At 69.5% G+C, this 56,218-nt stretch carries 49 protein-coding genes (1 of these 49 running past the window's edge); 20 read left to right on the top strand and 29 right to left on the bottom strand.

What is annotated here, in order from left to right; genetic code table 11:
* Positions 1-659: the 3' portion of an ABC transporter substrate-binding protein gene (locus tag J2847_RS01865; protein ID WP_209776564.1), read on the top strand. The gene continues 190 nt to the left of window position 1, outside the view; only the last 659 of its 849 coding nucleotides appear in the window; its start codon lies beyond the left edge, outside the window; its stop codon occupies positions 657-659.
* 55 nt (positions 660-714) lie between these two features.
* On the opposite strand, the gene J2847_RS01860 is transcribed toward J2847_RS01865, so the two are convergent.
* Positions 715-2,295, bottom strand: a complete 1,581-nt coding sequence (locus J2847_RS01860; RefSeq protein WP_209776563.1) for a hypothetical protein — start codon at positions 2,293-2,295, stop codon at positions 715-717.
* 362 nt (positions 2,296-2,657) lie between these two features.
* Here J2847_RS01860 and J2847_RS01855 point away from each other — a divergent pair, with 362 nt between their 5' ends.
* Entirely contained in the window at positions 2,658-4,685 is a 2,028-nt protein-coding gene (locus tag J2847_RS01855; RefSeq protein ID WP_209776561.1) for a 4Fe-4S dicluster domain-containing protein, read from the top strand.
* A gap of 136 nt (positions 4,686-4,821) precedes the next feature.
* A complete protein-coding gene (gene moaA, locus J2847_RS01850; protein ID WP_209776560.1) occupies positions 4,822-5,865 on the top strand; it encodes a GTP 3',8-cyclase MoaA in 1,044 nt (347 codons plus the stop codon).
* A gap of 168 nt (positions 5,866-6,033) precedes the next feature.
* On the opposite strand, the gene J2847_RS01845 is transcribed toward moaA, so the two are convergent.
* From J2847_RS01845 to J2847_RS01825, 5 genes are all read right to left on the bottom strand, one after another.
* Positions 6,034-6,720: an orotate phosphoribosyltransferase gene (locus J2847_RS01845; protein ID WP_085556400.1), complete on the bottom strand. Its 687-nt coding sequence runs from the start codon at positions 6,718-6,720 to the stop codon at positions 6,034-6,036.
* Positions 6,721-6,805: 85 nt separating this feature from the next.
* On the bottom strand, positions 6,806-8,482 hold the full coding sequence (locus J2847_RS01840) for a methyl-accepting chemotaxis protein (RefSeq protein ID WP_209776558.1): 1,677 nt from the start codon (positions 8,480-8,482) through the stop codon (positions 6,806-6,808).
* A 218-nt stretch (positions 8,483-8,700) separates the two neighbouring features.
* Positions 8,701-9,777 (bottom strand): ABC transporter ATP-binding protein, encoded by a 1,077-nt coding sequence (locus J2847_RS01835; RefSeq protein WP_085556398.1) that lies wholly within the window; start codon positions 9,775-9,777, stop codon positions 8,701-8,703.
* Positions 9,770-11,437 carry an ABC transporter permease gene (locus J2847_RS01830; protein WP_209776557.1) on the bottom strand — a complete coding sequence of 556 codons (1,668 nt, stop codon included), beginning with the start codon at positions 11,435-11,437 and terminating at the stop codon, positions 9,770-9,772. The genes J2847_RS01835 and J2847_RS01830 overlap by 8 nt, the downstream gene beginning before the upstream one ends.
* A gap of 163 nt (positions 11,438-11,600) precedes the next feature.
* Entirely contained in the window at positions 11,601-12,704 is a 1,104-nt protein-coding gene (locus J2847_RS01825; protein WP_209776555.1) for an ABC transporter substrate-binding protein, read from the bottom strand.
* Positions 12,705-12,882: 178 nt separating this feature from the next.
* Here J2847_RS01825 and J2847_RS01820 point away from each other — a divergent pair, with 178 nt between their 5' ends.
* Complete coding sequence (locus J2847_RS01820) at positions 12,883-13,548, top strand: response regulator (protein ID WP_209776553.1); 666 nt, start codon at positions 12,883-12,885, stop codon at positions 13,546-13,548.
* 10 nt (positions 13,549-13,558) lie between these two features.
* Positions 13,559-15,025 (top strand): sensor histidine kinase, encoded by a 1,467-nt coding sequence (locus tag J2847_RS01815; RefSeq protein WP_209776552.1) that lies wholly within the window; start codon positions 13,559-13,561, stop codon positions 15,023-15,025.
* Positions 15,026-15,032: 7 nt separating this feature from the next.
* Here J2847_RS01815 and J2847_RS01810 read toward each other — a convergent pair whose 3' ends face one another.
* Positions 15,033-15,512 (bottom strand): bacteriohemerythrin, encoded by a 480-nt coding sequence (locus tag J2847_RS01810; RefSeq protein ID WP_209776550.1) that lies wholly within the window; start codon positions 15,510-15,512, stop codon positions 15,033-15,035.
* Positions 15,513-15,623: 111 nt separating this feature from the next.
* Entirely contained in the window at positions 15,624-17,330 is a 1,707-nt protein-coding gene (locus tag J2847_RS01805) for a methyl-accepting chemotaxis protein (protein ID WP_209776548.1), read from the bottom strand.
* Between the two features lie 199 nt (positions 17,331-17,529).
* Between J2847_RS01805 and J2847_RS01800 the strand changes: the two genes are divergently transcribed.
* Positions 17,530-19,092, top strand: a complete 1,563-nt coding sequence (locus J2847_RS01800) for a S10 family peptidase (RefSeq protein WP_209776547.1) — start codon at positions 17,530-17,532, stop codon at positions 19,090-19,092.
* A 75-nt stretch (positions 19,093-19,167) separates the two neighbouring features.
* Here the strand turns inward: J2847_RS01800 and J2847_RS01795 are convergent, their stop codons facing one another.
* Entirely contained in the window at positions 19,168-21,033 is a 1,866-nt protein-coding gene (locus J2847_RS01795) for a flagellin N-terminal helical domain-containing protein (protein ID WP_209776545.1), read from the bottom strand.
* A gap of 347 nt (positions 21,034-21,380) precedes the next feature.
* Between J2847_RS01795 and J2847_RS01790 the strand changes: the two genes are divergently transcribed.
* From J2847_RS01790 to J2847_RS01780, 3 genes are all read left to right on the top strand, one after another.
* Positions 21,381-21,848 carry a RidA family protein gene (locus J2847_RS01790; RefSeq protein WP_209776544.1) on the top strand — a complete coding sequence of 156 codons (468 nt, stop codon included), beginning with the start codon at positions 21,381-21,383 and terminating at the stop codon, positions 21,846-21,848.
* 141 nt (positions 21,849-21,989) lie between these two features.
* The gene (locus J2847_RS01785) at positions 21,990-23,153 is read left to right on the top strand and encodes a GNAT family N-acetyltransferase (protein WP_209776542.1); all 1,164 of its coding nucleotides are present in this window, start codon (positions 21,990-21,992) and stop codon (positions 23,151-23,153) included.
* Between the two features lie 178 nt (positions 23,154-23,331).
* Positions 23,332-24,636 carry a pentapeptide repeat-containing protein gene (locus tag J2847_RS01780; protein WP_209776541.1) on the top strand — a complete coding sequence of 435 codons (1,305 nt, stop codon included), beginning with the start codon at positions 23,332-23,334 and terminating at the stop codon, positions 24,634-24,636.
* A gap of 220 nt (positions 24,637-24,856) precedes the next feature.
* Here the strand turns inward: J2847_RS01780 and J2847_RS01775 are convergent, their stop codons facing one another.
* The 9 genes from J2847_RS01775 to J2847_RS01735 form a co-directional block, all read right to left on the bottom strand.
* The gene (locus tag J2847_RS01775; protein ID WP_209776539.1) at positions 24,857-25,312 is read right to left on the bottom strand and encodes a type II toxin-antitoxin system RatA family toxin; all 456 of its coding nucleotides are present in this window, start codon (positions 25,310-25,312) and stop codon (positions 24,857-24,859) included.
* Positions 25,313-25,348: 36 nt separating this feature from the next.
* A complete protein-coding gene (gene lipA, locus J2847_RS01770) occupies positions 25,349-26,305 on the bottom strand; it encodes a lipoyl synthase (RefSeq protein ID WP_209776538.1) in 957 nt (318 codons plus the stop codon).
* 58 nt (positions 26,306-26,363) lie between these two features.
* Complete coding sequence (locus tag J2847_RS01765) at positions 26,364-26,849, bottom strand: DUF29 domain-containing protein (protein WP_209776537.1); 486 nt, start codon at positions 26,847-26,849, stop codon at positions 26,364-26,366.
* 39 nt (positions 26,850-26,888) lie between these two features.
* On the bottom strand, positions 26,889-28,286 hold the full coding sequence (gene lpdA / locus J2847_RS01760; RefSeq protein ID WP_209776536.1) for a dihydrolipoyl dehydrogenase: 1,398 nt from the start codon (positions 28,284-28,286) through the stop codon (positions 26,889-26,891).
* A 13-nt stretch (positions 28,287-28,299) separates the two neighbouring features.
* On the bottom strand, positions 28,300-28,602 hold the full coding sequence (locus J2847_RS01755; RefSeq protein WP_209776535.1) for a chorismate mutase: 303 nt from the start codon (positions 28,600-28,602) through the stop codon (positions 28,300-28,302).
* 24 nt (positions 28,603-28,626) lie between these two features.
* Entirely contained in the window at positions 28,627-29,961 is a 1,335-nt protein-coding gene (locus tag J2847_RS01750) for a pyruvate dehydrogenase complex dihydrolipoamide acetyltransferase (RefSeq protein WP_209776534.1), read from the bottom strand.
* A gap of 15 nt (positions 29,962-29,976) precedes the next feature.
* Positions 29,977-31,365: a pyruvate dehydrogenase complex E1 component subunit beta gene (locus tag J2847_RS01745; RefSeq protein WP_209776533.1), complete on the bottom strand. Its 1,389-nt coding sequence runs from the start codon at positions 31,363-31,365 to the stop codon at positions 29,977-29,979.
* A 70-nt stretch (positions 31,366-31,435) separates the two neighbouring features.
* Positions 31,436-32,455, bottom strand: a complete 1,020-nt coding sequence (gene pdhA / locus J2847_RS01740) for a pyruvate dehydrogenase (acetyl-transferring) E1 component subunit alpha (protein WP_085556379.1) — start codon at positions 32,453-32,455, stop codon at positions 31,436-31,438.
* A 173-nt stretch (positions 32,456-32,628) separates the two neighbouring features.
* Entirely contained in the window at positions 32,629-33,018 is a 390-nt protein-coding gene (locus tag J2847_RS01735; protein WP_209776532.1) for an FtsB family cell division protein, read from the bottom strand.
* A gap of 295 nt (positions 33,019-33,313) precedes the next feature.
* Between J2847_RS01735 and J2847_RS01730 the strand changes: the two genes are divergently transcribed.
* Positions 33,314-33,625, top strand: coding sequence for a hypothetical protein (locus J2847_RS01730; RefSeq protein WP_209776531.1), 312 nt, complete (start codon positions 33,314-33,316; stop codon positions 33,623-33,625).
* 94 nt (positions 33,626-33,719) lie between these two features.
* On the opposite strand, the gene modC is transcribed toward J2847_RS01730, so the two are convergent.
* From modC to modA, 3 genes are read right to left on the bottom strand one after another with little or no spacing between them, the layout of a single operon-like run.
* Positions 33,720-34,832 carry a molybdenum ABC transporter ATP-binding protein gene (modC, locus tag J2847_RS01725; RefSeq protein WP_209776530.1) on the bottom strand — a complete coding sequence of 371 codons (1,113 nt, stop codon included), beginning with the start codon at positions 34,830-34,832 and terminating at the stop codon, positions 33,720-33,722.
* An 18-nt stretch (positions 34,833-34,850) separates the two neighbouring features.
* Positions 34,851-35,546, bottom strand: a complete 696-nt coding sequence (gene modB / locus J2847_RS01720; RefSeq protein ID WP_209776529.1) for a molybdate ABC transporter permease subunit — start codon at positions 35,544-35,546, stop codon at positions 34,851-34,853.
* Positions 35,547-35,556: 10 nt separating this feature from the next.
* Positions 35,557-36,354, bottom strand: a complete 798-nt coding sequence (modA, locus tag J2847_RS01715; RefSeq protein ID WP_209776528.1) for a molybdate ABC transporter substrate-binding protein — start codon at positions 36,352-36,354, stop codon at positions 35,557-35,559.
* A gap of 192 nt (positions 36,355-36,546) precedes the next feature.
* On the opposite strand from modA, the gene rpe reads away from it, so the two are divergent.
* Both rpe and J2847_RS01705 read left to right on the top strand, forming a co-directional pair.
* Positions 36,547-37,200 carry a ribulose-phosphate 3-epimerase gene (rpe, locus tag J2847_RS01710; protein WP_085556373.1) on the top strand — a complete coding sequence of 218 codons (654 nt, stop codon included), beginning with the start codon at positions 36,547-36,549 and terminating at the stop codon, positions 37,198-37,200.
* A gap of 140 nt (positions 37,201-37,340) precedes the next feature.
* Positions 37,341-37,598 carry a GlsB/YeaQ/YmgE family stress response membrane protein gene (locus J2847_RS01705; protein WP_085556372.1) on the top strand — a complete coding sequence of 86 codons (258 nt, stop codon included), beginning with the start codon at positions 37,341-37,343 and terminating at the stop codon, positions 37,596-37,598.
* Between the two features lie 67 nt (positions 37,599-37,665).
* Here the strand turns inward: J2847_RS01705 and J2847_RS01700 are convergent, their stop codons facing one another.
* From J2847_RS01700 to J2847_RS01690, 3 genes are all read right to left on the bottom strand, one after another.
* Positions 37,666-38,463 carry a PhyR family response regulator anti-anti-sigma factor gene (locus J2847_RS01700; protein ID WP_209776527.1) on the bottom strand — a complete coding sequence of 266 codons (798 nt, stop codon included), beginning with the start codon at positions 38,461-38,463 and terminating at the stop codon, positions 37,666-37,668.
* 141 nt (positions 38,464-38,604) lie between these two features.
* A complete protein-coding gene (locus J2847_RS01695) occupies positions 38,605-39,165 on the bottom strand; it encodes a thermonuclease family protein (RefSeq protein WP_209776526.1) in 561 nt (186 codons plus the stop codon).
* On the bottom strand, positions 39,143-39,868 hold the full coding sequence (locus J2847_RS01690) for an SOS response-associated peptidase (RefSeq protein ID WP_209776525.1): 726 nt from the start codon (positions 39,866-39,868) through the stop codon (positions 39,143-39,145). The genes J2847_RS01695 and J2847_RS01690 overlap by 23 nt, the downstream gene beginning before the upstream one ends.
* A gap of 195 nt (positions 39,869-40,063) precedes the next feature.
* Here J2847_RS01690 and J2847_RS01685 point away from each other — a divergent pair, with 195 nt between their 5' ends.
* From J2847_RS01685 to J2847_RS01675, 3 genes are all read left to right on the top strand, one after another.
* On the top strand, positions 40,064-42,430 hold the full coding sequence (locus tag J2847_RS01685) for a xanthine dehydrogenase family protein molybdopterin-binding subunit (protein ID WP_209776524.1): 2,367 nt from the start codon (positions 40,064-40,066) through the stop codon (positions 42,428-42,430).
* A gap of 171 nt (positions 42,431-42,601) precedes the next feature.
* Positions 42,602-43,297, top strand: a complete 696-nt coding sequence (locus tag J2847_RS01680; RefSeq protein WP_209776523.1) for an EAL domain-containing protein — start codon at positions 42,602-42,604, stop codon at positions 43,295-43,297.
* A gap of 153 nt (positions 43,298-43,450) precedes the next feature.
* The gene (locus J2847_RS01675) at positions 43,451-43,861 is read left to right on the top strand and encodes an RcnB family protein (RefSeq protein ID WP_209776522.1); all 411 of its coding nucleotides are present in this window, start codon (positions 43,451-43,453) and stop codon (positions 43,859-43,861) included.
* 226 nt (positions 43,862-44,087) lie between these two features.
* On the opposite strand, the gene J2847_RS01670 is transcribed toward J2847_RS01675, so the two are convergent.
* Positions 44,088-44,375 (bottom strand): ribbon-helix-helix domain-containing protein, encoded by a 288-nt coding sequence (locus J2847_RS01670; protein ID WP_085556365.1) that lies wholly within the window; start codon positions 44,373-44,375, stop codon positions 44,088-44,090.
* Positions 44,376-44,562: 187 nt separating this feature from the next.
* On the opposite strand from J2847_RS01670, the gene J2847_RS01665 reads away from it, so the two are divergent.
* The 5 genes from J2847_RS01665 to J2847_RS01645 all read left to right on the top strand — a co-directional run bounded on the left by J2847_RS01665 (position 44,563) and on the right by J2847_RS01645 (position 51,079).
* The gene (locus J2847_RS01665) at positions 44,563-47,082 is read left to right on the top strand and encodes a ligase-associated DNA damage response DEXH box helicase (RefSeq protein ID WP_209776521.1); all 2,520 of its coding nucleotides are present in this window, start codon (positions 44,563-44,565) and stop codon (positions 47,080-47,082) included.
* A complete protein-coding gene (pdeM, locus tag J2847_RS01660) occupies positions 47,079-47,807 on the top strand; it encodes a ligase-associated DNA damage response endonuclease PdeM (protein WP_325169302.1) in 729 nt (242 codons plus the stop codon). The genes J2847_RS01665 and pdeM overlap by 4 nt, the downstream gene beginning before the upstream one ends.
* Positions 47,808-47,879: 72 nt before the next feature.
* The gene (locus J2847_RS01655; RefSeq protein ID WP_209776520.1) at positions 47,880-49,334 is read left to right on the top strand and encodes a cryptochrome/photolyase family protein; all 1,455 of its coding nucleotides are present in this window, start codon (positions 47,880-47,882) and stop codon (positions 49,332-49,334) included.
* A 63-nt stretch (positions 49,335-49,397) separates the two neighbouring features.
* Entirely contained in the window at positions 49,398-49,898 is a 501-nt protein-coding gene (locus J2847_RS01650; protein ID WP_209776519.1) for a Fur family transcriptional regulator, read from the top strand.
* A complete protein-coding gene (locus J2847_RS01645) occupies positions 49,895-51,079 on the top strand; it encodes a CobW family GTP-binding protein (RefSeq protein ID WP_325169301.1) in 1,185 nt (394 codons plus the stop codon). The genes J2847_RS01650 and J2847_RS01645 overlap by 4 nt, the downstream gene beginning before the upstream one ends.
* A 13-nt stretch (positions 51,080-51,092) precedes the next feature.
* On the opposite strand, the gene J2847_RS01640 is transcribed toward J2847_RS01645, so the two are convergent.
* From J2847_RS01640 to J2847_RS01625, 4 genes are all read right to left on the bottom strand, one after another.
* Entirely contained in the window at positions 51,093-52,331 is a 1,239-nt protein-coding gene (locus J2847_RS01640) for an HD domain-containing phosphohydrolase (RefSeq protein WP_209776518.1), read from the bottom strand.
* Between the two features lie 120 nt (positions 52,332-52,451).
* The gene (locus tag J2847_RS01635; RefSeq protein ID WP_209776732.1) at positions 52,452-53,678 is read right to left on the bottom strand and encodes an SLC13 family permease; all 1,227 of its coding nucleotides are present in this window, start codon (positions 53,676-53,678) and stop codon (positions 52,452-52,454) included.
* A gap of 76 nt (positions 53,679-53,754) precedes the next feature.
* Positions 53,755-54,579 carry an MBL fold metallo-hydrolase gene (locus tag J2847_RS01630; protein ID WP_209776517.1) on the bottom strand — a complete coding sequence of 275 codons (825 nt, stop codon included), beginning with the start codon at positions 54,577-54,579 and terminating at the stop codon, positions 53,755-53,757.
* 43 nt (positions 54,580-54,622) lie between these two features.
* Complete coding sequence (locus J2847_RS01625; RefSeq protein ID WP_209776516.1) at positions 54,623-56,014, bottom strand: methyl-accepting chemotaxis protein; 1,392 nt, start codon at positions 56,012-56,014, stop codon at positions 54,623-54,625.
* Positions 56,015-56,218 lie beyond the last annotated feature (204 nt).

Below are 56,218 nucleotides of genomic sequence, written 5' to 3'. Positions count from 1 at the left end.
GGGTGGTCGCGAAGGGGACCGGGCAGGCGATCGACCTCGCCAAGCGCGGCGACGCCGACGTGCTGTTCGTCCACCACAAGCCGTCGGAGGAAAAATTCGTCGCCGAGGGCTTCGCGACCGAGCGCAAGCCGGTGATGTACAACGACTTCATCGTCGTTGGCCCGGCGAAGGATCCGGCCGGGGTCAAGGGCTCGAAGGACGTGACGGACGCGCTGGCGAGAATCGCCGCGGCCAAGGCCCCCTTCGTCTCGCGCGGCGACGACAGCGGCACCCACAAGGCCGAACTCGCGCTATGGACGGCGGCGAAGCTCGACCCGGCCAAGGCCGACGGCGGCTGGTACAAATCGATCGGCCAGGGCATGGGACCGACCCTGAACACCGCCGCCGCCATGGAGGGCTACGCGCTGGCCGACCGCGGCACCTGGCTGAACTTCAGGAACCGTGGCGACTTGGCGGTCCTGGTCGAGGGCGACAAGCGCCTGTTCAACCAGTATGGCGTCATGCTGGTGAACCCGGCCAAATTCGCCCATGTGAAGGCCGGAGACGGCCAAGCCTTCGTCGATTGGCTGGTGTCGGCGGAAGGCCAGAAGGCCATCGCCGATTACACCATCGGCGGCCAGCCCCTGTTCTTCCCCAACGCCAACGAGCCGGGCGCCTGATCCCCGGCCCCGAACCCCAGCCCGAAGCCCCGGCCCCGAGCCTTGCCCCCGCCCGTCAGACTTTGAAGTTGACTGGCGGGTCCAGGAAATCGGTGATCTTGGGCATGCCGTCGCGGAACAGCGGCATCGCCTTCAGATCCTTCACATAGCCGCTGCCGCCCAGCATGGATTCGAAGCTCTTTCCCTGCTGGGCGCCGGTTTCCATGGCCTTCTTGATCATGCGGGCGATGGGGTTCGCGCTGTCCGCGACGGTCGACGGCTTGCCCTGGGCGCGCGTCAGATTCTCATGGGCGAGCTGGTTCGCCGCCCGCTGCACCGCCCAATTGGCCGAAGCCTTCTCCTCGTCGCTGACGCTGTCGAGGAAGGCGACGGCCGCCCTGAAGCCGGCGGCCTTGTCGGTGCCCTTGGGATCGCCCTTCTTCATGGCCTCGGCCTGCTGTTCGGCCATCAGGTTCTGGGCGGCCTCCTGCTCGGCCTTCGAGAACAAGCGGCCGCTGTTGCTGGCCACCGCGAACAGGGAGCGGCGGTCGAGCCCGGCGAACACCGTCCTGATGGACTCCTCGTCGCCCTTCGCGACGCCGTTCGCCTTTCCCTTCTCGGACAGGGTGCGGTAGCCGGCGTCCAGCGAATCGCGCGCCTCCCTGGACACTTGGCCCATGCTCGGCAGCCCCTTGGACGCGGAGGCCTGCGCGGCGGTCTTGGCTGCCTGATCGAGCATCGCCAAGGCGTCCGAGCCAACCGCCACCGGGCCGGCCGTCACCGGGCCGGCCGCCACCGTGGGTTTCGAATCGGGGGACGCCGGGTCGTAGCGCGGATTCTCCACGTAGGTGCCCTGCTCGAGCCCGGCGATGTCGACGTTCGCCGTGTACTTCTTCAGGCCATTGACCCAATGGTCGGCGACAAGGCCCCGATCCACCATCTTTTGCAGGGCTTTCTTGCCCCGTTCGTCGTCCAGCGCCAGAAAGCCGTCCTCGCTGTCGCCGAAACCCAGCGCCTCGTAGGCTTCCTCCCCCTTCTCCCGCAGCCGGCCCTGGATACTGGCCATCGTCTCACGGGGCTTCTCACCGACGGCGGCGGCGTAGTCCTTGTTGGCGCTCTCGATCTCGGCGCGCAGAGCGCCCATCTCCTCCTCGTGGGCGGCGCGCTCCTCGGCCGATGGGGCCCTCCCCTCCCGACCTCTTATGAATTGGACGCCCACCGCCATCAGCTTGTCGTTCGTCGCCCGAATCCGCTCTTCCTTGACCCTGCTCGCGTCCTGGATGAGCTTGCGTTGCGCCTCCAGTTCCTCGTCTTCCGCGTCCTTCGGCCGCTCCTTCAGAAAGCGTTCGCGAACGGAGGCCGTCGCCAGGGCGCGCAGACCCAGGGAGATCTCCTCCACCGTGGCCCCGCCATTCTTGACCATGCCCTCGAGATGCGCCCGCCCCTTGCTGCCAAGGGAGGCGAACACATCGGCGGCGACCCCCTTCAGCGATTTCCCCAGGCTGCCGACCTCCACCTTGTCCTCGATCGCGCCGGACGCCTTCGTAGCCCCCGCCGAAGACCGCAGTCCGTCCGCCGATGCCGCGGCGGGCGACCTCCGCAGCACGGAGTTGGCGGCGCTCGTCACACCGAACAATGAGGAAGCCGCGATCGCCATGATTTCGATCCCCTTTTGCACAACAAGCGCCGATGACGAAGCCCATCACGCGAACGGACGGGTCCGGACAACACTTCATTATCGAAGCAAAAATTTCCTCTTTCCGACATAAAATGACTCCAGCCCGGTTAATCATCTCTTAAAAATTGCAATTCCAAATCAAGACCTCTGTTGTGGAAATTTGTTCTCACCGAAACAATCCCCGGAAATTGCAGACTGCCAACCGAGCGCCTGGACCGCGGACATCGCATAGGAGCCGGTCAAAGGTGGTCATCATTAAGATTTCCTTCCCATGCCACCGCGCAGGCCCATATGACTCCCCATGGGGGTTCGTCTTGGGGCTGGGCGGGAGTGGTCAGGGCATGAAGATCGGCAACCGCAAGCTGCTCGTCTGCGATTGCGCCCACAGCATGCGGCTTGACGGAGCCGCGCTCGGCAAGGCGTGCGGCGACGGCGGGGCCGTCACGGTCCACACCCAGCTCTGCCGGGGGCAGCTCGACCGTTTCGAGGCGGCGGCGGCCAACGGCGAGCCGCTGCTGGTCGCCTGCACCCAGGAGGCCCCGCTGTTCGGCGAGGTCGCCGCCGGGACCGCCCCCGACACGCCGGTCGGCTTCACCAACATCCGCGAGCGCGCCGGCTGGTCCGACGAAGGCGCCGACGCCCTGCCGAAGATCGCCGCCCTGCTGGCCGAGGCGGCGCTGCCGATCCCGCCGACCGGCGCGCTGTCGCTCAATTCCCAGGGGGTGTGCCTCGTCTACGGCACCGACGAACGCGCCATCGAGGCCGGGCGCGAACTGGCGGGCCACCTCGACGTCACCGTTCTGCTGGCCGCTCCCAAGGAGGTCGAGCCGCCGCGCGTGATGGACATCGCCCTGTTCCGGGGGCGCATCCGCAGCGCGCGCGGCTGGGTCGGCGCCTTCGAAATCGTGGTGGACGACCACGCGCCCGCCCTGCCCTCATCGCGGGGCGCGCTCGCCTTCGAGCCGGTGCGGCAAGGCGCCTCGGCGCGCTGCGACCTGATCCTCGACCTCACCGGCGGAACGCCGCTCTTCCCGGCCCACGGCAAGCGCGACGGCTACCTGCGCCCCGACCCGAACAGCCCGGCCCAGGTGGCCAGGGCCCTGCGCGACATCGCCGATCTGGTCGGGGTGTTCGAGAAGCCGCGCTATGTCGATTACAAGGCCGATCTCTGCGCCCATTCCCGCAGCCGCAAGACCGGCTGCACCCGCTGCCTCGACGTCTGCCCGACCGGCGCCATCACCCCCGGCGGCGACACCGTCGCCATCGACGCCCATGTCTGCGCCGGCTGCGGCTCCTGCGCGGCGGTCTGCCCGACGGGAGCGGCGACCTACGCCCTGCCGCCGCAGGTCACGGTCCATGAACGGCTGCGGACGCTGCTCTCCACCTACGCCGGGGCCGGCGGTTCGGCGCCGGTGCTGCTGATCCACGACCCGCGCCACGGCGACGCGGTGATCGGCATGATGGCCCGGCACGGGCGCGGCCTGCCGGCGCGCGTGCTGCCCTTCGCGCTGAACGAGGTCACGCAGGCCGGCTTCGACCTGTTCGCGCTGGCGCTCGCCTATGGCTGCACCCACGTCCGCGTGCTGACCGGCCCGGAGAACGCGGGCGAGACCGCCGGGCTGGCGAGTCAGATCGGGCTGGCCGAGACGGCGCTGAGCGGGCTCGGTTACGGGACCGGCCGGGTGTCGGCAATCGACGCCCCGGATCCCGAGGCCGTCGCCGAGGAACTGTGGAGCCTGCCGCCCACCGCCCCGCACCGCGCCGGCCTGTTCCTGCCGATGGGGTCGAAACGCACCGTCACCATGCTGGCCCTGCGCCACCTGCACGCCGTGGCCCCCGCCCCGGTGGAGGTGCTGCCGCTGCCGCCGGGCGCTCCGTTCGGCCGGGTGGCGGTGGACACCGCCGGCTGCACCCTCTGCCTGTCCTGCGTCGGCGCCTGCCCGACCGGGGCGCTGCTCGACAACGCGGACGCGCCGCGGCTGTCCTTCGCCCAGGACGCCTGCGTGCAATGCGGGCTGTGCAAGGCGACCTGCCCGGAGGCGGTCATCACCCTGGTGCCCGAGATGGATTTCCGCGACGGGGCGCGGGGCGCCGTCGTGGTGAAGGAGGAGGAGCCCTTCCACTGCGTGTCCTGCGGCAAGCCCTTCGCCGCCAAATCCTCGATCGACCGGATCGCCGCGGCCCTGGCCGGCAAGCACTGGATGTTCGCGACGCCGGAGGCCGCCAACCGCATCCGCATGTGCGGGGATTGCCGCGTGCGGGACCAGGTCGCGCGTGGCGACGCGCCCTTCGCTCTCGGCCGGCCGCCGGTGCCCCGCACCACCGACGACGACCTGCGCGACCGCGAGGCGGCACGCAAGGCCAAGTGAGGCGCTTTCCACTTGACGGAAATCAAAGCCTCCCTCCCCTCCCCCGTGAGACAGATCGTCCCCACATCTGTATGATGCCGGGAGCCAAGGGCCGCCACCCCGGCCGGCAGCAGCAGCAAGGACGTGGAACCATCCGATGAGCAGCGCCTCCACCCTGCCCGATCCGGCCATCTCCCGCCCCGCGCCCCTGGTCGATCCGTTCGGCCGGGCGGTGAAGTATCTGCGCGTGTCGGTGACCGACCGCTGCGACCTGCGCTGCGTCTACTGCATGGCCGAGGACATGAGCTTCCTGCCGAAGGCGGAGGTGCTGACGCTGGAGGAACTCGACCGGCTGTGCAGCGCCTTCGTGAAGCTCGGCACCCGCAAGCTGCGGCTGACCGGCGGCGAGCCGCTGGTGCGGCGCGACGTGATGCGGCTGATCCACGCGCTGGGCCGCCACGTCAAGTCCGGCGACCTCGACGAGCTGACGCTGACCACCAACGGCACCATGCTGTTCAAGCACGCCGCCGGCCTCTACGAAGCCGGGGTGCGGCGCATCAACGTCTCGCTCGACACGCTCGACCCCCACAAGTTCCAGGCGATCACCCGCTGGGGCAAGCTCGACAAGATCATGGGCGGCATCCAGGCGGCCAAGGACGCCGGGCTGAAGATCAAGATCAACGCCGTCGCGCTGAAGGGCGTGAACGACGACGAGATCCACCGCATGGTGGCGTGGTGCGGCGAGCAGGGCTTCGACCTCACCTTCATCGAGGTGATGCCGATGGGCGAGATCGGCGAAACCGCCCGTCTCGACCAGTACTGGCCGCTGACCGCGCTGAAGGCCGAGTTGCAGACGCGCTGGACCCTCGACGAGACCGACTACAGCACCGGCGGGCCGGCCCGCTACGTCCGGGTCGCCGAAACCGGCCAGCGGGTCGGCTTCATCACCCCGCTGACCCACAATTTCTGCGAAAGCTGCAACCGGGTGCGGCTGACCTGCACCGGCACCCTTTACATGTGCCTGGGCCAGGAGGACGCCGCCGACCTCCGCACGCCGATGCGCCTGAGCGACGAGGACGGTCCGCTCATCGACGCGGTGCGCGAGGCGATCACCCGCAAGCCCAAGGGCCACGACTTCATCATCGACCGCCGCCATCACGGCCCGGCGGTGCCCCGGCACATGAGCGTCACGGGCGGCTGAGCGGGGGCCCGCCCGGCTTGACCCCGGCTCACTCATTCCCGGCTCGCCGCCCGGTTGGCGACGCCTCTCCAAATCGCCTTGACCGGGCTTGACCCGGCCAAGGCGGACGGAAGAACAGCGTCAGGGAACCGGGCCGCCGGGATCGGTCGGCCCCGATCGGTCAGGCTCTCAGCTCATGCTCGTCTTGCCGCCGTGGGCGGCCGACCAGCCCACCGGGTCGTTCAGGAACTTCTCGACCTCGGACAGGGTGCTCTCGTCGAAATAGCGGTTCTCGCGGGCGACCTTCAGCACGTCCCACCAGGTGCACAGCGCGTGCAGGCGGACGCCGATGGCGTCCATGTTCACCTGCGACTGCGGGAAGATGCCGTAGTGGAAGATCACGAAGGTGTCGGTCACCTGGGCGCCGCCGTTGCGCAGCGCGGTGACGAAATTCTCCTTGCTCTTGCCGTCGGTCGCCAGGTCCTCGACCAGCAGGACGCGCTGGCCCTCGGTCAGCACGCCCTCGATCTGGGCGTTGCGGCCGAAGCCCTTGGGCTTCTTGCGGACATACTGCATCGGCAGTTCGAGCCGGTCGGCGATCCAGGCCGAGAAGGGGATGCCGGCGGTCTCGCCGCCCGCCACCGCGTCGATCGACTCGTAGCCGATCTCGCGCTCGATCGTCCGCACCGCGAAGTCCATCAGCGCCTTGCGGGCGCGCGGGAAGGAGACGATGCGGCGGCAGTCGGTGTACACCGGGCTGGCCCAGCCCGAGGTGAAGATGAAGGGAGTCTCGGCGTTGAAATGCAGCGCCTTGATCTCCAGCAGGATCTTGGCGGCGGCGGCGGCGATGGTCGCCTGATCGGACAGGGTGGACATCGGGGGCTCCGGGCAATGGGGAAATTGGCGCCCTGTGTAACGGCCGCCGGCCCGATTCGCAATCGCGCTGGCGCCCATCCCCCGCTCAGCCGGTCTTGACGGCGCGCGTGTAGGACGCGACCTCGCCGCGCAGGGCCTGCATCTGGTCGTGGAGCTGTGCGGCGGCCACCGCGAGGTCGCCGGCCGCGCGGTCCGCCGCGACCACCGTGTCGTGGACGCTGCCCAGATGGCCGCTCACCACCGTCACCGACGCGGCGCCGTCGGTCATCGCGTGGATGATGCCGTGGGTGGCGTCGGTCTGCCGGGTGACGGCGTCGGCGATGGTGGCGCCGCTGCCGCGCACCGCCTCCACCGTGCCGGCGACGCTGCCCATCGCCTGGACGGTGCGCTGCACGATGCCCTGGATGTCGGCGATCTGGCTCTGGATATCCTCGGTCGCCTTGGTCGTCTGGCTGGCGAGGCTCTTGACCTCGCTGGCGACCACGGCGAAGCCCTTGCCGGCCTCGCCGGCACGGGCCGCCTCGATGGTCGCGTTCAGCGCCAGCAGATTGGTCTGGCCGGCGATGGAGTTGATCAGCCCGACCACGTCGCCGATCCGCTGCGAGGCCAGCGACAGTTCCTGAATGCGCTGGGTCGCCTCGCCGGCGCGGCTCACCGCCTCCGCCGTCATCCGCGTGGTCTCGCCGGTGTGCTGCCCGATCTCGCCGATCGAGCGTCCCAGCCCGTCGGCGGCGTCGGCGGCCTCGCGCACCGTCGTGGCGGCGCGTTCGGCGTGGGTCCGCAGGTCGCCGATCTCGCCGGTGGCGCGGGCGGCGTCGCGCGCCATCGTCTCGGCGGTCGCCTGCAACTGGCTGCCGGTGGCGCCGAGCGTCTCCAGGATGCCGTCGATCCGCCCGGTGAAACGGTCGGTGGCCTGGGCCAGCGCCGCCAGCTTCGACCGCTCCTCCTCCTGGCGGACGTGCGACTCGGCGGCCGACCGGTCGAGCTCCGCCGCCTGCCGTTGCAGCAGGAGGACCGCGTCGACAACGCGACCGATGCTGTCGTTCACGGGGTAGCTCAGGGACAGGTCGCGGCGGCCCCGGCCGATCTCCTCGATCGCCTGCGCGGCGGCGTCGAGCGGACGGACGATCGAGCGGCCGACCATGGCGGTCAGCGCCAGCGCGCCGCACAGAGCCATGAAGGTGATGGTGCCGACCAGCCAGAGCGCCCGCCCGACCAGCAGGCCGGACCACGCGTTGCGGTCCCGGTTCTCGGCGAGGATCAGGGCCGAAACCGCCTCGTTGCGCTCTTCCAGTTCGGAGAAGGAGGCGGCGAAACGGGGCAGTTCGGCGGTCGCCGTGGCGGTGTCGGTCTGGGCAAGCTCGACCATGCGCTCCGCCGCACGGATGTAGTCGTCGAGCGCGCCCCCCACGCCGGAGATCGCGCCACGGATCGTCGGCGGCAGGTCCAGCCGGCTGTTGGCCTGGAGCGCGTCGCGAAAGCTCCGCGTGTGCTCGCTCAAGTCCTGGCGCAGCTCGGCCTTCTTCTCGGCCGGCGCCGCGGGACCGGCCAGCAGCGCCGCCAGCACGTCGGCCCGCAGGGCGTCGTGCATCATGTCGCCCTGCTGGTGGTTGGACAGCGCCTCGCCGATGGTGACGACCTCGCCGCCCGCCCGCTCGGTCAGGATGAGCGAACCGGTGGCGATGCCGCCGACGGTGACGAGGGCCAGGGCGAAGGAGGCGGGCAGGATCGCCAGCCGGTGCCGGAGTGTAAGCGCGACCATGATCCCGATGCTCCCGTTTCGCCAATTCCCGACGGGCGGACCCGGCCGGACCGGCACGCTGCGCGCTCCGGCCGGGTCCGCCCGCCCCATCACACCATCGCGCATCCAAGCCTACCAAGCGGATTCGAAGCCGTGCATTGGGATTACCCCCAAAAGGACACGGCCCTTTCGCGGGGAAGGGGCCGTGCCGTCGCGGTGAGGGGAAGCACCCTTCCGGCTCAGAACACCCAGAGCTGCTCCGGCGGCAGGTGCAGCCAATGCGGACCCGGCGCCAGCGGCCGGCCAAAGGCGCGCAGCGTCTGCGCGCCGCAGCGGAAGACATGCTCCCAGTGACTGCCGAGATAGAGCGAGGTCTCCAGCTCGGCGCGGATGCGGTTCTCTCCCTCGCCGCCGCTCCCGCCTTCGGTCCCGTTGCCGACCACCTCGACCTGCTCCAGCCGGATGACGCCGGTCGCGTCCTCCGACACGGCCTTGCCGCCGCGGTCCTTGCCCCACAGCGGGAAGCCCGACAGCTCGATCTGCACGTAGCCGCCGCGCTTGTCCTGGACGCGGCTCTTCACGAGGTTGTTGGTCCCCATGAACTCCGAGGCGAAGAGGCTGACAGGCTCGGTGTAGAGCTGCTCGGGCGTGCCGGCCTGGACGATCCGCCCGCCGTCGAGCAGCACGACGCGGTCGGCGATGGCCATCGCCTCGATCTGGTCGTGGGTGACGAAGACGGCGGTCAGGTTCATCCGCTTGATCAGGTCGCGGATCCAGATCCGCGCCTCCTCGCGCAGCTTGGCGTCGAGGTTGGACAGCGGCTCGTCGAGCAGGATGACCGGCGGGTTGTAGACCAGGGCGCGGGCCAGGGCGACGCGCTGCTGCTGGCCGCCCGACATCTGGTGCGGGTAGCGGTCGCCGAGATGGCCCAGCCCGACGCCGTCCAGCACCGCGCCGACGCGCTGCTGGATCTCGGCCTTGGGTGCGTTGCGCAGGCGCAGGCCGTAGGCGACGTTCTCGAACACCGTCTTGTGCGGCCATAGCGCGTAGGACTGGAAGACCAGCCCGAGCCCGCGCTTCTCCGACGGCACGTTCAGCCCGGCCGCCCCGTCGAAGACGGGGGCGTTGCCGATGGTGATGACGCCCTTGGACGGCTCCTCCAGCCCGGCGATCGAGCGCAGCAGCGTCGTCTTGCCGCTGCCCGAGCGGCCGAGCAGGGCGACGATCTCACCCTGGGCGAAGGTCGCGGTGATGCCCTTCAGGATGTGGTTGCTGCCGTAGGACAGGTGCAGGTCGTCGATGGTGAGCTTAGCCATGGGAGCGTTTCCCGAAGAGCGACATCAGCAGCAGGCCGCAGCCGATCATCGCGATGTTGACGGTGGAGAGGGCGGTGACGAGGTCCACGGCGCCCGACCCCCACAGCGACACCAGCAGCGAGCCGATGACCTCGGTGCCGGGGCTGAGCAGATAGACGCCGGTGGAATACTCGCGCATGAAGGTGACGAATATGAGAAGCCAGCTCGAAATCAAGCCGACTTTGATCAGCGGCACCGTCAGGTCGCGGCTGACCCGCGCCGGCGACGCGCCGACGATCCGCCCGGCCTCCTCCAGCTCCGGCCCGATCTGCAACAGGGCGCCGCTGACCAGCCGCATCCCGTAGGCCAGCCACACCAGCGTGTAGGCGACCCAGATGGCGATCATCGTCTGGCGCATCGGCGACAGGAAGGGCGTGAACAGGAACACCCAGAAGATCGCCAGACCGGCCACCAGACCCGGCATGGCGCGCGGCAGCAGCACCAGATAATCCATCAGCCGCGTCCAGCCCGAGTTCCAGCGGTGCGCCGCCAGGTTCAGCAGCGTGTAGACGCCGACCGACAGCGCGCCACCCACCGAGGCGATCAGCAGCGTGTTGACGATGCCGCGCACGAGGTTGGGGAACTGCATCAGCTCGTGGAAATGGGCCAGCGTCAGGGAGTCCATCAGGTTGACGCCCTCGCCCCAGCTCGACACGAAGGCGCGGAGCACGAGGCCGCTGATCGGCACCACCACGGTGAACAGCAGCCAGCCGACGATGACCAGCGCCGCCGGCCAGCGCCAGAAGCCGATGCCGACCCGCTTCTGCGCCGCCGCCTTGCCCTTGACCGAGACGTAGCGGTTGGCGGCGCGCAGCAGGTAGCGTTGCAAGGCGACCAGCGGCAGGGCGATGCAGATGATCGCGACGACGACCACGGCCATCAGCTGGTAGGACGGCGTGCCCAGCTTGTTGGTCAGCTTGTAGAGGTAGGTCGCCAGCACCAGGATGCCTTCCGGATCGCCGAGCACCAGCGGCAGGCCGAACAGCTCGAACCCCAGGAAGAAGACCAGCACGGCGGCGTAGAGGATGTTCGGCATCACCATCGGCAGGCTGACGGTCAGCGCCACCCGCAGCGGCCCGGCCCCGGTCATGCGCGCCGCCTCCTCGACGTCCGACCCCAGGCTGCGCAGCGCCGAGGAGGTGTAGAGGAAGACGTGCGGGACGTGGGTCAGCCCGGCGATGACGATCAGCATCGCCTTCGAATAGAGGTTCCAGGGCTCGAACCCCAGCCAGCCCTTGACCCACAGCGTGACGAAGCCCGCCGGCCCCAGGCTGACGACGAAGCCGAAGGCGAGCACCACCGACGAGACGAACATCGGCACCAGCACCACCGGCTCGATCCAGCGCTGGCCGGGCAGGTCGGTGCGGGTCATCAGGAAGGCCAGCATGGCGCCGACCGGCACCGCGATGGCGGTCATGCCGAAGGCGATGATCGCGGAGTTCCACAGGGCGTCGTAGAAATCCTCGTCGTCCAGCACGAACTCGTAGGCCGACAGGGTGAAGGCGGTCTTGGGTTGGAAGAAGGGTCCGTCGAGGAAGCTCTGGTAGACGACCAGCCCGATCGGAGCCAGCACGGCGATCGCCATGGCGACGATGACCGCGATGCGGGTTGCGCGGTTCATGGGGGGATTGTTCCTTGGGTGTCGGCGCAGCTTCGCCCACCCCCGCCCAGCGGGTGGGCCGGGGTGGGGGCAAGTCGCGCCCGGGCATCGGAAGCTCTATCGGGGGCCACGGACCCCCACCCTGCCCCTCCCTCGGCACGGGCGGGGGAGGGAATGGCGACGCTCACTTGCCCTGGAGGGCCTTCTGCCAATCCTTCAGGAACTTCAGGCGCTTGACCTGATCGAGGTAGGTCAGCAGCTCCGGCCCGACATGGATCGGGCGCAGCATGTCGGCCGGCATGTCGGCGGTCGGGTTGATGTGGGCGAGGTCGGTGCGGATCGAGCCCATGTAGCGCGCCACCATCGCCTCCTGGCCCGGCTTGGACAGCAGGTAATCGAGGAACAGCTTGGCCGCGTTCGGGTGCCTGGCGCCCTTCGGGATGAAGGCGATGCGCGACATGATGATGGTGTAGTCCGTCGGCAGCACGACGCCGATCGAGGCCGGGTCCTTCTTCTGCCGCTCCAGCACGTAGGAGCCGATCATGTTGTAGCCGATGGTGTGCTCGCCGGACGTCAGCCGCTCGATCATGGCGCCCGACGAGGTGTAGAGCTTCACGCCGGTCTGCCCCATCGCCTTGACCAGATCCCAGGTGTTCTTGTTCGCCTGCGCGTCCTGCGTGATGTAGAGGAAGCCGACGCCGCTGCGCTCGGGATCGTAGGAGGTGACCTTGCCCTTGTAGGCGTCGGGCTTGCTGGCCAGCAGCTTGGCGAGGTCGGCGTGGGTCTTCGGAACCTCGGCTTCCGGCACGGCGCGCTTGTTGTAGGCAAAGACGATCGGCTCGGCGGTGGTGCCGTAGGCCTCGTTCTTCCAGTTCGCCCAGTCGGGCAGATTCTTCGCCTCCGGCGAGGCGTAGGGCTGGGCGTAGCCGTCGTTGACCAGCTTGATCTGGAGATCCATCGCCGACGACCACATCACGTCGGCGGTGCCGGTGTTGGCGGCGGCCTCGCTGATGAAGCGGTTGTACATCTCGGTGGAGTTCTGGTCGGCGTATTCCAGCTTGATCTTGGGATACAGCGCCTCGAAGCCCTTCAGCAGCTCCGACACGGCGGCGGCGTCGGTCGCCGAATAGATGCTCAGCGACCCCTCCTGGTTCGCCGCCTCGATGATCTTGGCGTAGGACGGGTCGTAGCCGGCGGGGACGGACTGCGCGCGGGCCGGCGCGCTGGTCAGGGCCGGGGCCGCGACGGTCAGCGCGGTGGCGACGAGAAGCGCGAGGTTCCTGCGCATGTTTCCTCTCCTCTTTGGATTTCGTTGGGGATTTCGTTGCCCGTTGCGGAACGGGGTTGGTTGGACTTACAAGCGACTGTAGGCGTCCAACCTGTCGCCAATCTGTCGCCGACGAAAATTGTTCGGATCACGGATGACCGGGCGTTCGAGGAATGCGGAGCATGGGAAGACCGGCGTCATGAGAATCCTGATCGTCGAGGACGACGCGGCGCTGGCGCGCGGACTGGTCGGTTCCCTGAAGCTGGCCGGCTACGCGGTGGACCATGAGGCCTCCGGCGAGGAGGCCGTGCGTTCGGAGCAGTTGGAGCCCTACGGGCTGGTGGTGCTCGACCTCGGGCTGCCCGACCTGTCGGGGTTCGAGGTGCTGAGCCGCATCCGCCGCCGCGGCTCGACCGTGCCGGTGATGATCCTGACGGCGCGCGAGGCGGTGGCCGACCGGGTGAAGGGGCTCGACCTCGGGGCCGACGACTATCTGCTGAAGCCCTTCGAGCCGGCCGAGTTCGAGGCCCGCGTCCGCGCCCTGATGCGGCGCGGACAGGGGCTTCCCGCCCCGGAACTGGTCTGCGGAGCCCTGCGCTACGACCGCTCGACCGCGCGGGTGACGCTGAACGGGCGGGCGCTCGACCTGCGCAAGCGCGAGCTGGCGGTGCTGGAGGGGCTGATCACGCGGGCCGGCAAGGTGGTGCCGAAGGACCGGCTGTCCGGCGAGGTGTTCGGCTACGACGAGCCGGTGGCGCCCAACGCCATCGAGCTGTACGTCGCCCGCCTGCGCAAGAAACTGGAGCCGGACGGGCCGGCGATCCGCACCATCCGGGGGCTCGGCTACCTGATGGACAACAGTTGATGGGCCTTCCATGACGCGGCGGCGCGACGGCGTTCCCTCGCTGCGCCGCCGGCTGCTGACCCGGCTGCTGGTGCCGCTGGGCGCGCTGGCGGTCGGGCTGGGGGTGGGCGGGGCGGCGCTGATCCACGGCTTCGTGCAGTCCACCCACGACCGGGTGCTCGCCGGGTCGGTGCTTGCCATCGCCGAGCGGCTGGCGGTGAGCGACGACGACGGCGAGGTGACGGTCGATCTGCCGGCCGTCGCCTTCGGCATGCTGGAGAGCCAGGCGCGCGACAACATCTACTACAACGTCGCCCACCATGGCGGGGTCATCACCGGCTACCTCGACCTGCCGGCGCCGGACCCCGACCGGCTGCCGCTGAACGCCATGCTGTTTCGCGACGACACCTATCACGGCCATCCCGTGCGGGTCGCCGCCCAGGTCCGCCGCGTCTATGGCGAGGCCCGCCCGGTCCTGGTGCAGGTGGCGGAGACCACCACCGGACGCCGCGCCGCCGTGGTCGACATGCTGCTGTGGCTGACCCTGCTGGAGGTGGCGCTGGTCGGCGGCAGCGGCGTGCTGGTCTGGGGCGCGGTCGGGCGCGGCCTCGCCCCGCTTGTGCGGCTGCGGCGGGTGATCGACGCCCGCTCGGCGCGCGGCTCGATGGCGCTGGTGCCGCTGCCGCTCGCCGTCGTCCCGCGCGAGGCGCTGCCGCTGGTGGTCGCCATCAACGGGCTGCTGGAGCGGCTGGACCAGTCGATCACGACGATGCGGCGCTTCACCGCCGACGCCTCGCACCAGCTCCGCACGCCGCTGGCGGTGCTGCGCACCCATCTGGCGCTGCTGCGCCGCCACGGCACCGGCACGGCGGAGGGCCGCGCCGCGCTCGACGACGTGGAGGGGGCGGTCCGCCGGCTGGAACGGCTGCTGACCCAGCTGCTGGCGCTGGCCCGCGCCGACGAGGACAGCCCGGCGCCGGCGTCCGGCGAGGTGGCCGACCTGCTCCAGGTGGCCATGGAGGTCACCGCCGAGCAGGTTCCCGGCGCCCTGGCGCTGGGGGTGGAGGTCCATTTCGACGCTCCGCCGGAGGACGATCCACCGCTGCGGGTCGCCGGCAACCCGGTGCTGGTGGGCGAGCTGCTGGGCAACCTGCTGGACAACGCCATCCGCTACAACCGGCCGGGCGGCACGGTGACGGTGCGCGTGGCCGGCTCCCCCGAAGCCCCGCGTTTGGAGGTCGAGGACGACGGCCCCGGCATTCCCGAGACCGAGCGCGGGCGGGTGTTCGAGCGTTTCTACCGCTTGCCGCAGGCCGGCGGGGCGGCGCGGACCGGCAGCGGCCTGGGCCTCGCCATCGTGCAGGCGCTTGCCGACCGGCTGGGGGCGGAGATCGCCCTGAACGACCGCGCCGGGGGGCCGGGGTTGCTGGCGCCGGGGTTGCTGGCGGTGGTGTCGTTCCGGGGCGTGGAGCCCTCTCCCGACGCGGGAAAGGGTTGAAGGACCGTCACACCGGGATGTCGCCGAACACCCGGCCCTCGACACCCGCCGGGGCACAGGGCGGCTCACCCTTGTGCCAGCGGGCGAACTGGCGGTCGGCGGTGTTGATGTGCAGCATCAGCCATTGCGGCAGGAAGTCGGCGAGGCTCTCGCGCAGCGCGTCGTCGCCCCCGGCTCCGCCGTCCGCGCTGGCGAAGGCGTGCACACGGTCCCAGGCCAGATCATGCTGGGCGACATGGTCGTCGAGGAACGGATAGCCGGCCTCGCCCATCACCCGCTGTTCGTCCGCGAAATGGCTTTCCGTGTAGGCGACGGCCGCGGCCAGCGTCCGCCGCACCTCCTCCGCCGTGCCGCCGTCGCGCACGGCCCGTTCGAAGGCCTGGACCAGGGCGATCCATTCGCGGTGCTGGGCGTCGATCTCCGCGATTCCCAGGACCAGATCGTCGCTCCAGACCAAGGCTCCGTAATCGACGCTGTCGCTGCTCATGATCGGGAAGGCATCCGCAGGGTGGGAGACAACATCCCGCACCTGTAGAAGCCTCCCCTCTCCGCATCAAGCGCACCAATTGCTACGAATTGACACGGTTTCCAACCGGCGTCACGCCCCGCCGCGCACGCCGGACAGGAAGCGGTCGACCTGGGTGCGCAGCAGGTCCGCCTGCTTCGACAGCTCACCCGAGGAGGTCAGCAGCCGGGTGGCGCCGCTGCCCGTTTCCGACGCGGCGTGCAGCACGCCGTTGATCGAGGACGAGACCTCGTTGGTGCCGGCGGCGGCCTGCTGGACGTTGCGGGCGATCTCCATCGTCGCGGCGTTCTGGCCGTCCACCGCGGTGGCGATGGTGCCGACGATGTCGTTCACCTCGCCGATGGTGGCGGCGATGCTCTGGATCGCCTGCACTGCGTCGGCGGTCGCCGCCTGGATCTCGGCGATCTGCTGCGAGATGTCGCCGGTCGCCTTCGCCGTCTGGTTGGCGAGGCTCTTGACCTCGCTCGCCACCACCGCGAAGCCCTTGCCGGCCTCCCCGGCGCGGGCGGCCTCGATCGTCGCGTTCAACGCCAGCAGGTTGGTCTGGCCGGCGATGCTGGAGATCAGGTTCACCACGTCGCCGATCTGGTTGGCCTTGGACGACAGGCCGTCGACGATGCGGTTGGTGCCGTCGGCCTGATCGGCCGCCTGCTTGGCCTTGCGGGTGCTCTCGCCGATCTGCCGGCCGATCTCGGAGATCGAGGCGGCCAGCTCCTCCGCGGCGGCGGCGACGGTCTGGACGTTGACCGAAGCCTGTTCCGACGCGGCGGCGACGGTGGTCGCCTTGCTCTCCGTCTGCTCGGCCGTGCCGCTCAGCGTGCGGGCCAGCGTCCGCACCTCGTCGGAGGAGGAGGAGACGCTGTCGACCACGCCCTTCACCTGATTCTCGAAGCGGTCGGCCAGCGCGTTCATCTCGGTCCGCTTCGTCGCCTCGGCGGCCTGTTCGGCGTCGGCCTGCCGGCGGCGGAAGGCGTCGGCCTCGACGGCGTTGGCCTTCAGCACCTCGACGGCGCCGGTGATCTCGCCAATTTCGTCATGGGCCTCCGAATGCGGCACCGCCACGGTCAGCTCGCCCTTCGACAGCGCCACGATGGCGTCGGTCAGGCAACGCAGCGGGCGCAGCGCCGCGACGGTCCACAGCCCGAAGCCGGCGGCCAGCACCAGGGCGACGGCGCACAGCGACAGCATCAGCGTCTGGAAACCGCTCGCCATCGCGCGCGCGCGGCTGGCCAGCGTCTGGTTCTTCTGTTCCTGGAGGTCGATGAACCGGTTGATGCGGGCCAGCCACTCGGTGAAGGCCGGGCTGGCGTCCTGGGTCAGCGCGCGCTGGGCGGCGGCCATGTCGCCGGCCTTGCGCGCCCCGATCACCTTGGCGACGAGCGGCAGCGTCCGCGCCTCCGTCTCCTTGATGGCGGCCAGCAGGCTGCGCTCCTCCGGCGTGACGTCGTCGGGCCGCGCGAACATGACATCCAGCGGCTTCGCCGAATCGGCGTAGAAGCTTGCCAGCCGGTCGATGTCGGCCAGGATGGGCGTCAGGGCCGCGTTGTCGGACACCAGCACCACATCGCGCAGCGCGATGGCGCGGTCGTGGACGCTGCCGCGGAAATTGATGGCGTAGCGCTGCTTGACGCTGTTCACGTCGTTGATGTGGGTGAGGTCGGAATCGATCTTCCGCACCTCGTTCACTCCGGTGATCGTAAGGCTCACCAGAAGCAGCAGGACCGCGCCGAAACCGAGAACCAGACGCGTGCGGATGGAGGCGTGCCGGAGGGAGGCCATGATGTCTTTCCCGGTAAGAAGAAGAGCCTGATCCCATACTATCCGGAAAACTCTACGAAAAGTTTACGACAACCCACGCATTCCCCGCTCGTGTCCGGCATTCGGAAAGAACGGACGGGGTGGCCTTGCCTTGCGCCGCGCGCGCTCCAACGCAATATCCGGGCGACCCGTCCCCGCCTCCAGACCTTGAGAGCTGCCCATGCCGACGCCGCCCCGCCGCCTCCGCTTCCTGCCGCTGGCCCTGCTGCTCCCCCTGCTGCTCGGCCCGGCGCCGGGCTGGGCGCAGGACCGTCCGGACCGTTCCGAGAAGGGCGACGAGCCGGCCGGCAAGGCCGCCGAACCCGCCTTCGACGCCCAGCGCAGCGTGACGCGGCACAGCCTGCCGCTGGCGGCGGGCCCGCTCGCCTACAGCGCCACCGCCGAGTTCCTGCCCCTGCGCGACGGCGCGAAGGAGGAGCTGGCCGCCCGCGTCTTCACCGTCTCCTACAGCGCGGGAGCGGAAGGGGCGCCGCCGGATGCCAACCGTCCGGTGACCTTCGTCTTCAACGGTGGACCGGGGGCCGCGTCCGCCTACATGCATCTCGGCGCCGCCGGACCGAGGGTGGTCGGGTTCGGACCGGACGGCGCGTTGGCCGGGCCGCCGGCCCCGCTGCTCGACAACCCCGACAGCTGGCTGGCCTTCACCGATCTGGTCTTCGTCGATCCGGTCGGCACCGGCTACAGCCGGGCGGTCAAGCCCGGCGACGACGCCGAGAAGCGGTTCTGGTCGGTCGAGGGCGACACCCGCGCGATGGCCGAGGTGGTGCGGCTGTGGCTGACCCGCAACGGCCGCTGGGCCTCGCCGAAATTCCTGGCCGGCGAGAGCTATGGCGGTTTCCGCATCGCGAAGATGGCCGACGAGCTGATCCGGCGCACCGGCATCGCCGTCAACGGGTTGATCCTGGTGTCGCCGGTGGTCGATTTCGCCGCCATCGACGAGGACGGCATCCTGGGGCCGGCGCTGAAGCTGCCGGCGATGGCCGCCACCGCCGCCGCGCTCGGCCGCGCGCCCGGCACGCCGCAGCAGGCGGCCGAGGCGGCGGAGCGATTCGCCCTGGGCCCCTATCTGACCGGGCTGGCCGGGCTCGATTACGGGCGGCTGGGCGAGGCCGGCGGCTTCTTCGGCGATGTGGCGAAGCTGGTCGGCCTGCCAGCGGAACAGGTCGCCCGCCAGCGCGGGCGGGTGTCGATGGGCAGCTTCACGCGCGAGCTGCTGCGCGACCAGGGCCGCGTCCTCAGCATCTATGACGGGACCTTCACCGCAGCCGACCCCGATCCGGGATCGTCGCGGGTGCCGTTCGACCCCTTCCTCCAGGGAACCATCCCGGCCTACAGCACCGCCTTTGCGGCCTACGCCCAGTCGGAGCTGGCCCTGCGCACGGAAACCCCCTACCGGCTGCTCAGCGACCGGGTCAACCGCGGCTGGGAATGGCCGCGCATGTCGGTTCCGAGCGCCGTCGATTCGCTGCAAACGGCGCTGACCCTTCAACCGTCGCTGCGGGTGCTGATCGCCCATGGCCGCACCGACCTGATCACGCCCTACATGGCCTCGCGCTGGATGGCGGCGCGGCTGGAGCTGCCGCCGGGCGAGCGGGACCGCGTGCGGGTGACGGTGCACGAGGGCGGCCACATGATGTACACGCGGGCCTCCGGCCGCGCCTCGCTGGCCGCCGATGCGCGCGCCCTGATCGAGCAATCCCTGCGCGCCGCGCAGCCGCGCTGACCGTCCCGAAACGCGAACGGGCGCCCCCGAAGGGGCGCCCGCCGACGCGGCACGTTCGCCAGAGAGGGGCCTGGCTTAGAACAGACGCAGGATCGACTGCTGCGACTGGTTGGCGAGCGAGAGGGCGATGGTGCCGAGCTGCTGACGGGTCTGGAGCATCAGCAGGCTGGCGCCTTCCTCGTTCTGGTCGGCCAGCGTCAGCTTGCTGGCGCCTTCCGTCAGCACGTCGCTGAACTCCTTGGTGAAGGTTTCGCGGGTGGTGATGACGTTCAGGTTGGTCGACAGCTTCTGCGAGGCGGAGCGGACCGTCGCCTTGGCGTAGTCGAGGCCGGCGACCGCCGCCTCGATGTCGGAGCGGTCCATCCAGTCGTTCTGCGCCCCGTCGATCTTCAGGCCCTGGCCGCCGGAGGTCAGATCCACCGCCGCGACGGTGATCGAGTTGGTGTTCTTCTCGTTCAGCTGGACCGTCAGGTCGTTGGAGGTGTTCGGGTTCGACACCTGCTTGGTGACGAGGTTGGCGCCGCAGTTGGCCGTGGCCGCCTGCATGATCGTCTTCTCGTCCACCCGCAGGCGGACGGTGCCGCTGCCGAAGGCGAAGGACTGCTCGCCGTTGGCCAGCTTGCCCTCGCCGCGCTCGTTCAGGCCGTCACGGGCGATCTGGGCGCCGTCCTGGTTGGTGACCTGGATCTGGATGTCGACGTTCTTCTGGATGGTCGAGATGCCGTTGCCGCTGTTGACGGCGTCCTCCATCGCCAGACGGTCGACGGTGAAGGAGACCACCGCGCCCGAGGCGAAGCTTTCCGAGATGCGCTTGCTCAGCGCGTTGGTGGTGTTCACCGTCAGCGTCACCTCGCGGGGGTTGCCCGCGACGGTGGTGCCGGTCAGCGTCACCGTGCCGCCGTTGGGATCGACGGTCACCGAGGCCAGATCCTTGCCCGACAGGCGGGTGGTGTTGGCCAGCGCGTTGCTGATCGAGTCCTTCAGGGCCGTGGCGACGTGGTTCTGGACGTTCTGGCCGACCGCGACGTCCGACGAGGTCGCGGTGTAGCTGAAGGTCTCACCTTCCACCGTGATCGAGAAGATGTCGCCGGCTTCGACCGTGCCCTTGCCGACCGTGACCTTCGAGGTCTGCGGGTTGCCCGAGGTCGCCGCGACGGTGCTGGTGGAGAGCGACTGGCTGTTGTCGAAATAGTTGATCGTCCGGCTTTCCTTGCCGTCGGTGACGACGAAGGTGCGCTCCTTGCCCTTGGCGCCGCGCACCTCGATCTGCACGTCGGCGAAGCTGCCGGCGGTGAGGGACATCTTGCCGTCCAGCTTCAGGCCGGTGAGGCCGTGCGCGGTCTGCGCCTCGGAGATGTCCTGGGCGTTGCCTTCGATCGAGCCGTCGCCCTTGACGCGGATCGAGTAGGTGTCGGTCGAGGAGACGTTGGTGACGCGGGCGTTGTCGAGGCCGGTGATGGTGTTGACCGAGGCGCGCGAGTCCGAGGTGCTCTCCAGCCGCAGGCCGGTGCCGCCGATCAGGTTCTTTCCGGCGTAGCCGCTGTCGCCGGCCAGCTTGTCGATCTGGTTCTTGAGCGTGTCGAACTGGGCGGCCAGCGCCTTGCGGGTGGCGACCGAGGCGGCGTCGTCGGACAGCGAGGCCAGGGCGGAGGTGGTCAGGCCCTTGGCCTGGTCGATCAGGCTGTCGATCGCGGTCAGGCCCTTGTCGGCCGCCTTGATGGTGCTGATCGACTGGCCCATCGCGTCCTTCAGCGACGACAGGTCGCCGGCGCGCTGGGTCAGGCCCTTGGCCGCGAAGAAGGAGGTCGGGCCATCCAAAGCGGAGTTGATCTTGTTGCCGGTAGACAGAATCTGCTGCTTCTTGTCGATGCCAGACTGCGTGCTTTGCAGTTGCAGCAGGTTCGTCCGCATTGCGGCGGTCAGCGTCACTTCGTTGGCCATGGCTCCTAGTCTCCTTCTGAGGCTGTCCTCGGCTGGTCTTTTGACCGAGCGAGGCAACGTGCGTTTGCGTGGCTTCCTTTATTCAAGGGCCGTGCCAATTCGGCGATATCCAATCAAGTTATTGAATTTATTTGATAATAATGATGTGTGGGCAGAAAGCGCCGAGTCCGGCCGCCGGGGCATGGGAGCGCGCCGCAAAAGATTCCGGGAAAACTTTGCCGGGCACGGACGGAACTGCCGCGGAGTCCGGTGGAGGATTCTTCCCATCGCCGGACCGGCGCGGCTATGGTCGGGGCGTGGAACACCCGCCGAAAACCCGTGACTTCAACAGGGAAGGACCAACCATCATGACCGGTCGGATCGACGCGCGCCTCGCCGAGCTGGGAATCGAGCTGCCGCAGGCCGCCGCCCCGGTGGCGGCCTATGTGGCCTACACGCGCTCGGGCAACACGCTCTACATCTCCGGCCAGATCACCGTGTGGAACGGCGAGCGCCGCTTCCTCGGCAAGGTCGGCCAGGACTTCACGGTCGAGCAGGGCAAGGAGGCCGCCCGCCTGTGCGCCCTGAACATCCTGGCCCAGGCCAGGGCGGCGCTGGACGGCGACCTCGACCGTGTGACCCGTGTGCTGAAGCTCGGCGGGTTCGTCAACTCGGGCGCCGATTTCCATGACCACCCGGCGGTGATCAACGGCGCGTCGGAGCTGATGCAGGAGGTCTTCGGCGATGCCGGCCGGCACGCCCGCGCCGCCGTCGGCGCGCCGTCGCTGCCAGGCAACGTCGCGGTCGAGGTCGAGGCGGTGCTCGAGGTGGCCTGACCGGAGTCGCCTGAATGGAGCCGCCTGGCCGGAACGACCTGCCGGGAAGGGATGGCTGGGTGGCGCCGAAGGGGGAGATGGGCGTCTTGCCGCGATGCGGCGCAGCGCCCACTTCCCTCGGCGAAGCAAGGGAGACGGTTCATGCCCGACGGCAGCGGCGCCATCACCATCCGCATCCTGACCGGGGTCGGCCAGGCGGAGGCCAGGGACTGGGATGCCTGCGCCGGCCCCGACGACCCGTTCGTCTCCCACGCCTTCCTGCTGGCGCTGGAGGAATCGGGATCGGCCGTCGCCAAGACCGGCTGGCAGCCCAGCCACCTCGCCGCCTTCGATCCCGACGGACGGATGGTCGGCGCGGTTCCGGCCTATGTGAAGAGCCACTCCTACGGCGAGTACGTCTTCGACCACGGCTGGGCCAACGCCTATGAGCGGGCCGGCGGCAACTATTACCCGAAGCTCCAGGTCTCGGTTCCCTTCACCCCCGTGCCGGGGCCGCGCCTGCTGGTCGCTCCCGGCGGCGGCGAGGCGGTGGCCGGCGCGCTGGTCGCGGCGCTGGAACGGGTGGCGAAGCGCTACGGCGTCTCTTCCGCCCACGTCACCTTTCCCAACGCCGCCGATGCCGGGCGGCTGGGCGAGGCCGGCTGGCTGCGGCGCACCGGGGTGCAGTATCATTGGGAGAATCGGGGCTACGAGAGCTTCGACGCCTTCCTCGACGCTCTGAACTCGCGCAAGCGCAAGGCGATCCGCAAGGAGCGGCGCGAGGTCGCCGACAGCGGCGTCCGCCTGCACACCCTGACCGGCGACGACCTGAAAGCGGAGCATTGGGATGCCTTCCACCGCTTCTATCTGGAGACCGCCGACCGCAAATGGGGCGGCGGCTACCTGACGCGGGCTTTCTTCGAACGGCTGGGGCGGACGATGGCCGATCGCGTGGTGCTGGTGATGTGCGAGGACGGCGGCGAATGGGTGGCCGGTGCCCTCAACCTGCTGGGGTCCGACGCGCTCTACGGCCGCAACTGGGGGTCGGACGGGCGCTACCGCTTCCTGCATTTCGAGGCCTGCTACTACCGCGCCCTCGATTTCGCCATCGAGCGCGGGCTGAAGCGTGTCGAGGCCGGCGCCCAGGGGGAGCACAAGATCCAGCGCGGCTACCTGCCGGTGACCACCCACAGCGCCCATTGGGTCGCCGATCCGGGCTTCCGGCGGGCGCTTGACCATCATCTGGCCGAGGAACGCGCCGCCGTCGCCGCCGAGGTCGCGGCGCTGGCCGAACTTTCGCCCTATCGCCAAAGCGATGACTCGTGAGCCTGCACGCGGCGCGGCTTTTGTGATACAAAACCCAAGGTGGTGGGCGCTTGGGCGCTTCCGGCGGGTATGTCCAGCATCGGTTTAGTAACGTGACAATTTGTATTGGACGCTTCCGCGAAGCCCGGTCCTCCGGTTACCGTAAGGGTCCGGCGAGGCATTGGACGAGGCTGCCTCCATGACGGATCGGGCCACCGACTTCCTGAAGCAGGTCAGGGATCACCTGTTCTATCTGAAGCTGCGACCGGGCGGCGTCCGGCTCCAGGCCAAGGGCGCCGATCTGTCCGGCTTCCGGCTGAAGGGCTTCACGCTGAACTCGTCGGTGCTGACCCAGGTGAATTTCTCGGACGCGGAGCTGGAAGAGGTCAGCTTCAACATGTCCGACCTGTTCGGGTCGAACTTCACCCGCGCGGTTCTGGTCGGATCCTGCTTCGTCCGCGCCGACCTGCGCGGCGCCAACTTCCTGAAGGCCAATCTGCGCCGCACCGATTTCGAGGAGGCGGACCTGCGCCCCGGCCAGATCCTGACCTTCTCGTCCGGCAAGCCGCCGGAAATCCGGCAGCGCACCAACTTGCAGGACGCCACGCTGGAGGGCGTCAATTTCAAGAACGCCGACCTCAGCCACGCCGATCTCGCCAACGCCGGCATGAAGGGCACCGATTTCGCCGGGGCCCATCTGTTCGCCGCCAATCTGGCCGGCGCCGACCTGCGCGAGGCGAACTTCACCGGCGCCAAGCTGAAGCGCGCGATCCTCAGCGGCGCCGCGCTGAACCAGACCATCCTGCGTCATGCGGACCTGCGCGACGCGGTGCTGCGCAACGTCGATCTGGCCGGGGCCGACACGGCCGGCGCCGATCTGAACGGCGCCATCTACATGAAGGGCACCGGCAACCTGCCGCCGGAGGTCCGCCAGATGCTCGAGGCCCACATCCAGTGGATCAACAGCGCCGGGCGGCAGGGGCGGCGCGCCGACTTCACCGGCATGGATCTGCGCGGGGTCGACCTGACCGCCGCCGACCTGTCGGGCGCCGTCTTCCGCGGGGCGCGCATGAACGAGGCGTCGCTCGCCCACGCCTTCCTGTCGCTGGCCGACTTCGGCGGGGCGGCGCTGTGCGGCGCGAAGCTGGACCAGGCGATCCTGACCGGCGCCAACCTGATGGACGCCGACCTGTCCGGCGCCCACGCCGGGGACGCCGATTTCGGCCTGGTCGAACTGCGCAACCCCGACGGCACGCCGGCCGGCCGGCTGTGGCCGACCAACCTGTCGGGCGCGAAGCTGGAGGGGGCCGACCTGCGGGGCGCCCGGCTGACCGGCGCCAAGATCACCAAGGCGATGTTCGAAAACGCCAACCTCGCCTCCGCCGATCTGCGCGGCTGCGACGAGTTCTCCGCCAATCTCGGCCGGGCCTATCTGTCCGGCGCGCGCCGGGGGACGCTGTCCGCCTCCACCGACCCGGAAAAGCTGCAACTGCTGGCGATCTGAAAGCCCGCTTGGCCGTCCTTGATCCAATCAAGGATCGTCATGCCCGGCCCCGCGCCACGACCATCCGGCTGGGATTCGTGGACGAGGCGAGCCGCGTCGATTCCACATGTGTCCAGCGGATTTCAGGAGCGTGCTTGCGTGATGCTGGCTTCGCCGTGGAAACACGCTTGCCCGCAACACGGTCGCTCGGGAAACGGGGGCTTCGGGAATCCGCGCGGGATCACGCCGACTGCGGCGCTCCCGCACGGCCGTAGAGCTGGTCGGCGCGGGCCTCGAAGGCATGCACCATGCGGCGCACCGCCTCGTTGAACAGCAACCCCATGATCTTTTGCAGCATCTTCGAGCGAAACTCGAAATCCACGAAGAAATCGACGCAGCAGCCGCGCTCGTGCTCCTGGAAGATCCAGTGGTTGTTCAGGTACTGGAACGGCCCGTCGGTGTACTGGACGTCGATCCGGCACTCGGGCTCCTTCAGCTCGACCCGCGAGGTGAAGCGTTCGCGGACCATCTTGAAACCGATGATGAGGTCCGCGAACATCACGTCGCCTTCACGGCGGCGGATGCGGGCGGCCAGGCACCAGGGCAAGAACTCCGGATACTTCTCCACATCGGCAACCAGGTCGTACATCTGCTTCGGCGTGTAGGGAAGAACCTTCTTTTCCGCGTGAGTCGGCATGCCCTTATCCCGATGGTGACCCTGTAGACCCGAACCTTACTCCGCCGCGACACCCAGCTTCTTCAGGCGGGCGGCCCGCAGCTTCTCGAAATCGTCGCCCGCGTGGTAGGACGAGCGCGTCAGCGGCGACGAGGCCACCAGCAGGAAGCCCTTGCCACGGCCGACCGTGGTGTAACCGGCGAACTCCTCCGGCGTCACGAAACGATCCACCGCCGCGTGCTTCGGCGTCGGCTGGAGATACTGCCCAATCGTCATGAAGTCCACATCGGCGGCGCGCAGATCGTCCATCACCTGCGCGACCTCCTCCTTCGTCTCGCCCAGCCCGACCATGATGCCGGACTTGGTGAAGATGGTCGGGTCGAGTTCCTTGACCTTCGACAGCAGTTGCAGCGAGGTGAAGTAGCGGGCGCCCGGCCGGATCGTCGGGTAGAGGCGCGGCGCCGTCTCCAGATTGTGGTTGAAGACGTCGGGCCGGGCCTCGACCACCACCTCCAGGGCGCCCTTCTTCTTCTGGAAGTCGGGGGTCAGGATCTCGATGGTGGTGCCCGGCGACGCTTCGCGCACGGCGCGGATGGTGCGGGCGAAATGCTCGGCGCCGCCGTCCGGAAGGTCGTCGCGGTCCACCGAGGTGATGACGACGTGGCTGAGCTTGAGCTGCCCGACCGCCTCGCCGACCTTCTCCGGCTCATGCGGGTCGAGCAGGTCCGGGCGCCCGGTCTCGACGTTGCAGAAGGCGCAGCCGCGCGTGCAGATCGAGCCCAGGATCATGAAGGTGGCGTGCTTCTGCTTCCAGCACTCGCCGATGTTCGGGCAGGCCGCCTCCTCGCACACCGTGTTCAGCTTGAGCCCGCGCATCAGCTGGCGGGTCTCGTTGTACTCCTGGCTCATCGGCGCCTTGACGCGGATCCAGGCGGGCTTGCGGGAGATGGGGTTGTCCGGCTTGTGGGCCTTTTCGGGGTGGCGAAGCTTCTCGGTCTGATCGACGAGGGTCATGGTCTGAAGGCTCCCGACGGCCGGCTCGTTCGCGGCCCCGAAAATGAACGGTAAGGCACTAGGCCCGCCCTTCCGGCGGAAACAAAGCCGCCGGATAGGCCGGATCGAGCGCCTGGTCAAGCGTGAAAGGCGGTTCGGCTGGGAATTGGCCGTCCGGCGCCTCGGCCTCGACGGCGGCGCGCAGGCGCGCTTCCTGGTAGTTTTCCGCGAAGATCTCGGCGATGAAGGGTCCCAGGCTCGGGCTGTCCTTCATCTCGCGCAGCAGCTTCCGGCGCTGTTCCCGGATGGTCAGCCGCCAGCCCCGTTCGCAACGCTCGCGCAGATCCGGGCAGCACAGCCATTTCAACAGATGGACCAGCAGCACGGACAGGCGGCTGTCGATCTCCGATTTCTGGCTGCGGCCCATGCTCTCGATCTCCTCGGCGACGTTCGCCCAGTCGACGGGAGCGTTGTTCCGCTCGGCGCCGGCACGGCGAAGCTCCGCCGCCTGGCTCTGCGTCCAGGCGTAGAAGTCCTCGTCATACGCGGCGCTCGCGCGATCCATCACCCGCACCTTGGGAAACCGTCGCCTCGGAAAGCTTAACTAGAAGTGGATCGCCCGGCCATAGGCATCAAGAACCGACTCGTGCATCATTTCCGACAGGGTCGGATGCGGGAACACGGTGTGCATCAGCTCGGCCTCGGTCGTCTCCATGGTCTTGGCGACGGTGTAGCCCTGGATCAGCTCGGTCACTTCCGCGCCGATCATGTGGGCGCCGAGCAGCTCGCCGGTCTTGGCGTCGAACACGGTCTTGACCATGCCCTCGGTCTCGCCCAGCGCGATGGCCTTGCCGTTGCCGATGAAGGGGAAACGGCCGACCTTGACCTCGTAGCCCTTCTCCTTGGCCTTCTTCTCCGTCAGGCCGACCGAGGCGATCTGCGGGTGGGAGTAGGTGCAGCCGGGGATGCCGAGGATGTTCAGACCGTGCGGGTGCTTGCCGGCGATGTGCTCGGCGACGATCACGCCCTCGTGGCTGGCCTTGTGGGCGAGCCAGGGGGCGCCGGTCACGTCGCCGATGGCGTAGACGCCGGGCTCGTCGGTCTCGCACATCGCGTTGGTCTGGATGTGACCACGGTCCAGCTTCACCTTGGTGCCTTCCAGCCCGAGGTTTTCCGTGTTCGGGCTGATGCCGACGGCGACGATGACGCGGTCGACCGTGATGTCCTCGGTCTTGCCGCCGGCCTCGACCGCGACGGTGACGCTGTCGGCGCTCTTGCGCAGGTTGCCGGCCTTGCCGCCGGTGATAATGCGCATGCCCTGCTTCTCGAAGGACTTGCGGGCCATCGCCGAGATTTCCTCATCCTCCACCGGGAGGATGCGGTCCATCACCTCGACGACCGTCACCTTGGCGCCCAGCTCGTTGTAGAAGCTGGCGAACTCGATGCCGATGGCGCCGGAGCCGATGACCAGCAGCGACTTCGGCGTGACGTCCGGAGTCATCGCCTTGCGGTAGGTCCAGACCAGCTTGCCGTCGTCCTCCAGCCCCGGCAGGGTGCGGGCGCGGGCGCCGGTGGCGATGATGATGTGCTTGGCGCCAAAGGTGCCGACCGGGGCCGAGCCCTTGGAGACGGCGACGAGGCCCTTGCCGGCCAGCTTGGCGGCGCCCTCGATGACGGTGACCTTGTTCTTCTTCAGCAGGTGCTTGACGCCGCCGTTGAGCTGGTTGGCGACCTTGCGCGAGCGCTGCACGACCTTGTCGAGGTCGAAGCCCGGAGTCTGGATGACCAGACCGTAGTCGTTCGCGTGCTTGGCGTTGCGCAGCACCTCGGCCGAGCGCAGCAGCGCCTTGGTCGGGATGCAGCCCCAGTTCAGGCAGATGCCGCCGAGATTTTCACGCTCGATCACGGCGGTGTGCAGGCCCAGCTGCGCGGCGCGGATCGCCGCCACGTAACCGCCCGGCCCGCCGCCGATGACGATGACGTCGTAGTTCATGTCGGCCACGGATGTTCTCCCTTCAGGAGCGAGGCGCGTCCTGGGGGCCGGCGGCGAAGATGCCCTCCTCGACCCGGCACGCCTCGTCGATGATCGTCTGGTACAGGGTGACCATGAAGGCCGGATCCAGGCCATGGGCCTTGCCGCGTTCGGCCGCCAGCGCCTTCACCGCCTCGACGCGGTCGGGCAGCACGGCCGGCAGCCCCTCCGCCATCTTCACCGCGGCGACGCGGTGGACGACGGACAGGCGCTTGCCCAGCAGGGCGACGATCTCGTCGTCGATGGCGTCGATCTCGGCGCGCAGCGGGGCAAGGCTCTTGGACATGGATCCGGGTTCCCTCAGAGGCGGTTACAGCAGCATCGACAACGGATCTTCGAGCAGCTTCTTCAGGGCCGCAAGGAATTCCGCGCCGACGGCGCCGTCCGCCACCCGGTGGTCGACGGTGACCGTCAGGCTCATCACGGTGGCGATGGCGATCGCCCCGTTCTTCACGACCGGGCGCTGCTCGCTGGCGCCGACCGCCAGGATGCAGGCCTGCGGCGGGTTGATGATTGCCGCGAACTGCTTCACGCCCATCATGCCGAGGTTGGAGACCGAGAAGGTGCCGCCCATGAACTCTTCGGGCTTCAGCTGCCCGTCGCGGGCCTTCTTGGCCAGAACCTTCATCTCGTTGGAGATTTCGGCGAGGCCCTTGGTCTCGGCCTTCTTGATGATCGGGGTGATCAGGCCGGTCGGGGTGGCCACCGCGACCGAGACGTCGGCGTGGTGGTACTGGAGGATCGCGTCGTCGGTCCAGGACGCGTTGATCACCGGCACCTTCTTCAGGGCCAGCGCCGACGCGCGGATGACGAAGTCGTTGACCGACAGCTTGTAGACGTCGGACCGGCCGTTCAGCTCGGCGCGGACCTTCAGCAGCGCGTCGATCTCGACGTCGGTGGTCAGGTAATAGTCGGGAACGGTGCGCTGCACCTCGCCCAGACGCTTGGTGATGGTCTTGCGCATGCCGCTGTTGGGGATCGCCGTGTAGGCGATGCCCAGCTTGTCGGCCTGGGCCTTGGCGTCGATGCCGTCGGCCTTCGCCGCCGGAGCGGGCGCAGCGGCGGCCGGAGCCGGGGCGGCCTGCGGGGCCGCAGCGGCGGCGGGGGCCGGCTTGGCCGGGCCGGCGGCCTTGGCGGCCTCGACGTCGGCCTTGACGATGCGGCCGTTGGGGCCGCTGCCCTTGACCGACTTCAGGTCGACGCCGGCCTGCTCGGCGATGCGGCGGGCCAGCGGGCTGGCGAACACGCGGGCACCACCCTGGGCTGCGGGAGCGGGGGCAGCCGCCGGGGCCGCAGCGGCGGGAGCCGCCGCGGGAGCGGGCGCCGCGGCCGGAGCCGGGGCGGCGGCGGGCGCCGGAGCGGGGGCGGGGGCGGAGCCGCCGGACAGCGCGCTCTCGTCCTCGCCCTCTTCGAGCAGGATGGCGATCGGGGTGTTCACCGCGACGCCCTGGCTGCCTTCGGCGACCAGGATCTTGCCGATCCGGCCCTCGTCGACGGCCTCGACCTCCATGGTCGCCTTGTCGGTCTCGATCTCGGCGATCACGTCGCCGGACTTCACCGTGTCGCCTTCCTTCTTCAGCCACTTGGCGAGGTTGCCCTCGGTCATCGTGGGCGAGAGGGCGGGCATCAGAATCTGAACGGTCATTCCTTCAGCCCTCCCTCAGCGGTAGCAGACTTGCTTGGCGGCCTTGACGATGTGCTCGACCTGCGGCAGCGCCAGCTTTTCCAGGTTGGCGGCGTAGGGCATCGGCACGTCGAGGCCGGCCACGCGGACGACCGGCGCGTCGAGATGGTCGAAGGCCTGCTCCATCATCAGCGCGCACATCTCGGAGCCGATGCCGGCGAAGGGCCAGCCCTCCTCGACCGAGACCAGGCGGTTGGTCTTCTTGACGCTGTTGACGATGGTCTCGGTGTCGAGCGGACGGATCGTGCGCAGGTTGATGACCTCCGCGTCGATGCCCTCCTTGGCCAGCTGCTCGGCGGCGGCCAGCGCGTGGCCGACCATGATCGAGAAGGCGGTGATCGTCACGTCCTTGCCGGGACGCTCGATCTTGGCCTTGCCGATCGGCAGCACGAACTCCTCGTCCTCCGGCACCTCGAAGCTCTGGCCGTAGAGGATCTCGTTCTCGAGGAAGACGATCGGGTTCGGATCGCGGATCGCCGCCTTCAGCAGGCCCTTGGCGTCGGCCGCCGACCAGGGGGCGACGACCTTCAGGCCCGGGCAATGCGCGTACCAGGAGGCGAAGCACTGCGAGTGCTGGGCGCCGACGCGGGCGGCCGCACCATTCGGGCCACGGAAGACGATCGAGTTGCTCATCTGGCCGCCCGACATGTAGAGCGTCTTGGCGGCCGAGTTGATGATGTGGTCGATCGCCTGCATGGCGAAGTTGAAGGTCATGAACTCGACGACCGGCTTCAGCCCCTTGAAGGCGGCGCCGACGCCCAGGCCGGCGAAGCCGATCTCGGTGATCGGCGTGTCGATGACGCGGGTGTCGCCGAACTCCTGGAGCAGGCCCTGGGTCACCTTGTAGGCGCCCTGGTACTGCGCGACCTCCTCGCCCATGACGAAGACCTTCTCGTCACGGCGCATCTCTTCGGCCATCGCGTCACGCAGCGCCTCGCGCACCGTCTTCTTCACGGTCTTGGCGAAGAACCTGTCCTCGTCCGACGCCGGGGCGGCGGCCACGACAGGGGACGGAGCCGGGGCCGGAGCGGCGGCGGGCGCCGCGGCGGGTTCCGTCGCCGCCGGGGCGGGAGCGGTGGCGGCCGGAGCGGCGGCGGCCTTGCCGATCGCGCTCGCGTCCTCGCCCTCTTCCAGCAGGACGGCGATGGGGGTGTTCACGGCGACATTGTCGGTGCCCTCGGCGACCAGGATCTTGCCGATGCGGCCTTCGTCGACCGCCTCGACCTCCATGGTCGCCTTGTCGGTTTCGATCTCGGCGAGGACGTCGCCGGACTTCACCGAGTCACCTTCCTTCTTGAGCCACTTGGCCAGCTTGCCCTCGGTCATGGTGGGCGACAGGGCCGGCATCAGCACTTCGATCGGCATTCCTCAACCTCCGGCGGCGCGGGGATTCCGGTTTCCCGTCCCTCGGCGCCGCTCCCGCTTATCGTTGATGTCAGGATTCGACGAGAATGTCGGTCCACAGCTCCGACACGTCCGGCTCGGGGCTCTGCTGGGCGAATTCGGCCGACTCGGTGACGATCGCCTTCACCGCGCGGTCGATCTCCTTCAGCTTCTCCTCGTCGGCGTGGTTGCCGGCGAGCAGCTTGGCCTTGAGCTGGTCGATCGGGTCGGACTCCGACCGCATCTTCTCGACCTCCTCCTTGGTCCGGTACTTGGCCGGATCCGACATCGAGTGGCCGCGGTAGCGGTAGGTCTTCATCTCCAGGATGACCGGGCCGTTGCCCTCGCGGACATACTTGACCCACTGGTCCGCCGCGGCCTTGACCTCCAGCACGTCCATGCCGTTGACCTGATAGCCGGGGATGCCGTAGGCGGCGCCGCGCTGGTGCAGTTCGCCGGCCGAGGCGCGCTCCTGCGAGGTGCCCATGGCGTACTTGTTGTTCTCGATCACGAAGAGCACCGGCAGCTTCCACAGCGCCGCCATGTTGAAGCTCTCGTAGACCTGGCCCTGGTTGATGGCGCCGTCGCCGCAATAGACGGCCGCGATGCCGCCGTCCTTGGCGTACTTGTGCGCGAAGGCCAGGCCGGTGCCGAGCGGAACCTGCCCGCCGACGATGCCGTGGCCGCCGTAGAAGTTCTTCTCGCGGCTGAACATGTGCATCGAGCCGCCCTTGCCCTTGGAGTAGCCTCCACGGCGCCCGGTCAGCTCGGCCATCACACCCTTGGCTTCCATGCCGCAGGCCAGCATGTGGCCGTGGTCGCGGTAGCTGGTGATGACGCTGTCGCCTTCGTTCAGCGCGGCCTGGATGCCGACGACGACGGCTTCCTGGCCGATGTAGAGATGGCAGAAGCCGCCGATCAGGCCCATGCCATAGAGCTGGCCCGCCTTCTCCTCGAAGCGGCGGATCAGCAGCATCTCACGGTAGTAGTTGAGAAGCTCTTCGGACGAGACGGCTTGAGCGGGCGCAGACTCGGCTTGCGCCTTGGTCGGACGGCGTCGGGACGCGGCCATGGTTCCTCCCCAGGGTTCATGCAACGGCGGCCTTGAAACAGCCGCCGTCGCCACGCGTTGCGGGCATGAAACGTCCCGCACCGGAAGCGGATATGGCGCGCACAGTACACGAGCAAACACGCTCGCGCAAATACCTGTTTTTGAAGGCGGATTTCCGATTAACCGAGTTTCGGTTAATTGGCTGATCTGGGCTGCTTCTCCAGGCTGTTTCCGTCGTTGTCGTACAGCTTGGGAAGGGTCACGACCACGTCGCGGGGGTTCGAGAGGTTCAGCATCGAGCGCGCGCGCTCGTCCAGCATGTCGCGGTCGAGGTTGTCGCCGCGCAGCAACTGGGCGCGCCGCTCCATGCGTTCGCGCTCGTCCCTCAATTGCTGGAGCACGGTTTCGGCCTGCGCGATCTCGCCCTGGATCTGCTTCATCGCGACCAATCCCCGGTCGCCATGGATCGCGTAATAGGCGAAGTAGGCGACGACGCAGGCGCACAGCGCCGGCATGATGGCCTGACGGAGGGCGCTTTTCGCCGCGCGGGCGAGCGAGTCGGTGAGATCGGCGAGCATGGTCATGGTCCCATCATGGGACCATAGCGGCTTTCAGGGGGTCAAACGAAAAAGGGGCAACACAAAAGACGCTCCGAATTCGTGTTCGTTGCGCAACCCATCCCTGGTGTGCGGCGACGCCGGCGCCACAAGGCGGGGGCGCCCCGGAAACGCAGCGGACGGAAAAATCGCATCGCAGCATGGAATGAACCGCAACGCCTCCGTGTTGGAGGGGGACCGCGGCTGCCACGCCGCGCCGCATCCGGCGGCGCAGCGGATCGCGCAGCCGGCCCATGCGACCCATGGTAAGGAGAGACACTCCATGCGCAGCAAGCTTCTGATCGCGGCCCTCCCCGCCCTGCTTCTCGGTCTGGCGGCCTGCGACGACCAATCCGCCCAGAACAACGGCACCTCGACCGCCGAGCGTCCGGCCACCGAGTCGTCGGGCTCCTCGGCCGGTTCGACCTCGACCACCACGCCGCCGCCCGCCACCGGGGTTCCGACCACCAGCGGCTCGTCGGGCAACACCATGAACAGCGCCCCGGCCCCGACGACGACCGTGCCGGGCGGCGCCACCAGCGGCGGCTCGGCCGGCGGCGGCGCGACCACGACGCCGTCCAGCGGGCAGCAGTAAGGGCGATTTGCAGGCGCTCTTGAAGCCCCTCTCCCCCCTGCGGGAGAGGGGCTCATCAAATGGGCGGCGGGGCGGGCACCTCCAGGAAGACGCCTCAGACGTCCACCACCCGAGCCGGTCCGGCGCCCGTCAGGTCGGTCTCGAAGGCAACCCCCTTCACCAGCGCCACCACGTCCCGGCCGGGCGCCAGTTCCAGATCCCGCGCGGCGGCGCGCGTGACCCGCGCGATCAGGAAGGCCCCGCCGACCGCGATCCGCAGATCGACCGAGGCCGGACCCGACTCCGCGATCTCCACCACCGTGCCCGCCAGCGTGTTGCGCAGGCTGGTGCCGGCGAGCGGCTCCAGCGCCACGATCACGTCGCGCGCGTGGATTTGCAGACGGACCGGCGCGCCGACCGGGCGCTCGACGCGCGGCACCGTCAGGCGCCCGCCGTCGAAGACCAGCACGCTCAAGCCATCCGCCTCGACATGATGGTCGACGGTCAGGTCCAGCACGGCGCCGACGTCGTGGCTGCCGGTCGCCGACACCTGATCGAGCCGCCCCATCACCGTCCCCACCGGGCCGGCGGCGACCACCCGGCCCTCGCCGATCAGCACCAGCGTGGTGGCCAGCCGCACCACCTCGTCCAGCGCGTGGCTGACCAGGATGATGGGGATGTTCATCTCGTCGCGCAGCCGCTCGATGTAGGGCATGATCTCCGCCTTGCGGGCGGCGTCGAGCGAGGCCATCGGCTCGTCCATCAGCAGCAGGCGCGGCTGCGCCAGCAGCGCCCGGCCGAAAGCCACGCGCTGCTTCTCGCCGCCCGACAGCCCGAGCGGCCGGCGGTCGAGGATATGGCCGAGTCCCAGCAGATCGACCACCGGGCCGAAGGCGATGCGGCGCTCCGCCGCCGGGACCCGGCGCAGGCCGAATTCCAGGTTGCTGCGCACGCTCATGTGCGGAAACAGGCGGGAATCCTGGAAGACGTAGCCGACGCGGCGCTTCTCGACGGCCATGTCGACGCGGGCGGCGCTGTCGAAATAGGTGGTGCCGCCGACGCGGATGTGGCCGGCGTCCGGCCGCGCCAGTCCGGCGATGGCGTTGATGACCGATGTCTTGCCCGACCCCGAGCGGCCGAACAGGGCCGTGACCCCGCGCTCCTCGGCGGTGAAGGCGATGTCGAGCGCGAAGCGGCCCAGCGTCTGGCGGATGGAAACGTCCAGCATGGCTTGTCCTTGCCCGGTCTATCGTTGGCCGATCAGGCGGCGCAGGCGGTGGGCCAGGAATTCCGACACCATCAGCGCGATCAGCGCGACGGAGAAGGAGATCGCCGCCAGCCGCGCCGCCACGGCGTCGCCGTCGGGTTCCTGCGTCGCGGCGTAGATCGCCAGCGGCAGGGTCTGCGTCGTGCCGGGAATGTTGGACACGAAGGTGATGACCGCCCCGAACTCGCCCATCGCGGCGGCGAAGGCGACGATGGCGCCCGACAGCAGGCCCGGCGCCATCAGCGGCAGCACGATGGTGAAGAAGCGGTCGACCGGGCCGGCGCCCAGCGTGCGCGCCGCCGCCTCCAGCCCGCCGTCGATCGCCTCGACCGACAGGCGGATCGCCCGCACCATCAGCGGGAAGGAGGTCACGGCGACCGCCAGCGACGCCCCTTCCGAGGTGAAGATCAGGCGGATCCCGAAGGTCTGGTAGAGCCAGCCGCCGATGATCCCCTTGGTGCCCATGGTGATCAGCAGGATGTAGCCGATCACCACCGGCGGCAGCACCAGGGGCAGATGGACCAGCCCGTCGAACAGCGTCTTTCCGGGGAACGAGTAGCGCCCGAGAATCCAGGCGGCCAGGACGGCGAGCGGCAGGGCCACCACGATGGCCAGGCCCGCGACGCGCAGGCTCAGCAGCAACGCGGTGACTTCCATCGGCGACAGGACATTCATGACGCGAAGCTTACGGCAGCTTGGGCGCCGGGACGAAGCCGTATTCCTTCCACACCGCCATGCCGTCCGATGACGTCGCATACTCCAGGAAGGCGGCGGCGTGGGCGCTCTTGGAGGCCGCGACGACGGCCGCCGGGTAGACGATGGGCGGGTAGCTGTCCTGCGGGAAGACGCCGACCACCTCGACGCCGGGATCGACCGCCGCGTCGGTGCGGTAGACGATGCCGAGCGGCGCCTCGCCACGGCTGACCAGCGCCAGCGCGGCGCGGACGCTGTCGGCGCGGGCGAGCTTCGGCTCGACCGCCGCCCACTGCCCCAGCTTCTCCAGCGCCGCCTTGGCGTACTTCCCGACCGGGACGTTCGACGGGTCGCCGGTGGCGATGCGGCCGTCGCCGGCCAGCGCCGCCAGATCGCCGCCCTGCGTCAGCTTCGGCTTCAGGGGCGAACCCTTCGGAGCGACCACCACCAGATCGTTGCCCAGCAGGCTGACGCGGGTGTCGGTCTTGATCAGGTCCCTCTTCTGAAGATAGTCCATCCAGTCGAGGTCGGCGGAGATGAACAGGTCGGCCGGCGCCCCGTTCTCGATCTGCTTGGCCAAAGCCGAGGACGCGGCGAAGGAGGAGACCACCGTCAGCCCGGTCTTCGACTTGAACTGGGCCGCCAGCTTCTCCACCGCGTTCTTGGTCGAGGCGGCGGCCATCACCAGCACGTCCTGCGCCATCGCCGCCGGGGCGGCCATCATCAGACCGACGCCGATCACCGCCGCCGAGACGACGCGCGTCATCGCGCGCCCACGCACACCGAACATCCAAGCCTCCTTCCGAATGGTCATGAATTATATTCAAACGGATATAGCCAAGCTTGTGAAGCGTAAAGCGGAAATAGCCCCTACGGAAAAAGGGATTTGTCGCCGGCATGGCTCCCGGCGTCCCGGCCGTGCTATGGGAGGGCCCTCACCACGCTTCGTCCACCCACGCTCCGTCCGCCAGGGAATGCCGCCATGCGCGCCGTCAAAATCTCCCCCTCGATTCTCTCCGCCGATTTCGCCCGGCTGGGCGAGGAGGTCCGCGCGGTCGACGCCGCCGGCGCCGACTACATCCACATCGACGTGATGGACGGCCATTTCGTGCCGAATCTCACCATCGGCCCCGGCGTGGTGAAGGCGCTGCGTCCGCACAGCGCGAAGATCTTCGACGTGCATCTGATGATCTCGCCGGTCGATCTGTTCATCCCCGACTTCGCCAAGGCCGGCGCCGACATCATCACCGTGCATCCGGAGGCAGGCCCCCACCTGCACCGGACGATCCAGCTCATCAAGTCGCTCGGCAAGAAGGCCGGCGTCTCGCTGAACCCGGCGACCCCGGTGGACGCCATCCAGCATGTGCTGGAGGACATCGACCTCGTGCTGGTGATGACGGTCAACCCCGGCTTCGGCGGCCAGAGCTTCATCAAGAGCCAGCTTCCCAAGATCCGCGACCTGCGCGCCCGCATCGACGCGCTCGGCAAGCCGATCGACCTGGAGATCGACGGCGGCATCAATCCGGAGACGGCGAAGCTGGCGGTCGAGGCCGGCGCCGACGTGCTGGTCGCCGGCACCGCCACCTTCACCGGCGGCCCCGGCCAGTACGCCGCCAACATCGCCGCCCTGCGCTGAGTTCTCCTTCCGCGCCGCCGTCCGGTGCGGGAAAATGGGAAGGGGCACCCCACAAAGGTTCCCTTCGCAACAGAACCAATCGCCGTCTCGGGCGTTATTGGCTCTGGGAAAACCGTCCCGCAACGGAAGGGAACAGGAGCATGGGCATTCTCTGGACGATCATCATCGGGTTTCTGGCCGGCATCGTCGCCAAATTCCTGATGCCGGGCCGCGATCCGGGCGGGTTCATCATCACCACCCTGCTGGGCATCGCCGGCGCCTTCGTCGCCACCTATCTGGGCGCCGCCGTCGGCTGGTACCGGCCGGGCGAGGGAGCCGGCTTCATCGGCGCCATCGTCGGCGCCATCGTCATCCTGGCGATCTACCGCATGATCGCCGGACGCAGCACGACGGTCTGAAAATCCGGCTGACAGGAAAAGGCCCCCTCCCGCCGGAGGGGGCCTTTTCCTTTTCAGTTTTTCCTTTTCAGGCCAGCGCCACCGGGCGCGGCATGAAGACCGCCCGCGAGATGGCGGCGCGGATCGCCTCGTTGGTGAAGGGCTTGCGGACGATCTGGCCGAGGTGGCAGGCGCCCAGCTCCTCCAGATCGCCGTCGAAGGCGGTGATGAAGATCGTGCGGAGCGACCGCGTGCGGCGCAGATGGCGGGCGATCGCGACCCCGCTGCCGCCGTCGGCCAGACGCACGTCGACCAGCGCCAGCGTGGGATTCTCGGCCCGCAGCAGCGACAGCGCCTCCCGCTCGTTCACCGCGGTGCCGCAAACGACGTGGCCCATGTCGGCCACCACCTCGCCGATCTCCATCGCCTGAAGGGCGTTGTCCTCCACCACCAGCACCCGCTGGGTCATCGCCAGACGGACCCGTTCGCGCGCCTCCTTCAACCGGCCGATCGCCTCCACCGGCGCGAGATTCAGGATCTGGGCGGCCTCCGCGAGGCTCAGCTCCTCCAGCGTCACCAGCAGATACAGCCGGCGCTCACACTCCGGCAACGTGGCCAGCGCCCGCTCGATGGGATGCGGCGAGACCGCCGGACGGGCGGCGGCGGACTGGACGGCGGACTGGTCGAACAACAGATGCAGCAGCGCGTAGAGCGGCAGCCGCGCCCCCTCCCCCCGGTCCAGCCCGAAGCGCGTCGGCGCCATCACCACGACCTCGACGCAGCGCGTCGCCAGCGCGTCGCCGGCCTCGACCGCTCCCGTCAGCGCGCGTGCGTACCGGCGCAGATGCGGCAGATGATCGTAGAGTTCGCATCCGTACATCTGCATGATCCGCGTCCTCTGCGGGCAAGCGTCCTGGCGGTCGGCCAAGCCGGTTAACAAAATATGAACGGCCTTCAAACCTATCACGCCGCCCCCTCCGCCCGCGACGGGAAAAGGGGAGCAGCCGATCCGGTCAGGACCGAAGGGTCAGCGGGATTTTTCGCGGACTTGGCGCGACCGCCACTGCCACGGCTTCTCCACCTGACCAGCCCACAGCCCCATCCGCTTGCTCTGGGCGTAGGCCTCGCCCTTCTGGTAGGCCGCCGACAGGCTGGCGTAATGGAACGCCCAGCCGCGCGACACCATCGCCGCCCCCAGATCGACGCCGCGCACCCGGCACTCACCCTTCCTCTCGCCGGTCCGGTCCTTTTCCGAGACGGTGCAGGTCACCTCCTCGTCCTTGACCATGGCGGCGAGCACCGCCGTCGCCACCTTGAAACAGTCCAGTTCGTGACCGTAACGGTTCTTGCATTTCTGCCCCGGATCGGGGGCGTCGATCCCCATCAGGCGGACCGGCGTGTCGTTGATGACCAGCAGATCCCCTTCGGCCGCGACCGCTTTTCCTTTTAACGTCTCGTTGGGCGTGGCGGCCACCTTGCCTTTGGTCGGGCCGGCCGTCTGGGCTGACGCATAGACCGGACCGCCGAGCAGGACGAGAGCCGCCAGCAGGGCCGAGGCGAGCCGGTCAGAACAGCGTCGGCTGGTCATCGGCGGCCTTGCGGCGGGATGGCGCGTCGGGCGGCGGAGCGGACGGCGGGTCGAGGCAGGACGCGTCGTCGTTGCGCACGCTGTTGACGCGCGGCCCGACCGCGGCAACCTCCAGCCAATCGTCGGGCGCCGGCCGCAGCAGCCCCCGCACCGCCGACGGCGGAGCGGCGGGATCGAGCCAGCGCTCCCAGTCGGCCGGGTCGAGCACCACCGGCATCCGCTCGTGCAGGGCCGACAGGGTGGCGTTGGCGGTGGTCGTGACGATGGTGACGCTTTCCAGCGGCCGTTCCGGCGGCGGCCCGCCCTTCGGCCCGCGCCAGACCTCCCACAGCCCGGCCAGCGCGAAGGGCGCGCGGTCGCGGCGGCGGATGACGTGGCCCTGCCGGCGCGGTCCCGCCGCCGTCCATTCGTAGAAGCCGTCGAGCGGAACGAGGCAGCGCCGCCGGCGCAGCGCCTCGCGGAAGGCCGGCTTCTCCGCCGCCGATTCGGCGCGCGCGTTGATCATCCGCGCGCCGATGGAGGGATCCGCCGCCCAATGCGGCACGAGGCCCCAGCGGACCATCACCAGATGGCGCCCGTCCTCATCCTCCCGGACGATGGGAATTTCCTGGGTCGGGGCGACGTTCCAGCGCGCCTTCAGGTTCGGCTTGTCCGGCACGCCGAAGATCCGCTGAAGCTCGCTGACGGGGGTGGTGAGCAGCATGCGTCCGCACATGCCCATGACTATGGCGTCCCCGCCCCCGCCCGGCCAGCCCATAATCCCCTTTTCCCCGTTTGCCGCCGGCATCGCCGCCATGACGGGCGCATGCCGTCAGGCGGGGTTTCCCTTCGCCCCGCCCCGCCCTATCCTCGACGTCGACCGGCCTCCGGCCCACCTCGGCAAAGCGGGAGTTCCTTCATGAAGTTCGGCATCGGCCAAGCGGTACCGCGCACCGAAGACGCACGCCTCCTCACCGGCGGCGGCCGCTACACCGACGACGTGACCCTGCCCGGACAGACCTTCGCGGTGTTCGTGCGCTCGCCCCACGCCTTCGCCGCCATCGGCGCCATCGACACGGCCGACGCCGTGGCGGTGCCCGGCGTGCTGGCGGTCTACACGGTCGCCGACCTCGACGCCGCCGGAGTCGGGCAGATTCCCTGCAACTCGGACCTCAAGCAGCGCGACGGCTCGCCCTACGTCCGCACGCCGCGCCCGGCGCTGGCGCGCGGCTTCGTCCGCCATGTCGGCGACCCGGTCGCCCTGGTGGTGGCCGAGACGCTGGAGGCCGCCCGCGACGCCGCCGAACTGGTGATGGTCGATTACGACGACCGCCCCGCCGTCACCGGCACCGCCGAGGCGCTGGAGCCCGGCCGCCCGCAAGTGTGGGACGAGGCCCCCGGCAACCTCTGCTTCGATTGGGACACCGGCGACGAGGCCGCCGTCGAGGCGGCGCTGGCCAAGGCCGCCCGCGTCGTCGAGCTGGAGATCGTCAACAACCGCGTCGTCGCCAACCCGATGGAAGGCCGCGCCTGCCTCGCCGGGGTCGAGCCGGACAGCGGGCGCTTGCAGATCCACGTCACCAGCCAGGGCGTCCACAGCCTGCAAAAGCAGTTCTGCGACATCCTGAAGGAGCCGAAGGAGCGCATCCGCGTCCTGACCACCGACGTCGGCGGCGGCTTCGGCATGAAGCTGTTCAACTACCCGGAATACGTCGCCTGCCTGTTCGCCGCCCGCGCCCTGGGCCGCGCGGTGAAATGGGCCGCCGAGCGCACCGAGGGCTTCGTCAGCGACGACCACGGCCGCGACCATGTCAGCCGGGCGCGGCTGGCGCTCGACGCCGACGGCCATTTCCTCGGGCTGCGGGTCGACACCGTCGCCAACCTCGGCGCCTACCTGTCCAACTACGGCCCCTTCATCCCGACCGACGCCGGCTCCGCGATGCTGGTCGGTTCCTACCGGACCCCGGCGGTCTATGTGCGGGTCAAGGGCGTATTCACCAACACCCAGCCGGTCGACGCCTACCGCGGCGCCGGCCGGCCGGAGGCGGCCTATCTGCTGGAGCGGCTGATCGACCACGCCGGTCGCGTCACCGGGCTTGGGCCGGCGGAGATCCGCCGCCGCAACTTCATCCCCGCCTCGGCGATGCCCTACGCGACGCCGATGGGACAGGTCTACGACACCGGCGAGTTCGCCCGGAACCTGGAGGACGGGCTGATCCTGGCCGACATGGCCGGCCTGCCCGCCCGCAAGGCGGAAGCCAGGGCGCGCGGCCGGCTGCGCGGCGCCGGCCTGTCGACCTACATCGAGGCCTGCTCGGGCGGCGGACCGGAGCAGGCGACGGTGCAGGTCGGCGGCGACGGCCGCGTCGTCCTGCTGATCGGCACCCAGACCAACGGCCAGGGCCACGAGACCGCCTACAAGCAGATCCTCGCCGACCGGCTGGGCGTGCCGCCCGAGGATGTCGAGGTCGTGCAGGGCGACACCGACCGCGTGACCTGGGGCGCCGGCACCGGCGGCTCGCGCTCCGTCCCGGTCGGCGGCTCGGCGCTGGCGGAGGGGGCGGCCAAGGTGGTGAGGAGCGCGATCCCGGTCGCGGCCGACCTGCTGGAAACCGCCGAGATCGACATCGAGTTCGCCGAGGGCCGCTTCACCGTCGCCGGCACCGACCGCAGCGTGTCGCTGAAGGAGGTCGCGGCCAGGGCGGCGGCGGGCCGCACCGGAACGGACCAGACGGGAATCGCCTTCTCCGAGCGGGCGCGCTGGTCGCCGCCGGCCAGCACCTTCCCCAACGGCTGCCACGTCGCCGAGGTCGAGATCGATCCCGACACCGGCACCGTCGAGGTCGTCCGCTACAGCGTGGTCGATGATTTCGGCACCGTGGTCAACCCGATGCTGGTGATCGGGCAGGTGCATGGCGGCGTCGCGCAGGGGCTGGGACAGGCGTTGCAGGAACGCGTGGTCTACGACCCGGACAGCGGCCAGCTGCTGACCGGCTCCTTCATGGACTACCAGATGCCGCGCGCGGTCGACATGCCGCCGATCCAGGTGAAGCTGAACTGCGTGCCGAGCACCACCAACATGCTGGGCATGAAGGGCGCCGGCGAGGCCGGGGCGATCGGCGCGCCGCCCGCCATCATCAACGCGCTGGTCGACGCGCTGTCGGACCACGGCATCCAGCACATCGACATGCCGGCGACTCCGCTGGCGATCTGGTCGGCGATCCAGGCCGCCGGGCCACGGGGTGCCGGGTCACGGGGTGATGGAACGCGGGCGGCGGCCGAATAGGAGGGGGGCGCCCAGACGAAAGTGGTGGCGTTGTCACACCTCCGTCGGGTTAAACCTGTGGCAGCGTCCCTTACCTATAGGCGAGGATCAAGCGGAGGGCGTGGCAGGATGGCGGCTGTTGGTACGGGATGCGGGGGCCGGTGCGCCGAGCGCTTCGATCTGGACTTCACCATGGCGTTCCAGCCCATCGTGGATGTGGCGGCCGGCGGGATCTGGGCGCACGAGGCGCTGGTGCGCGGAACGGAAGGCCAGGGCGCCGGCTGGGTGCTCGGGCAGGTCAACGAGGGCAACCGCTACAGCTTCGACCAATCCTGCCGCGTCAAGGCCATCGAATTGGCGTCCGGGCTGCCGATGGACGGCGCCCGGCTGTCGATCAACTTCCTGCCCAACGCGGTCTACAAGGCGGAGGCCTGCATCCAGGCAACGCTCGCCGCCGCACGGCGGACCAACTTTCCGACCAGCCGGATCATCTTCGAGGTCACGGAGAACGAGCGCGTCGTCGATCACGGCCATCTGAAGGGCATCTTCGCCGAATACAGGCGGCAGGGGTTCATGACCGCCATCGACGATTTCGGGTCGGGCTATTCCGGCCTGAACCTGCTGGCGGAATTCCAGCCGGACATCATCAAGCTGGACATGGAGTTGACGCGCAACATCGACAGCGAGCGTCCCCGCCGCAGCATCGTGAAGGCGATCCTGATGGTCTGCGCGGATCTCGGCATCACCCCGGTGGCCGAGGGCGTGGAAACCGCCGGCGAGGCCGATGCCCTGAGCGATCTCGGCATCCGTCTGATGCAGGGCTATTTCTTCGCCAAGCCGGCCTTCCAGGCGATGGTCGGCGCGGCCGACATCCCCCGCCTCCAGTGAACCGCGAACAGCTGTAACACAACGTTACCGAACGCCTGCCGTCCGGACATCAACCAGCAACGATGCGGGGGCATCCTGCGGTCATCGGGAAATCATCGGGGCATCAGGTTCCCGATGCCGAAACCCCGGTACCGAAACAAGGGGACCACCCTCATGAAGCGCAGCATGGTCGCGGCCCTCATCGCCGCCGTCACCTTTTCCAGCCTCGCCGGGTCGCAAGCCATGGCGCAGGGATGGAACCAGGGCCACGAGGCTCCCCCTCCCCATGCGCGGCCCGACCAGAGAGGGCCGGACCGGCGCGGACCGGATCGGCCAAACGATCATCGCCCAGCCGACCACCGTTACGAGCATCGCCCCGAGCGCCCTTCCGAGCGCCATTGGCGGACGGGCCAGCGGTTGCCGCAGGAATACCGTGGCAAACGCCACGTCATCGTCAAGCCGGCCAGTTATCACCTCCATCGGCCGCCGCGCGGGCATCACTGGGTCCGGGCGGGACGCGATGCGGTGCTTGTCGTCAGCGGAACCGGCGTGGTGATCGAGTTTCTGCCCGGCTTCTTCCGCTGATTCCAGGTGGAGGGCGCGCCCGTGGCGAAGCCCCCGCGATCCGGCCGGCATAACGGCCAGGCATGGCGGAGTGCCACTTTTGCGCAAATGGCCAAGACGCAGGTTTTGGGAGGATGATGACGTCTCTGATGGAACCGGAGACTTCAGGGCGGCCCGCGATCCCAGGCCGCCCTTTCCTTTTGTCTCCGGGAGCCCGGAAATCCGGGGCGCTCCGGGGGGCCGCGTCTTACTGGAGCGTGGCGTATTCGGCGGGCTGCTCGATCGGGCGGGCGAGCGGAACCCGCGTCATCCCATAGCTGTCCAGCCGTTCGATGACCTTGCGGTAATAGCCCAGCACGTAGACGCGCAGTTCGGCGGTCAGGCTGGCCTCGCCGCGCTGGCGGTCGATCTCGGAGACCAGTTCGGTCACCAGGATGCAGCGGCGCCGGGCGACGTCGTCCACCGCGTCCCAAATTTCCTGTTCCATGCGTAAGCTGGTCCGGCGACCATTTACCCTAAGATTGCGGCAAATCATCTGTACCCCCTTGGCTACCGGCGCTCAAAATCCTCCTTTCCGCCCCGTGCCGCAGTGAAGTTTTTCACACAGCGGAATGGCGCCCACCGTCCGGGCCGACGGTGCCAAGCGCTATCGTTCCTTGTTCGTTCGCGAACGGCGCCCTATCTTGTTCCGCGACCCGCCTCGCCCCTCAGCCCTCCGGTCCATGGACGCCCCTTCCTCCGCTCATCCCCTTCCGGCGCCGATCCCGCCCAACATCGCCGCGTGGTTCCGCGCGAAGGGCTGGGCGCCGCACGCCCATCAGGTCGCCATGGTCGAGGCGGCGGAGCGGGGCGAGAGCGCCCTGCTGATCGCGCCGACCGGCGGCGGCAAGACGCTGGCCGGCTTCCTGCCCTCGCTGATCGAGCTGGCGGAACGGCCGCGCGAGGGGCTGCACACGCTCTACATCTCGCCGCTGAAGGCGCTGGCGGTGGACATCCAGCGCAACCTCGACACCCCGATCGCCGAGATGCGCCTGCCCATCCGGGCCGAGACGCGCACCGGCGACACGCCGGAGGCCAAAAGACGGCGCCAGCGCGCGCACCCGCCGCACATGCTGATGACGACGCCGGAGAGCCTCGCCCTCCTGTTGTCCTACGCCGATTCCGACCGGCTGTTCCGCGGCCTGCGCTGCGTCATCGTCGACGAGTTGCACGCGCTGGCCGGGACCAAGCGCGGCGACCTGCTGGCGCTGGGGCTGGCGCGGCTGTCCCGGCTGGCCCCGGCCGCAAGGCGGGTCGGCCTGTCGGCCACGGTGGCCGAGCCGGAGCGGCTGCTCGCCTGGCTGTCGCGCAGCGGCCGCTGGAGCGCGGACGGCGGGGACGGCGACGTCCGGCTGGTGCTGGGGCGATCCGGCGCGCAGGCCGAGATCGGGATCCTGGACACGAAGGAACGCCTGCCCTGGGCCGGCCACATGGCGCTGCACGCGCTGGCCGAGGTGTACGACCGCATCCGCCGGCACCGGACCACGCTGATCTTCGTCAACACCCGCGCCCAGGCCGAACTGGTCTTCCAGGCGCTGTGGCGGGTCAACGACGACAACCTGCCGATCGCGCTCCACCATGGCTCGCTGGCCGCCGAGCAGCGCCGCAAGGTCGAGGGCGCCATGGCGCGCGGCGAGCTGCGCGCGGTGGTCGCGACCTCCTCGCTCGACCTCGGCATCGACTGGGCGGCGGTCGATCTGGTGGTGCAGATCGGCGCACCCAAGGGGTCGAGCCGGCTGGTCCAGCGCATCGGCCGCGCGAACCACCGGCTCGACGAGCCGAGCCGGGCCCTGCTGGTTCCCGCCAACCGCTTCGAGGTGCTGGAATGCCGCGCGGCGCTCGACGCCGTGCACGACCGCAGGCTGGACGGCGAGGCGCCCCGCCCCGGCGGCATCGACGTGCTGGCCCAGCATCTGCTCGGCATGGCCTGCGCCGCGCCCTTCCTGCCCGACGCGCTTTACGAGGAGGTGATCTCCGCCGCCCCCTACGCCACCCTGCTGCGCGACGAGTTCGACGATGTGCTGGATTTCGTCTCGACCGGCGGTTACGCGCTGGGCGCCTACGAGCGCTTCCAGCGGCTGCGCCGGCGCGAGGACGGCCGGCTGTCGGTGGCCGGCCCGGCGGTGGCGCGGCAGTACCGGATGAATGTCGGGACCATCACCCAGGAGGCGCTGCTCCGGGTCCGCCTCAACCGCGGCCCGGTTCTGGGCGAGGTGGAGGAGTATTTCATCCAGGGGCTGACGCCGGGCGACAGCTTCCTGTTCGCCGGGCAGCTGCTGAAGTTCCTCGGCGTGCGCGAGATGGAGGCGCAGGTCGCCAAGGGCGGCAGCGGCGACCCCAAGGTCCCGGCCTACGCCGGCGGCCGCCTGCCGCTGACCACCCATCTGGCCGAGCGGGTCCGCGCCATGCTCGCCGACCCGCGAAGCTGGGACCGCCTGCCCGGCGACGTGAAGGAATGGCTGACGCTGCAACGCCTGCGCTCGCTGCTGCCGTCGCGCGACGGGCTGCTGGTGGAGACCTTCCCCAAGGCCGGCAAGCGCTTCCTCGTCGCCTACGCCTTCGAGGGGCGCAACGCCCACCAGACGCTCGGCATGCTGCTGACCCGGCGGATGGAGCGGTTCGGGCTTGGGCCGCTCGGCTTCGTCGCCACCGACTATGTGCTGGCGGTGTGGTCGCTGCGTTCGCCCTCCTCGACACAAGGAGCGGACATGGACGCGCTGTTCGACCAGGACATGCTGGGCGACGACCTGGAGGCCTGGATGGACGAATCCTCGATGCTGCGGCGGACCTTCCGCAACGTCGCGCTGATCGCCGGGGTCATCGACCGCCGCCATCCGGGGCAGGAGAAGACCGGACGGCAGGTGACCTTCTCTTCCGACCTGATCTACGACGTGCTGCGCAAGCACGACCCCGGCCATGTCCTGCTGCGGGCGACGCGGGCCGACGCGGCGGGCGGACTGACCGACGTGCGGCGCCTGTCGGATTTCCTGGCGCGGGTGCGCGGCCGGATCACCCACAAGGACCTCGACCGCATCTCGCCGCTCGCCGTCCCGGTCATCCTGGAGATCGGCCGCGAACGGGTGGACGGCAGCGCCACCGACGAGTTGCTGGCGGCGGCGGCCGACGCGCTGGTGGCCGAGGCCATGCCGGAACTGAGGCAAACCGCCGCCGCGCCCGCCGAGCAGGGGCGGCTGTCCCTGTGACCGTCCAAGGGACCGAGGCCCCCGGCCGCATCGACGACAGCCGCGCGCCGGTGGCGCTGCACGGGGCGGCGCTGGTCGCCGACGCCTCGGGCGCGCTGCTGTGGCCGGCGGAAGGCGTGCTGGCGGTCGCCGACCTGCATCTGGAAAAGGGCTCCGCCTTCGCGGCGCGCGGCCGAATGCTGCCGCCCTACGACACGCGGGCGACGCTGGAGCGTCTGGCCGCCCTGGTCGACCGCGAGAAGCCGGCCCGCGTCCTCTGCCTCGGCGACAGCTTTCACGACCGCCGGGCCGGCGCCCGCATGGAGTCCGCCGACGCCGAGCGGCTGCGCGCCCTGACCGCCGACGCCGCCGACTGGGTGTGGATCACCGGCAACCACGATCCCGACCCGCCGGAGGGGCTGGGTGGCCGCTCGGTGGCCGAGTTCCGGCTCGGCCCCCTGGTCTTCCGCCACGAGGCGCAGCCGGGGGCCGTGGGCGAACTGTCCGGCCATCTGCACCCGGCGGCGGCGCTGGCGCTGGGCGGGCGGCGGGTGCGCGACCGCTGCTTCGTGACCGACGGCGCCAAGCTGGTCCTGCCCGCCTTCGGCAGCTTCGCCGGCGGCCTGAACGTGCTGAACCCGGCCATCGCCGGGCTGCTCGCCCCGCGCTTCGACGCGCTGCTGACGGTGCGCGGGCGGATCCACCGCTTCCCCCGCGACCGCCTGTCGCCCGACCGGGGTGGCTGAAGGACGGTTGGCCGAAGCGTCGGCGCGGCCTATATCGCGTTCCCGCGTTGCCGTTCCCTCCGAGTCATCCGCATGCCGATCCCCGCCCCGATCATCGTCTGGTTCCGCAACGACCTGCGCCTCGCCGACAACCCGGCGCTGACCGAGGCCGTTCGGAGCGGCGCGCCCGTCCTGCCCGTCTATATCCTCGAGGATCCGGACGGCGATCCCTGGCCGATGGGTGGCGCCTCGCGCTGGTGGCTGCACGGCAGCCTGGAGCGATTGGGAGAAGCCTGCGCCCAGCTGGGGTCGCCGCTGCTGCTGCGCCGGGGCGAGGCCGTCCGTGTCCTGACCGGCCTGATCGACGAGACCGGCGCCGACCGCGTGCTGTGGAACCGCCGCTACGCCCCGGCGCTCGCCGCCCGCGACCGCGCCGTCGAGGAGGCGCTGGTGGAACGCGGCGTCGAGGCCGCCCATTTCAACGCCGGCCTGCTCGCCGAGCCCTGGACCGTCACGACCAAGACCGGCGGCTCCTACAAGGTCTTCACCCCCTTCTGGCGCGGCGTGGCGCCGACGCTCGACCCGCCCCAGCCGTCCCGCGCGCCGAAGCGGCTGACCGGCCCTGCCAAGCCGGTCGCCTCAGACCGGCTGGGGGAGTGGGCGCTGCGCCCCGCCAAGCCCGACTGGGCCGGCGGCCTGCGCGACGCCTGGACGCCCGGCGAGGACGCCGCCATCGAGCGTTTCGCGGATTTCCTCGATGGCCCGGTCGCCGCCTACCCGGCGGAGCGCGACCGGCCGGCCCATGACGGCACCTCCGCCCTTTCCCCGCGCCTCGCCTTCGGGGAGATCGGGCCGCGCCAGATCTGGCACGCCGCCCGTCACGCCGCCGATGCCCGGCCGGAACTGGCCGGCGGCGTCGAGGTCTTCCTGCGCGAGATCGGCTGGCGGGAGTTCAACCACCACCTGCTCCACCAAGCCCCGCAGCTGTCCGACCAGCCCTTCAACACGCGTTTCGCCGGCTTCCCCTGGCGCACCGACCCGGACGGAATGGCGGCGTGGCGGCGCGGGCGCACCGGCTATCCCATCGTCGACGCCGGGATGCGGCAGCTCTGGCAAACCGGCTGGATGCACAACCGGGTGCGGATGATCGCCGGCTCCTTCCTGATCAAGGATCTGCTGCTGCCCTGGCAGGAGGGGGAGCGCTGGTTCTGGGACACGCTGGTGGACGCCGACCTCGCCAACAACGCCGGAAACTGGCAGTGGGTCGCCGGCTGCGGGGCCGACGCCTCCCCCTTCTTCCGGATCTTCAACCCCGTCCTGCAAGGCGAGAAATTCGACCCCGACGGCGCCTATGTCCGCCGCTTCGTCCCGGAGCTGGAGCGGCTGCCGACGCGCTGGATCCACAAGCCGTGGGAAGCACCGGCCGACGTCCTGCGCAAGGCCGGCGTCCGGCTGGGCGAGGACTACCCGCGCCCCATCGTCGATCATGGCGAGGCCCGCGACCGCGCGCTCGCCCTCTACCGGGAACGCAAGGGCGCCAGGACCTGATCCCGACCGCCTGCGGCGACACGGTTCTTTGTTTCGGCGGCGGCAAGGTTATATAGTAACGTCATGACCGCCCACTCCCACCACCCCGCAGCCGGCCCCATGCCCCACGACCACAGCCATTGCGTCGCCGACGCGCTGACCCGCGCCGACGCGCTGTGCGCGGAGCGCGGCGCCCGCCTGACCACCCTGCGCCGCCGCGTGCTGGAGCTGGTGTGGTCGAGCCACCGGCCGCGCGGAGCCTACGCCATCCTGGAGGATCTGAGCCAGCAGGACGGCAAGGCCACGGCGCCGCTCACCGTCTACCGCGCGCTGGAATTCCTGGTCGAACAAGGGCTGGTCCACCGCATCGAATCGCTGAACGCCTATGTCGGCTGCGCCGCCCCCGGCCCCACCCATTCCGGGCAGTTCCTGGTCTGCGAGGGCTGCGGCGACGCCGCCGAGGTCGACGACCCGCAAGTCCGCGCCGCCATCGAGACCGCCGCCGCCGCACGCGGCTTCCGTGTCCAGCGCCCCACCGTCGAGGTGCGCGGCGTCTGCAAAGCCTGTCAGGAGAAACACCCGTGAGCGCTCCCGCCACATCCCCGGCCGCGTCCCCCCGCCTGCCCGTCTCGGTGCTGACCGGCTTCCTCGGCAGCGGCAAGACCACCCTGCTCCAGGCCCTTCTGCGCCATCCCGGCATGGCGCGGACCGCCATCGTCATCAACGAGTTCGGCGAGGTCGGGCTCGACCATCTGCTGGTCGCCAAGGCGTCGGAGAACATGGTGCTGATGGACAGCGGCTGCCTGTGCTGCACCATCCGCGGCGATCTGGTCGACACGCTGCGCGACCTGTTCCTGAAGCGGGTGCGCGGCGAGGTGCCGGACTTCGACCGGGTGGTGGTGGAGACGACCGGGCTGGCCGACCCCGCCCCGATCATCCACACGCTGATGACCGACCCGCTGCTGGCGGCGCGCTTCCGGCTGGACGGCGTCATCGCCACGGTGGACGCGGCGCACGGCTCGCTCCAGCTCGACCGCCAGCCGGAAAGCGTGAAGCAGGCCGCCGTCGCCGACCGCATCGTGCTGACCAAGACCGACGTCGCCACGCCGGGCGCCACCGTGGCGCTGATGCAGCGGCTGAAGGCGATCAACCCGGCCGCCCCGATCATCCCCGCCGCCCATGGCGAGGTCGATCCCAAGGGCCTGTTCGACGCCGGCCTCTACAATCCGGAGACCAAGAGCCCGGACGTCGCCCGCTGGCTGCGCGAGGAGGCCTACCGCGACGGGGAGAAGGCCGCGCACGGGCATCATCATCACGATCATGACCCTCATCATGGGCATGACCACGGCCATCACCATCATGACCATGAGCACGGCGAACACTGCGGCGCCGACTGCGGGCATGATCATGACCATGGGCATCACCACGACGCCAACCGCCACGACGACCACATCCGCGCCTTCTGCATGATCGTCGAGCAGCCGATCCCCTGGAACGGCTTCGTCGATTTCATGGAGGCGCTGATCGCCCAGGGCGGCGACAACCTGCTGCGGGTGAAGGGGCTGCTGAACGTGCGGGAAAGCGACCTGCCGGTGGTCGTCCATGGCGTCCAGCACATGTTCCACCCGCCGGTGCGGCTGGAGGAATGGCCGGGCGAGGATCACCGCACCAAGCTGGTCTTCATCACCCGCGACCTCGGCCAGCCGGTCATAGAGCCGCTGTTCGACAGCCTGGTGTGGGGCGAGGAGGGCAAGCCGGCCGCCTGACCGGCCGCCGCGCTCAGGCGGGAACCGGCTCCGCCGCCGGTTCCTCGTCGCGCAGTTCCTCCCAGATGCGGTCGAACTCCATGTGGCGCTCCGCGAACAGGGCGATCAGGCGCGGGTCGAAATGCTGGGTCGGGTCGATGCGGTCGTCACCCAGCGTCAGGATGTTCACCGTCTTGTCGTGGCTGAAGGCCGGCTTGTAGGGCCGCTTGCTGCGCAGCGCGTCGTAGCAGTCGGCGATCGCCACGATCCGCGCGGCGAGCGGGATTTCCTCCCCCTTCAGGCCGTTGGGGTAGCCGGTGCCGGCCCATTGCTCGTGGTGGCTGAGCGCGACCTCGGCCGCCATCTTCAGCCGGTCCGAGGTCTTGAGGATCTCGTAGCCATAGACCGGGTGCCGGCGCATCTCGGCCAGTTCGCGCTCGTCGAGCCGGCCGCGCTTGTGCAGAACCGCCTGGTCGACGCTCATCTTGCCGACGTCGTGCAGGGCGGCCGAGAAGCGCAGCTCCTCGCAGAACGCCTTCGAGCAGCCGGCCCACTTCGCCAGGATGTAGGAGTATTCGTTGACGCGGACGATGTGGTTGCCGGTGTCCTCGTCATGGACCTCGGCGGCGCGGGCCAGCAGGTTGACCGAGATCATGAAGGCCCGCTCGGTCTCCTTCTGAAGCTCGGCGACGCGGCGGCGCTCCTGGGTCAGGGCGCGGTTGCGCTCCTTCAGCCGCTCCAGCGTCGCGGCGCGCTCCAGCGCGCGGCCGACCAGATGGTTGACCGGCGCGATCATCGCCTCGTGGCCGAGCAGGAAGGGCAGCGGGTCGCCGCCCTGCGGATCGCGTCGGTTGATGAGCTGCACCACCCCGACCGGCTTGCCGCGGAACCCCTTCAGCGCGAAGGCCATGATCGAGCGGGTGCGGAACCCGGTGCGCTGGTCGAAGCCGGGGTTGAAACGGTAGGGTTTCGTCTCGCCCAGCGCGTAGGCGTCGTCGATCAGCACCGTCTCGCCGGTGATGGCGACGTGGCCGACGATGGAGGAGGAGGCGACCGGAATGGTGAAGGCAGCCGTCTTTGCGCGGATCACGTCGTTCTGGACGCTGACCGCCTCCAGTTGCCGCGCCCGCCCCTGCCCGCTCAGCATGAAGACGCTGCCCGCCTCGGCGTCCGTCAGCTCGCGGCACTTGTGCAGGACGCGGTCGCTGATCGCCCGCAACGACTGGTTGGGCGTCTGCTCGATGAACTCAAGGAACTGACCGACAAGACCCACGACGCCCGCACTCCCCAACGATCCGGCCGGCGATCCGGTCCACGACTCGGACCACGACTCGGCGCGAAGAGGGTACTCCAATCGCGGCGCTCCGTAGAAGCGATTACGCGTCTCCCCTGTTCAGAAGCTCATCCAGCCGCCGCACCAAAGCCACACTCCGGCGACCCCCATCGACAGCAGGGCCATCGGCACGCCGCAGCGGGCGTGCTCGAGAAAGCCCAGACGCACGCCGGCGGCGGCGGCGCGCTCCGCCACGATGATGTTGGCGAGGCTGCCCGGCAGCAGCAGGTTGCCAGCCAGGGTCGTCAGCAGCGCCAGCCCGTAGAGCGCCCCCTCCGGCGGCGCCGGCCAGGCGGCGAGCAGCAGGATCACCGCCGGGACGTTGCCGATGCTGTTGCTGCCGGCCAGCGCCAGCGGCCCCATCACCGCCAGCCGGTCGGGCAGCCAGCCGCCGGCCTCCAGGTCGCGGACCAGCGCGCCGGGAATGCCGGTCAGCCCCAGCGCGTGGTTGATGGCGAACAGCGCCGCGAACAGCACCAGCAGATGCCAGTCGACCATCCCCAGCATGTCGCGGCTGGCCATCCGCCGGCTGATCATCATCACGCCGGCGACCAGCAGCACCGCGTGCTCCTGCGGGATGGGCAGGGCGAACAGCACCAGCAGCACCGCCGTCGCCGCCACCGCCTTGCCGAGCTGCCAGCGGTCGAGCGGCACGGCGGCGACGTCGCCCTCCCCGTCCGGCAGCCCGAAGCGTCCGCGCCAGACCAGCCACACCGTGACGTAGACGATGACCAGCGCCGCCAGCGCCGGGACGGCGCAGACGCCGAGAAAGCGCCAGAAGTCGAGATGCCCGACCTGCCCGATCAGGATGTTCTGCGGGTTGCCGATCACCGTGGCCGCCGACCCGGCGTTGGCCGCCCCGGCCAGCGCGATCAGATAGGGCCGCGCGTCGAGCCGCCGCGCCATCAGCCCGGCGCACAGCATCGGCGTCATGGCGAAGACGACGACATCGTTGGCGAGCACCGCCGACAGCCCGCCGGCCACCGCGACGATGACCGCCAGCAGCCGGGCCGGCGAGTTCGCCGCCCGCGCCACCCGCAGCGCGCACCAGTCGTAGAAGCCGCTGCCGGCATACTGCGCCGACAGGATCATCAGGCCGAGCAGGATGAAGATGGTCGGGAAATCGACCGCCTCGACCACCTGCCCGGTGTCGAGCGCCCCGACCGCCAGCAGCAGGATGGCGGCGACCAGGGCGATGCCGGTGCGGTCGATGCGCAGGCCCGGAAAGCGGCCGAGCGCCATGCCGAGATAGGTTCCGGCGAACAGCAGGAGGATGAACAGGGTCATGGGGGGCATGGGGCGGCGCCGGAAGCGGGACGGGCCTTCTCTATAGCCCAGCCCCGGGCCCCGACGCCAAGGCGTCTCACGCCAGGGTGACGGTGGTCCCCTCGCGCGCGGCGAAGCAGTTGGGCAGTTCGGCCTGGGCCGCCGCCTCGATCGCCTCCATCATGCGGTCGTCGTGGTCGGGGTCGTGGTGGAACAGGCACAGCCGCCTGACATGGCCGGCCCGCGCGATGCGCACCGCCTCCGTCCAGGTCGAATGGCCCCAGCCGACGCGCTGGCTCCATTCCTCGTCGGTGTAGGTGGCGTCGTAGATCAGCAGGTCGACGCCGTCGACGAGATTCAGGATGTTGCGGTCGGGCTGGTCCGGCACATGCTCGGTGTCGGTGACGTAGGCCATGGAACGGCCCTGGTGCTCGATCCGGTAGCCGGTGGCGCCATCGGGATGGTTCAGCGCCGCGGTGTGGACGCGCACCCCGCCCTCCAGCTTGAAGCTGTGGCCGGCCGGAACCTCGATGAAGCTGAGGTCGCAGCCCATGGTCCGCATCGGCACCGGAAACAGCGGGCGCTCCATCTGGCGCGCCATCACTGCCTCGATGCCCGGCCGCCCGGCGGTGTGGCCGGCGACGACGCGCAGCCCGAACCCCTTGGCATAGGCCGGCGCGAAGAAGGGAAAGCCGCTGATGTGGTCAAGATGGGTGTGGCTGAGCAGCAGGGTCGCCGCCCCCACCCCGTCGGCCAGCAGCCGGCGCCCCAGCGGGCGCAGCCCGGTCCCGGCGTCGAGGATGATCCGCTGCGCGCCCACCCGCAGCTCGACGCAGGCGGTGTTGCCGCCGAAGCCGAGATGCGAGGCCGCCGGACATGGAATGGTGCCCCGCACGCCCCAGAAGGTGACCGTGAACCCCATGGCTCCGCCCTTTCCGCGCAACCGGCGGCGCGAACGCCCGGCGCTACACCTTGTAGGCCAGCCGCAGGCCGCCCCAATGCCGGCCGCGCACCGACACCGGCGCCGACACGTCCTTCATCAGCACGTAGTTCCCCCCGCCCATGTCGCGGCGGTAGGTCTGGAGCAGGAAGGGCTTGGTGTTGCGCCCGGCGGCCAGCCCGACACGGTCGTTGAAGATCCGGCGGTTCCGGCAGTTGGCGGCGTTCCACACCGGGTCGCGCCCCTGCGGCTGGCTGAACTTGCGGTTGTGGGTGGGCAGATAGCCCTGGTCGTCCAGCGCCACGCAGAAGACGATGCGCTCGTTGCCCGACAGCACGGCCTCCTGGATGCCGGGCAGGACGCGGTCGCAGATCTGGGTGAAGCGGGTGGTGAACTGCTGCGGATCCGACCCGGCCACCGGCTGGTAGGCGCGGTCGAAGAGGTCGGCCTCGCCGATCTCGCCGCGGGCGACGGCGTCCTCGAAGGCGGCGGAGACCTTGGCCGCGGCCTCCGTCACCATGCGGATGAAGGGGGTGTCGACCGTGTCGATGTTCAGCTCGGCGGTGACGCCGATCAGCCGCTCGCTCATGCCGACGAGGTTGTTCACCCGGTCGCGCGCCTGCGACAAATTCTCGCTCGACAGCTTCACGCCGACCGCCAGATCGGCGATCTCGTTCTCCAGCTCGGTGCAGTTGCTGCCGATCTGCGACGAGGCGGCGTCGATCTTGTCGGTCTCGCCGTGCAGCTCGCGCATGGCGCGTCCGACCGTCTCGATCACCGTGCCGATGGCGGCGGTGCCCTCGCTGACCGCGCGGGCCTTCACCGCGCTGGCCGAGCTTTCGGTCATCAGCCGCTGCGCCTGCTCGTTGAGGTATTTCAGCGTCGCGTCGATCTCGGTCGTCGCCTCGCTGGTCTTGGAGGACAGCGCCTTCACCTCGTTGGCCACGACCGCGAAGCCGCGCCCGGCCTCGCCGGCGCGGGCCGCCTCGATGGTGGCGTTCAGCGCCAGCAGGTTGGTCTGCTTGGCGATGGTGAAGATCTCCTTGGCGACCTTGCCGACGCGGTCGAGCGCGTCGCGCAGGCCGACGATCTGCCCCTCGATCCCGGTGACCGACGACACCAGCGCGTGGATGTCCGACAGCGAGCGCTGGACCCGGTCGTGGGAGGATTCGACCTCCTGCCGGGCCTGTTCGGTGACGGTGCGGGCAATGGAGGAAGCGGCGGAAATGCGTTGCGTGCTCTGCGACATCTTGGCGCCGGTGTCGCGAAGCTGGGCGAACACCGTGGATTGCCGGTTCACGCGGGCGTTGACGTCCTCGATGTGTCCGGCAATGTCCGCGATTTCTATGCCGAGATTGCCCGCCTCCTTAGCGATGTCCGCAATCAGGTGCGGCCGAATCGCGAACGCACTGTCCATATCTCACCACCATTGTTTTGGAATTTTAGCTTAGCGTTCACTCCCGTGAACGATTATTGCGCTTTTTAAACATTCCCGCAACTGGCGGAACCGCGACCCGGAGGGGCGCAACCCTTATCCATTGGTCGAATGCCCCGCCAGCAGGGAGCGTCTTGCAATTGTGCGTCAAAGCGCCTCATCCCGTCATCCGGGACCGCCCTGATC

It is taken from the genome of Azospirillum agricola (genome assembly GCF_017876095.1).
GTDB classification, from domain to species: domain Bacteria; phylum Pseudomonadota; class Alphaproteobacteria; order Azospirillales; family Azospirillaceae; genus Azospirillum; species Azospirillum agricola.
Note: the sequence above shows the minus strand (reverse complement) of the source record. Positions and strands in the feature narration are given on the sequence as shown.

What these genes read in the sequence shown, in the direction of transcription:
- J2847_RS01705 (WP_085556372.1), top strand. Translation starts at nt 37,341, where the DNA reads ATGGGCATTCTCTGGACGATCATCATCGGGTTTCTGGCCGGCATCGTC.
- J2847_RS01795 (WP_209776545.1), bottom strand. Translation starts at nt 21,033, where the DNA reads ATGGCCAACGAAGTGACGCTGACCGCCGCAATGCGGACGAACCTGCTG.
- J2847_RS01630 (WP_209776517.1), bottom strand. Translation starts at nt 54,579, where the DNA reads ATGGGGTTCACGGTCACCTTCTGGGGCGTGCGGGGCACCATTCCATGT.
- J2847_RS01805 (WP_209776548.1), bottom strand. Translation starts at nt 17,330, where the DNA reads ATGGCCTCCCTCCGGCACGCCTCCATCCGCACGCGTCTGGTTCTCGGT.
- J2847_RS01675 (WP_209776522.1), top strand. Translation starts at nt 43,451, where the DNA reads ATGAAGCGCAGCATGGTCGCGGCCCTCATCGCCGCCGTCACCTTTTCC.
- J2847_RS01855 (WP_209776561.1), top strand. Translation starts at nt 2,658, where the DNA reads ATGAAGATCGGCAACCGCAAGCTGCTCGTCTGCGATTGCGCCCACAGC.
- J2847_RS01730 (WP_209776531.1), top strand. Translation starts at nt 33,314, where the DNA reads ATGCGCAGCAAGCTTCTGATCGCGGCCCTCCCCGCCCTGCTTCTCGGT.
- J2847_RS01860 (WP_209776563.1), bottom strand. Translation starts at nt 2,295, where the DNA reads ATGGCGATCGCGGCTTCCTCATTGTTCGGTGTGACGAGCGCCGCCAAC.
- J2847_RS01635 (WP_209776732.1), bottom strand. Translation starts at nt 53,678, where the DNA reads ATGACCCTGTTCATCCTCCTGCTGTTCGCCGGAACCTATCTCGGCATG.
- J2847_RS01765 (WP_209776537.1), bottom strand. Translation starts at nt 26,849, where the DNA reads ATGGATCGCGCGAGCGCCGCGTATGACGAGGACTTCTACGCCTGGACG.
- moaA (WP_209776560.1), top strand. Translation starts at nt 4,822, where the DNA reads ATGAGCAGCGCCTCCACCCTGCCCGATCCGGCCATCTCCCGCCCCGCG.
- J2847_RS01690 (WP_209776525.1), bottom strand. Translation starts at nt 39,868, where the DNA reads ATGCTGCTCACCACCCCCGTCAGCGAGCTTCAGCGGATCTTCGGCGTG.
- J2847_RS01780 (WP_209776541.1), top strand. Translation starts at nt 23,332, where the DNA reads ATGACGGATCGGGCCACCGACTTCCTGAAGCAGGTCAGGGATCACCTG.
- J2847_RS01810 (WP_209776550.1), bottom strand. Translation starts at nt 15,512, where the DNA reads ATGAGCAGCGACAGCGTCGATTACGGAGCCTTGGTCTGGAGCGACGAT.
- J2847_RS01830 (WP_209776557.1), bottom strand. Translation starts at nt 11,437, where the DNA reads ATGAACCGCGCAACCCGCATCGCGGTCATCGTCGCCATGGCGATCGCC.
- J2847_RS01820 (WP_209776553.1), top strand. Translation starts at nt 12,883, where the DNA reads ATGAGAATCCTGATCGTCGAGGACGACGCGGCGCTGGCGCGCGGACTG.
- J2847_RS01685 (WP_209776524.1), top strand. Translation starts at nt 40,064, where the DNA reads ATGAAGTTCGGCATCGGCCAAGCGGTACCGCGCACCGAAGACGCACGC.
- J2847_RS01755 (WP_209776535.1), bottom strand. Translation starts at nt 28,602, where the DNA reads ATGTCCAAGAGCCTTGCCCCGCTGCGCGCCGAGATCGACGCCATCGAC.
- J2847_RS01680 (WP_209776523.1), top strand. Translation starts at nt 42,602, where the DNA reads ATGGCGTTCCAGCCCATCGTGGATGTGGCGGCCGGCGGGATCTGGGCG.
- J2847_RS01745 (WP_209776533.1), bottom strand. Translation starts at nt 31,365, where the DNA reads ATGCCGATCGAAGTGCTGATGCCGGCCCTGTCGCCCACCATGACCGAG.
- J2847_RS01625 (WP_209776516.1), bottom strand. Translation starts at nt 56,014, where the DNA reads ATGGACAGTGCGTTCGCGATTCGGCCGCACCTGATTGCGGACATCGCT.
- J2847_RS01655 (WP_209776520.1), top strand. Translation starts at nt 47,880, where the DNA reads ATGCCGATCCCCGCCCCGATCATCGTCTGGTTCCGCAACGACCTGCGC.
- lipA (WP_209776538.1), bottom strand. Translation starts at nt 26,305, where the DNA reads ATGACCCTCGTCGATCAGACCGAGAAGCTTCGCCACCCCGAAAAGGCC.
- J2847_RS01695 (WP_209776526.1), bottom strand. Translation starts at nt 39,165, where the DNA reads ATGACCAGCCGACGCTGTTCTGACCGGCTCGCCTCGGCCCTGCTGGCG.
- J2847_RS01735 (WP_209776532.1), bottom strand. Translation starts at nt 33,018, where the DNA reads ATGACCATGCTCGCCGATCTCACCGACTCGCTCGCCCGCGCGGCGAAA.
- J2847_RS01815 (WP_209776552.1), top strand. Translation starts at nt 13,559, where the DNA reads ATGACGCGGCGGCGCGACGGCGTTCCCTCGCTGCGCCGCCGGCTGCTG.
- rpe (WP_085556373.1), top strand. Translation starts at nt 36,547, where the DNA reads ATGCGCGCCGTCAAAATCTCCCCCTCGATTCTCTCCGCCGATTTCGCC.
- modB (WP_209776529.1), bottom strand. Translation starts at nt 35,546, where the DNA reads ATGAATGTCCTGTCGCCGATGGAAGTCACCGCGTTGCTGCTGAGCCTG.
- J2847_RS01665 (WP_209776521.1), top strand. Translation starts at nt 44,563, where the DNA reads ATGGACGCCCCTTCCTCCGCTCATCCCCTTCCGGCGCCGATCCCGCCC.
- J2847_RS01775 (WP_209776539.1), bottom strand. Translation starts at nt 25,312, where the DNA reads ATGCCGACTCACGCGGAAAAGAAGGTTCTTCCCTACACGCCGAAGCAG.
- J2847_RS01840 (WP_209776558.1), bottom strand. Translation starts at nt 8,482, where the DNA reads ATGGTCGCGCTTACACTCCGGCACCGGCTGGCGATCCTGCCCGCCTCC.
- J2847_RS01670 (WP_085556365.1), bottom strand. Translation starts at nt 44,375, where the DNA reads ATGATTTGCCGCAATCTTAGGGTAAATGGTCGCCGGACCAGCTTACGC.
- J2847_RS01845 (WP_085556400.1), bottom strand. Translation starts at nt 6,720, where the DNA reads ATGTCCACCCTGTCCGATCAGGCGACCATCGCCGCCGCCGCCGCCAAG.
- J2847_RS01750 (WP_209776534.1), bottom strand. Translation starts at nt 29,961, where the DNA reads ATGACCGTTCAGATTCTGATGCCCGCCCTCTCGCCCACGATGACCGAG.
- modA (WP_209776528.1), bottom strand. Translation starts at nt 36,354, where the DNA reads ATGTTCGGTGTGCGTGGGCGCGCGATGACGCGCGTCGTCTCGGCGGCG.
- J2847_RS01825 (WP_209776555.1), bottom strand. Translation starts at nt 12,704, where the DNA reads ATGCGCAGGAACCTCGCGCTTCTCGTCGCCACCGCGCTGACCGTCGCG.
- J2847_RS01800 (WP_209776547.1), top strand. Translation starts at nt 17,530, where the DNA reads ATGCCGACGCCGCCCCGCCGCCTCCGCTTCCTGCCGCTGGCCCTGCTG.
- J2847_RS01835 (WP_085556398.1), bottom strand. Translation starts at nt 9,777, where the DNA reads ATGGCTAAGCTCACCATCGACGACCTGCACCTGTCCTACGGCAGCAAC.
- J2847_RS01650 (WP_209776519.1), top strand. Translation starts at nt 49,398, where the DNA reads ATGACCGCCCACTCCCACCACCCCGCAGCCGGCCCCATGCCCCACGAC.
- pdhA (WP_085556379.1), bottom strand. Translation starts at nt 32,455, where the DNA reads ATGGCCGCGTCCCGACGCCGTCCGACCAAGGCGCAAGCCGAGTCTGCG.
- J2847_RS01700 (WP_209776527.1), bottom strand. Translation starts at nt 38,463, where the DNA reads ATGCAGATGTACGGATGCGAACTCTACGATCATCTGCCGCATCTGCGC.
- J2847_RS01790 (WP_209776544.1), top strand. Translation starts at nt 21,381, where the DNA reads ATGACCGGTCGGATCGACGCGCGCCTCGCCGAGCTGGGAATCGAGCTG.
- modC (WP_209776530.1), bottom strand. Translation starts at nt 34,832, where the DNA reads ATGCTGGACGTTTCCATCCGCCAGACGCTGGGCCGCTTCGCGCTCGAC.
- J2847_RS01785 (WP_209776542.1), top strand. Translation starts at nt 21,990, where the DNA reads ATGCCCGACGGCAGCGGCGCCATCACCATCCGCATCCTGACCGGGGTC.